Origin of the sequence: Kitasatospora sp. SolWspMP-SS2h (genome assembly GCF_003259315.1) — a bacterium.
Lineage (GTDB): Bacteria > Actinomycetota > Actinomycetes > Streptomycetales > Streptomycetaceae > Kitasatospora > Kitasatospora fiedleri.
On record NZ_QLLT01000022.1, the window covers coordinates 1 to 57441 of the forward strand.

Here is a 57441-nt window from a genome sequence, read left to right on the forward strand (position 1 = left end):
CCGCCCCCGGCCGCGGCGCCCGCCCGTCCCCGTGCAGCTTCCACCCGAACCCGACCTTCATCCCGTTCCCTGTTCCACTCGACCGGACCGCCCTGGAGCGGGCCCCGTGACCACATGCTGACGCACCATGATCCCCTGCTCGTTGACGGACAGGCCGTGGACGTGCCTGATGTCCACCCACGCCCAGGAGTGCGCGCACCGGTACCCGGCCGTCGGCGAACGCCGCGAGGGGTCCTGAGGCTGCGCGGCTGCCCGCCCGGGAGCCTGCTGGTCCAGGCAGTGGCGGACAGCGCGGAGCCGGTACGGCCGCTGGGGGCGGGACGCTCTCGACCGAGCCGGTGGATCCCTCGAACCGCGGGCCGTTCCGATTCCGGGACCCGGAGGACGCAACCGTCCTGGCCCAGTGGCCCACACCCGGCGACCTCGGGCGCGTGGACGTCGTCGCAGGCACCGGCGTCAGGGAGGACGACTTCCGGGGCGGCGAGCGACTGCCTTCGGGCCCGCGCTTCGACCGTTCACCCTGGTGTGGCACCGCGCCGACACCGCCCGCCGCGCTCTCGCCGGACGCGTCCTGGACCACCGCGGCGGCCTGTCCCGCTTCGGGGAGACCGTGAGCCTCCTGCGCGAGTACGGCGTCGCCGTTGTGCTCCGGTGAGAGAAACGACGGGCGATCCCGGACGCCGGGAAGACGGGCGCCTGACCGGGCCCCGCCGCTGCGCGCACCGGCCCCGGAACTGCTCCACCACCGCACACCCCTCCCGCCAGCCGGCGAAGGACGGTTCCGACCGGGATGGGAAGGGTGAGGAGAGCGGTCACCACCTGACCGTTCCTGAACGGACGATCGCGCTTCAAGCCAGTTATTGTTCGTCCGCGAGGACTTGCCGGTGGCCGTCCGCCCGAGGACCCGCCCCGCCCGGCGCTAGGGTGGCCCCGTGGCGGACACCCCGACGGCAACGGCCCCCTCCGTCCAAGCCCTGAACGCCATCGTCGACCGCGCCTGCGAACCGCCCACGGGCGCCTCGCGCGCGAAGCAACTGCGCTGGGTCGCCGGGGAACTGCGCACCGCCCTGGAACGCGGCGCGATCCCGCCGACGGCCGCCCGCTCCCTGACCGCGCTCCTCGCCCCGGACACCCTCGCCGCCTACCTCACGGCCGCCGAACGGGGCCTGCTGCGACGCAAACCCGCCGCACGACCCGACCACGCCTCACCCGCGTCCGTGCGCGTACGCGAGGACTGCCTGCGCATCCTCGGCGTCCAGGCCGGCATCCCCCTCACCCTCCCCGAGCGCGACCGGCCCAAGGTCACGCTCCGGTCGGTGGTCGCCGCCCGCCCCCGCGGCATCCTCCTCGCCCATCTGGAACACGCCACCCGCCCCGGCCAGGGCGACGCCCGCACCCGCATCCTCGCCATCATCGCCACCGTGCTGGACACCGGCTGCCGGGCCGGCGAACTCTGCGCCCTGCGCACCCACGACATCGACCCGCGCCACGGCACGATCCGGCTCACCCGCCTCCCCCAGCACCGCGACCCCCGCACCCCACCCGTCACCGAGACCCTCCCCCTCTCCGCCACCACCCGCGCCGCGCTGCGCCAGTGGCTCACCGCCCGCGCCCGCCTCACCGTCCGCGACGCCACCCGACCCCCCGGCCCCGGCAACGAGACCACCGACGCCCTGTGGGTCAGCATCGCCCCCAGCGGCCACCCCCGCCCCGGCCTCCCCCTCCACTTCCGCGGCCTCGCCCGCGCCTACGCCCGAGCCGTCCACGACCTCAACACCGACATGGCCGGCCAACCCGGCTGGCACCCCCTCCCCCGCCGCATGGAACCCCTGCGCCGCGCCATCGAACTCCACCCCGCCGACCCCGACGACGCGAATGCCCTCCGCCGCCCACCCGCCCCTCGTCCGGCGCCGCCAGCTGCCGGACAGGAGCCGTCCAGCCGCCAGAACTGAAGGCCCCGGAGAACATCCCCACCCGCCGGGAGTGAGGCCGGCTCAGTCCGCCGCCCCATCGAGGTGGTCCTCGTACACCGCGACCTTGTGCCGGACGATGTCCAACGAGCGGTGCAGCTCGGCGAGTCGGTCCAGGACGCGCTGTTCGTGGGCGCGCAGCAGGGCGAGGCGGTCGGGTTCGGTGCCGGTGCCGGTGCGGGCGAGTTCGGTGTAGCGGCGGATCTCCGGGATCGGCATGCCGGAGGCACGCAGGACGGTGCACAGCCGCAGCCACTCCACGTCACCCTCGGTGTAGCGGCGCCGTCCGCCGCCCTCGCGCCGGATCGGGCCGGCCAGGATGCCCTCGCGCTCGTAGAACCGGAGCGCGTGCACGCTCAGGCCGGTGCGGGCGGCGACCTGGCCGATGCTCAGGGTCGGCGCCGACCCGTCCGGTGATGACATCCGACCAGCATAGGAGTCCGCCGTCCGGGTCGGCCGGGGAGTTGCCCGGGCCGGTCCGGGGAGTTGATCTAGAGCCGACTCCAGCTCCTAGAGTGGCCGGCGGCGCGCCCGCAGCGGACGCACGGAAGGGGAACACGTCATGCGTTACCGGACTCTCGGCGGCACCGGCATCGAGGTGAGCACGCACTGCCTGGGCACCATGATGCTCGGCTCGGTCGGCAACCCGGACCACCGGGAAGGCGCCCGGATCGTGCACACCGCGCTGGACGCCGGGATCAACTTCGTCGACACCGCCGACATGTACTCGGCGGGCGAGTCCGAGGAGATCGTCGGCAAGGCGCTGGAGGGGCGGCGCGACGAGGTGGTGCTGGCCACCAAGGTGCACTTCCCGATGGGCGAGGGGCCCAACCGCGGCGGCAACTCGCGACGGTGGATCCTGCGCGCGGTGGAGGACAGCCTGCGGCGGCTGCGCACCGACTGGATCGACCTCTACCAGGTGCACCGGCCCGACCACCGCACGGACGTCGAGGAGACCCTGGCGGTGCTCGACGACCTGGTCCGGCAGGGCAAGATCCGGGCGTTCGGCTGCTCGACCTTCCCGGCCGCCGAGATCGTCGAGGCGCACTGGGCGTCCGAGCGCCGCGCGCTGCCCCGGTTCCGGACCGAGCAGCCGCCGTACTCGCTGCTGGCCCGCGGCATCGAGGCCACCGTGCTGCCGGTCGCCCGCCGCCACCGGATGGGCGTGCTCACCTGGGCGCCGCTCGCCTCGGGCTTCCTGACCGGCCGCTACCGCAAGGACGGGCCGGTCGACCTGGGCAGCGGGCGGGCCGCGCTGACCCCGCACCGCTTCGACCCGGCGCTCCCGGAGAACGCCCGCAAGCTCGATGCCGTCGAACGGTTCGTCGCGCTCGCCGACGACCTCGGCTGCACGCTGCCCGAACTCGCCGTCGCCTTCCCGCTGGCGCACCCCGACGTCACCTCGGTGATCCTCGGCCCCCGGACGGTCGAGCAGCTCACCGGCCTGCTCGGCGGAGCCGCGCTGACCTTGGACGACGCCGCCCTGGACCGGATCGACGCGATCGTCCCGCCCGGCACCGACCTCTACCGGGCGGACGGCGCCTGGCGGTCCCCCGCCCTCGACCCGGCCGCCCTGCGCCGCCCCGTCGCCGACCGCGCCGGGGCGGACGCCTGACGCCTGACGCCTGACGCCGAGAGCCCGCCCGTCGGCCGGCCGGCCGGTTCAGCCCCCGGCCGGCAGGCGGCCCTGTAGGGTGCGGGACAACTCGGCGATGCAGTCCGCGAGTTGGCGGTCGGAGAGCCGGGCCGGGTCGCCGCCGCAGCCGACCGGTGCCGTGGAGGGCTGCGGCGCGGGCGTCGCCGGAGCGGGGGCCGGAGCCGTGGGTGTCGCCGCCGGATCGGGCTGCGGCTGCGGCTGGGCGCCGGGCGGGGTGACGGCACCCTTGAGGGAGACCAGGTTGGGGGTGACGGTGGCGTCGCCCGAGAGGTCGATGTAGTCCTGGGTCTGCCCGTTGAAGTCGACGAAGCCGCGCCACATGTCCCGGCCGAACGGGATGATCTCCTGGAGCGCGCCGCCCTCGCCCGCGCTGATGGTGACCGAGGTCCGCTGGGCCATGTACGAGACCATCCGGCTGGCCAGCACGTCCAGGTTGACCGACGGGGCGTCGTCGGCCCGGACGTACACGTGCAGGTCGTTGAGGCCGTCGCCGACCCGGTCGGCCTGGAGGACCGCGAAGGCGACCACCAGTTGCGAGGAGCTGTCCCGGGGCACCAGCGGCGTCACGTAGTACAGGTGGCCGTCGGCCTTCGAGCGGAGCAGGAACTCGCCGGGGTTGGTGGCGTTCGCGGCGGCCGCGGTGTGGTCGTAGCCGAAGCCGCGGTCGTCCTTGGCGCCGCGCCCGCCGAGCCACTGCACCTCGTGGATCTGCGAGCGGACCACCGAGGCCGGGTAGACCGCGCCGGGCAGGTCGCCGGGGGCCGCGGTGGGCCGGTGGGCGAGGTCGGGGCGGCCGTCGGCGGAGCCCCTGAGCACCAGGACGCCGGCCGGGGCGAGCACCGTGCGCCGCTTCCAACCGGTCTGCCTGGCCACCGAGATGACGATCACGGGCCGGGCGGTGCGGACGTCCGGGCCGTCGCAGTAGCCCCAGACGTCCTGGTCGCTGTAGACCAGGTCGGGGAAGCGCTCGGCGAGCAGGTTGCGCAGGCTGACCGCGCCCGTCCCGCCGAAGGCCCGGTCGAAGGCGTGGTCGCCGCCGAAGGCGCAGGAGGTGACGGAGTTGGAGCCGCCGTCCCAGACCGCGACGCCCTCCATCGGCTGCTCGCCGGAGCCGTCCAGCACGGCCGTCCACACCCCGGCGCCGCCCGCCCGCGCCCCGTCCGCACCGCCCGTCGCGGCACCGGGCAGGTAGTGCAGGCTGTGGTTCAGCAGGTGGACGCCGGAGGTCAGGCCCGCGCTGTCGGTGAGCGCCTTGGTGGCGGCGGCGTAGGACGCGGTGCGGGCCTCGAAGTCGAAGTCCGGCATCGGGGCGGTCTTGACGCAGGCCGGGACGTCCGAGGTGCCGACCAGGTCGCAGCGCGCGCCGTCGCCGGGGCGGCTGTGCTCGGTGACCGGGAGCACCGAGCGCGGGGTGGCCGCGCCGCCCGCCGGGACGTCCAGGACGGTGGAGCGGGCGTAGAACCGGCCCGCGTCCTTGTCGTCGTCCCACAGGCCGGTGCCCGCGCGCACCAGCGAGCCGAGCACCGCCAGCACCACCGCGGCCGTCGCCAGCCGGACCCACCGGTCGCGCAGGCCCGCCCCGGACTCCCCGGCCGCGTACCGGAGCGCCACCCCGGTGCCGCCCAGGCCGATCGCGAGCCAGAACCAGAACAGCGGCGCGGCGTCCATCGGGCCGCCGTGCGGGAAGAACAGGCGCTCGACCAGCAGCAGGTAGCTCTGGTCCTGCTGGCCGAAGCCGCCGAACAGGACGTGCTTGACCACCCGGGTCAGCACCGCCAGCAGCGGCATCCACAGCCACCAGACGGCCACCCGGACCAGGGCGTCCCGCGCCGCGTGGCGGCCCCGTGCACTCGTCATCCCGCTCCCCCGTCCCCGACCCGCTCCGCAGCGCGGGCCCCCCTGGTCCATCGTTCCCGCCCCGCCCGCCCGGCAAGCCTGCGGGGCGGCCGGACGGCCGGACGGCCGGGCGGACGGGCGGACGGGCGGCCGGGCGGCCGGACCGGGCGCCGCCGTGGCCCCCGGTCCTCGGCCGTTGCCGGACACACTGGCATGACGGTCTGTCAGGCAGCCCCGGCGGCCTCCCGCAGGGTGCGGGAGAGCGTGCCGCGCAGGTGGGCGAACGCGGGGGTGCCGCGCAGCGCGGCGGGGTCGGTGGCGCTGTCGCGGGGCAGGTCGACGGGCAGGTCGGCGACCACCCGGCCCGGGTCGGCGGCCATCACCAGGACCCGGGAGCCGAGCAGCACCGCCTCGTCCACCGAGTGCGTGACGAACAGCACGGCGGTGCCGGCCCGGGCGGTGAGGGTGCGCAGTTCCTCCTGGAGGCGTTCGCGAGTGAGCGCGTCCAGGGCGGCGAACGGCTCGTCGAGCAGCAGCAGCCGGGGCCGGCCGGCCAGCGCCCGGGCGATGGCGACCCGCTGCTGCTGGCCGCCGGACAACTCCCAGGTGCGCCGCCCGGCGTAGCCGGACAGGCCGACCAGGTCGAGCAACTCGGCGGTACGGGCGGCCCGTTCGGCCCGGGGCAGGCCGTGCCGGGCGAGCACGAAGGCCAGGTTGCCGCCGACGGTGCGCCACGGGAACAGCCGCGGCTGCTGGAACACCAGCCCGGTGCCGCGCCCGGGCCGGGGCGGCGCGCCGTGCACCAGCGCACCGCCCTCGACGGCCGGTTCGAACCCGGCGACCACCCGCAGCAGGGTGGTCTTGCCGCAGCCGGACGGGCCGACCAGGACGACGAACTCCCCCTCCGCGACGGTCAGCGAGACGTCGTGGACGGCGGTCACCTCCCGCCCGGCCCGCCGCCGGCCCCGGGTACCGCCGTACCGGACCGTGATCCGGTCCAACGCGACTGCGGGGGACGCGCGTTCGGCCACCTCGACCGCCTCGACCGCCTCGCCCGCCTCGTCCGCCTCGCCTGCCTTACGCATCTCGGCCGCCCCGGTCAGTGGTCCGGGCGCCCCGGTCGGCGGTCCGGGCGCCTCAGCCGGTGACACGGGCCAGCTCCTCCACGGCCAGTGCCTTGGCGAACACCGAGGCGTCGGGCACCGCGTCGATCTTCTGCTGGCCCTTCAGGAACACCGCGGCGTCGTGCAGGTTGTCGGCGAGCCTGCCGGGCGCGCCGGGCTTGCCCAGGTAGTCGGGGCCGGCCTGTTCGGCGGCGGTGAGCAGGACGAGCTGCTTGAGCTGGGCGAGCGCGTCGGCGGGGCTGAGGTTGAGCTCCTTGGCGATCGAGGCGGCGGCCTGCCCGGGGTCGCTCTTGGCGAGCGCGACGGCCTGGTCCTCGGCCTTGAGCCAGGCGGTGACGATCTCGGGGTGGGCCTGGGCGAAGGCGTTCGTGACCACGCCGAGGTCGGCGGTGCGCTTGCCCTGGTCGGCGAGCTGGCGGCTGGTCACCAGCACCTTGCCGTCCTTCTCCAGCTCGGTGAGGGTGGGCGTCCAGGTGTAGGCGGCGTCGATGTCGCCGCGCTTCCAGGCGGCCAGCGCGTCCTGCGGCTGGAGGTCGATGACGTTCACCTTCGCCGGGTCGACGCCGGCCGCCTGGAGGGCGGCCAGCAGCGAGTAGTGCGAGGTGGAGCCGAACGGGGTGGCGACCTTCTTGCCGACCAGCTGCTCCACCGAGGTGATGCCGCCGCGGGCGACCAGCGCCTCGTTCTCGCCGATCAGGTCGTGCACCCAGAGCACCTTGTACGGGATGTTCAGCGGCGCGGCCAGGCCCTTGGTGACGGGGCTGGACCCGGCCAGGCCGAAGTCGACCGAGCCGGCCAGGACGGCGGTGTTGACGTCGCCGCCGGAGTCGAACTTCACCCACTTGACGTCGGCGTCGGGCAGCGCCTGCTCCAGCAGCCGCCTGTCCTTCACCACCAGGTCGGCGTTGGGTATCTCCTGGTAGGCGATCCGGACGGTGGTTCTGCCCTTGCCGTCGGCGCTGCCGGAGCCGGAGCTGGAGCAGGCGGTGGCGGCGGCGGTCAGCAGCACGGCCGCCGCGGCGGCGGTGGCGCGCAGGACGGTACGGCGGTTCTCGGGCATGGCGGACTCCCTTGGTAGGAAAGAGGATTGACGAAGGGTCAGGCGCGTCCGCGCCAGGGCACGGCGAGCCGTTCGACGGCCTTGAGCAGGCCGTCCAGGACGATGCCGGACAGGCCGATGGTGATGATTCCGGCGAGCACGACGGCGGTCTGGTTGTAGCGCTGGGCGTCGCGGATCATGCCGCCGATGCCGGGCACCCCGTTGATGGTCTCGGCGGCCACCACCGAGGTGTACGCGACGCCGACGGCGATCCGCACCCCGGTGAGGATCTCGGGCAGCGCGGCGGGCAGCACCACCCCGCCCAGCAGCGACCAGCGGCCCGCGCCGAGCGCCCGGGCGGCCTCCAGCAGGTCGCCGGGCACGCCGCGCACGGCGGCCGCGGTGGCGGCGGCGACCGGCGGCAGCGCGGCGATCAGCAGCAGCCAGACCTTGGGCGACTCGTCGATGCCGAACCAGATCACCAGCAGGCTCAGGTAGGCCAGCGGCGGCAGGGTGCGCAGGAAGGTGACGGCGGGCTCCAGCACCACCGCGACCGGGCGCAGGGTGCCGATCGCCAGGCCGAGCGCGGTGCCGAACAGGACCGCCCAGCCGGTGCCCTGGGCGATCCGGCGCAGGCTGGCGGCGAGGTGCTCGCCCAGCAGGTGGCCGCTGTAGCCGCGGACGCCGTCGTGGACGGTGGAGGCGAGCACGAACTGGTGCCACACCTCGCCCGGGGAGGGCACCAACGCCCTCGGCCACACCTGGAGTTGGACGACGAGCTGCCAGCCGGCCAGCAGCGCGGCGAGCGCCAGGGCGCGCAGCGCCGTCCAGCGCAGCGCCTCGACCACCCGGCCCCGGGAGGCCCCGGCCCGCACGCCCACCGTACCCGTCGCGCCCGTCACGCCTGCCGTACCCGCCGTACCCGTCACGCCCGCCGTACCGGCCTTCGCGCCGGTCGTCGTACCGGTACCGGTACCGGCACCCGCACCCGTGGCCGCGCTCATGCCGCGTCCCGTTCGGCCAGCAGGGCGCGCACCCGGGGGACGACCTCCTCGCCGACCCGGTACGCCTCCTCCAGGTGCGGGTAGCCGGAGAGGATGAACTCGTCGACGCCCAGGGCCCGGTACTCGGCGAGGCGGGCGGCGACCTCGTCGTGCGAGCCGACCAGGGCGGTGCCGGCGCCCTCCCGGACCAGGCCGATGCCGGCCCACAGGTTGGGGGCGACCAGCAGGTCGCGGGCGGCGGCGGTGCCGCCGCCGTGCAGGGCCGCCATCCGGGCCTGGCCGGTGGAGTCCATCGCGGCGAACCGGGCCTGGCTGGCCCGGACGGCCGCCGGGTCGATGCCGGAGAGGATCCGGTCGGCCTCGGCCCACGCCTGTTCGGCGGTGTCGCGGCTGATCACGTGCAGCCGCAGCCCGTACCGCAGGGTGCGCCCCTGCTCGGCGGCGATCGCGCGCAGCCGGGTGATCCGCTCGGCGATCGCCGCCGGCGGTTCGCCCCACAGCAGTTGGACGTCGGCGCGGCGGGCGGCGACCTGCTCGGCGGCGGGCGAGGCGCCGCCGAAGTACAGCGGGACGGGGTGCTCGACGGCGGGGTCGACGAGCTGGGCGTCGGCGAGTTGCAGGTGCGCGCCCCGACGGTCGACGCGCTTGCCGTCCAGCAGGTCGCGCAGCGCGGCCATCACCTCGTCGGTGCGGGCGTAGCGCTCGTCGTGGGCCAGGTGGTCGCCGTAGGCGCGCTGTTCGGCGGGGTCGCCGCCGGTGACCACGTTCAGCCGCAGCCGGCCGCCGGCCAGGCGGCGGAAGGAGTCGGCCTGCTGGGCGAGCAGGGTGGGGCTGGCGAAACCGGCCCGGAAGGCGACCAGGAAGCCGATCCGGCGGGTGTGCTGGGTGAGCGCGGTGGCCAGGACCCACGGGTCGACGCAGCCGAGGCCGACCGGCGCGAGCAGCGCGGTGAACCCGGCCTGCTCGGCGGCCCGGGCGACCTGCGCCAGGTAGTCGACGTCGGCGGGCCGGCGGGTCGCGGCACCGGTGCGGCCCTGCACGGCGGTGACGCCGCCGGGGTCGCGGCCGTCGCCGCCGGTGGGCAGGAACCAGTGGAACACGGGGGTTCGGTCGGGCACGGGGGGTCCTCTTCTCCGGGGGCGGCCGAGGCGGCGGGCGGGACAGCGGGCGGGACTCGCACACGGGCGTACCGGGCTCACCGGGCGTACCGGGTCGTGCGGTCGGCGGGGTGCGGGCGCGGCGACGACACCCTCCGCACCGGCTGCGGACGCGGGGGTGCGGACGCGCGGGCTACGGACGCGGGGCGTACGGACGCGCAGGTGCGGCGGGGTACGGGCGGAGCCGGGGGTGCGTGGCGCTCAGGCGCGGCGACAGGCAGCGGAACACACCCGGAGAAGGTCGATGTGACCCCGGGTGGTGAGGAATACGCGCTGCGACATGCGCCGGAAGCTACCACGTTCCGGTCGGTCGAGGGCCTAGAACGTCCACATCGCGGTCACCGCGTCCACGATCCGGACGGTCGACCGAAGCGGTCGGCGCCACGGGCCTTTTCGGCCAACCCCGGTGACGTCCAATCAGTTATTCGACGGACCGCGCCTACTGGAAACAAACCTTTCGTTCAACCACTTGACCGTGCCCGGTACGCCGCTATCGTCTCCCCCAGCAGTCGGTCTAGACCTATGACCGTCTCCGGCCTGTCGCAACGGTCGTACAGAGGAACCCCGTTCGTGTCCGCCCCACCGCGCCACGACGGGAACCGCCGTACCTGGACGGTCCAGGACGGACCTGAACCCCCCACATCAGGAAGGCACCCCCCATGCAGACCAAGAGAAAGGTGACCGCCGTCGTCGGCGCGCTGGTCGCCCCCCTGCTCGGCATGACCATGAGCGCGGGCACCGCCAGCGCCCACGGCTGGATCACCAACCCGGCGAGCCGCCAGGACCAGTGCGCCAACAACGTGGTCAGCTGCGGCCAGATCAAGTACGAGCCGCAGAGCGTCGAGGGCCCGAAGGGCCTGTTCACCTGTTCCGGCGGTCACTCCGAGTACGCCGAGCTGGACAACGACAACCTGGGCTGGAAGGTCACCAACGTGTCCTCCGTCCAGACCTTCACCTGGCACTTCACCGCCCGGCACTCCACCGCGAACTGGCAGTACTACATCGGCAACAAGCTGATCGCCACGTTCCCCGGCAACAACGCCCAGCCGCCGGCCGACCTCAGCCAGACCGTGAACTTCGGCAGCTACACCGGCCGCCAGAAGGTCCTCGCGGTGTGGAACATCTCGGACACCGCGAACGCGTTCTACTCCTGCATCGACGTCAACATCGGCGGCACGGGCGGGACGACGGGCGGCACCACGGGTGGCACGACCGGCGGGACCACCGGCGGGACGACGGGTGGCACGACCGGCGGCACGACCGGAGGCACCACGGGCGGGACCACCGGCGGCACCGGCAGCTGCACGACCGCCGCCTGGAACACGACCGCGGCCTACAGCGCCGGCCAGACCGTCTCCTACGGCGGCCACAACTGGCGCGCCAAGTGGTGGACCCAGGGCGAGCAGCCCGGCACCACCGGCCAGTGGGGCGTCTGGGACGACCTCGGCGCCTGCTGACGAGCCACCCGGCACCCCGCGACACCGCCGACCGGCCGACGGCCTCCTGTGGGGGAGGGCCGCCCGGCCCGGCACCAGGCCCCCGACCCGCACCCGGGTCGGGGGCCCACGCGCTCCCGGGCCCTCTTCCGGCCCGGCCCAGATCCCGGGTCCGGCCCCGGCCCCGCCCCTCCCGGTAGGGCCGGGGTGGAGACCGGCCGCCCCCGTCAGCCCCGCAGCCGGGCCAGCAGCGCACCCCACCAGCCGCGCCGCTGCGGAGGCACCAGCGGCACCACCGGCGGCGCGGGCGGCAGCGGCGGCGCGACGGCCGCCGGGGCGGGCGCCGTCCGCGACGGGGTGGCGGCGGGCGTCCGCGGGCCGGGCACGGACGGCCCGACCGCCGTCGCCGAACTCGACGGGTACAGCGCGGTCGGCGCGGGCGACACGGTCGGCGCGGTCGCCGAGGTCTCCGCGGTCGCCGGATACCGCGAGGTCGACGGGTACGACGGGTACGACGGGTTCGAGGGGACGACCCCGGCGGCCGGTGCCGCCGCCTGCGGCTGGAGCGCGGCGCGCGGGGTGAAGCGGGCCGGCAGCTCGGTCAGGTGCCGGGACATCCAGTTGCCCCGCCAGACCAACTGGTTCTCGTCCACCGAGAGTTGGAGGTCAGGCAGCCGGGTGAGCAGGATGTCGATGCCGGACTCGGCGATCGCCCGCCCGATCTCCTGCCCGGGGCACTCGTGCGGACCGCTGCCGAACGCCAGGTGCGAGCGGTTGCCGAACAGCGGGGTGTCCAGGTCGGGCCGGACCGCCGGGTCGGCGTTGCCCGCCGCGACGCCGAGCAGCAGCATGTCGCCGGCCTTGATGGCCTGCCCGCCGAGTTCGGTGTCGCCGGTCGCCCAGCGGCCGGGCACCAGCATGAACGGCGGTGAGTCCCAGAGCACTTGGTCGAGGGCGTCCGGCAGGGTCATCTGGCCGCCCGACAGGTGGGCGCGGAAGCGGCTGTCGGTGAGGACCATCTTCAGCGTCTCGGAGATCAGGTTGATGGTGGTCTCGTTGGCGGCCAGCAGCACCGAGCGCAGGTGCTCCAGCACCTCGTCCTCGCTCAGCCCGGACGGGTGCTCGATCAGCCAGGTGATCAGGTCCTGGCCGGGCTCGTCGCGCTTGCGCTCCACGGTGCGGCGCAGCGACTCGACCACGTACTCGTTGCTGGCGACGGACGTCTCGGTGCCCTTGACCAGGTCGCGGGCGGCCTCGACCAGCCGCGGGCCGTACTCCTCGGGCATGCCGAGGAGTTGGGTCATCACCAGCATCGGCAGGTGCTCGGCGAACCGGGAGACCAGGTCGACCCGGCCGCTGTCGCCGAACTCGGCGATCAGCTGGTCGGAGAACCGGGTGACGTAGCGCCGCATGCCGCGCCGGTCGAAGCGGTTCAGGCCGTCGGTGACGGCGACCCGCAGCCGGCGGTGCTCCTCGCCGTCGACGAAGGAGCAGGTCGGCTGCCAGGCGATCACCGGCAGCACCGGGGAGTCGGGGGCGACCCGGCCCTCCCGGAACTCGGTCCAGCGCCGGGAGTCCCGGGAGAACCGGGACGGGGTGCGCATCGCGGTCAGGTTCGCCGAGTAGCCCAGCACCAGCCAGGCCGGCAGGTCGCCGTGCAGCAGGACGGGGGCGACCTCGCCGTGCTCGGCGCGCAGCTTCTCGTAGAAACCGGCCGGGTCGGCCTCGGCCTCGGGGCCGAACAGCCGCAGCAGTCCACCGCCCGGCGGCCCCCCGGCGGCGCGGTGGGCGGGACAGCCGGGCGGCGGGACGGGCGCGCCCTGGTACGCGTGCTCTTCGTACGTCACGGGATGACTCCGGGGGGAGGGGGAGGAGTTGACGGGCCGCGGGCGGCCGGTGGAACGGCGGGCGGGACGGCGGGACGTCAGCCGACCGGCTGGGCCGAGGGCGTCGCGGCCGGGACGGACCCGCCGGACGCACCGGACGCACCGGTCCCGGCGGGCCCGCCCGGCTGGGCGGCGAGGTCGTACAGGTAGCGCATCAGGGCCGTCAGCACGTCCCGGCTGGACTCCCGGGAGCGGGCGTCGCAGTGGACGATCGGCACGTGGTGCGGCAGGTCGAGCGCGGCGCGCAGTTCCTCGACGGGGTAACGGGGTGACTCCGGGAAGCCGTTGAGCGCGACCACGAACGGCACCCCGCGGTCCTCCAGCCGGCCCAGGACGTCGAAGGAGACCTCCAGCCGACGGGTGTCGACCAGCACGACCGCGCCCAGCGCGCCCTCGAACAGGCCGTTCCAGAGGAACCAGAAGCGCTCCTGGCCCGGCGTGCCGAAGACGTACAGCACCAGTTCGTCGCTGATGGTGATCCGGCCGAAGTCCATCGCCACGGTGGTGGAGTCCTTGCGCTCCACCCCGGCCAGGTCGTCGATGCCGACGCCCGCCTCGGTCATGGTCTCCTCGGTGGTCAGCGGGCGGATCTCGCTGACCGCGCCGACCAGGGTGGTCTTGCCGACCCCGAAGCCGCCGACGATGACGACCTTGACGGCGGTGGCCACGGTCGCCGGGAGCAGCTCGGCCTCGCGCGGCCCGCGCGGCTCAGAGCCGTTGAAGTCCATGGATCACTGCCTCCAGCAGGGAAAGGTCGGGAAGGGCGGCCGGGGGGACGGGGGCGCGGACCTCGATCCGGCGCTCGGCGAGCAGGTCCGCCAGCAGGACGGTGACCAGGCTGTTCGGCAGCCGCAGGTAGGCGGAGATCTCGGCGACCGAGAGCGGGGAGCCGCAGATCCGCAGGATCGCGGCGTGCTCGGGCTGCATGGTCGGCTCGGGCCGGGCGCGGGCGACGACCAGCGTGACCAGGTCGAACCCGGCGGTGGCGGACTTGCGGTCGCGCCCCCCGCTGATCACGTAGAGCCGCTCCGGGTTGGCGTCCGCCCAGTCCTGGTTGCTCATCCCCGCACCTCGGTGTGGCCGGCGGCCGGTCGGCGCGTCGGCGGTGTTCCGGTGGTTCCGGCCGTCCCGGCGGCCGCGACCGCTGTCGCCGCCGCTGCCGCGTCGGACCCGGCGGGCCGTGCGTCCGCCCGGCCCGGCCGTGACCCGGCCCGACGGAGCGCCCGCCGTCCTGCCCGTGGCCCGACGGAGCGCCCGGCCCCCGGCCCGGCCCGTCGGCCGGTCGGGTCGGCGGCGCGACTCACGCGATCTGCTCGCTGCCGCGGACGGGTGTGGTCAGGTGCTCGCCGATCCGGGCGACCAGGTCGCGCATCCGCTGGCCGACCAGGCCCGCGTCCACGCCCTCGTCCGCGAGGACCGCCAGGTAGGCCCGGGAGCCGGCCGCCATCAGGTAGAAGAAGCCGCCGCCGACCTCGATCACCACCAGCCGCATCCGCCCGTCGCCGTGCGGGAACTCGTGGCCGACCGCGTTGGCCAGGCTCTGGAGTCCGGCGCAGGCGGCGGCCAGCCGGTCCGCGGTGTCGGGGTCGGTGCCGTGCTGGGCCAGCCGCAGGCCGTCCGCGGACAGCACGATGACGTGCCGGATGCACGGGACGGTCTCCGCGAGGTCCTTGAGCATCCAGTCCATGTTGGTCCGTTGCTGAATCACTTGTCGCCTTTCCCTGCTGATTCGTCACTGGCGTGGCTGCCGCCGCCCGGCCCGGCGACCGACCCGCCGCCCGGCCCGGCGACCGGCGCGGTGCCGTTGACGCCGTCGGTGAAGGCGGCCAGCCACAGGCCGGGTTGGACCGGCTCGGGGGCGGGTGCGGGTGCGGGTACGGGTGCCTGCGGCGCGGCCGCGGCCCGCACCGGGGGCGCCGGGGCCTGGGCCGGGGCAGGCGTCCGGGCCGGGGCCTGCTGCGCGGGGCGGGAGGCGCCGAAGCGGGACGGGGCGGCGTGCCGGCGGCGCTGGGGCAGCCCGTTCGCGGTGCGCTCGAACACCTGGGGCGCGTCGTCCTCGTACGGCTTGGCCGCCGGCCCGGGCCCCGCGGGGGACGCCGCCGCGGACGCCGGTCCGGACGCCGCCGCGGGCACGGTGCGCGGGAACGTCCCGTCGGAGGGGGCCGGGAACGTCCCCGCCGCAGAGGCCGCGGGGGCCGGGAAGGCTGCGGAGGCCGGGAAGGCTGCGGTGGCGGCGAAGCCCCCGGCGGGGGTGTGGGTGGCGGCGGCGGGGTGCGGGCGGGGCGCGGTGTCCGCGAACTCGGCGCCGGGCACCGGCGGGTAGGGCTCGCCGTCGTACTGGCCGCCCGGCCCCTGGGGGGAGGGGAAGGCCAGCGGGGTGGTGGTGGCGATCCGGCCGATGCCGTGGGCGCGGCTGGGCGCGGGCGCGGTGGTGATGTACGCCTCGGGGACGATCAGCACCGCGCGCACGCCGCCGTACGCGGAGGGGCGCAGCGAGACCTGGAAGCCGTAGGCGCGGGCGAGTCGGCCGACCACGGCGAGGCCGAGCCGGGGGGCCTCGCCGAGGCCGTTGAGGTCGATGCCGGACTCGGCCTCGGCCAGCATCCGTTCGGCCCGGGCGCGGCCCTCCTCGCCGAGGCTGAGGCCGCCGTCCTCGATCTCGATGGCGATGCCGGTCTGCACCTCGACGGCGGTGAGGTGGACGTTGGTCTGCGGCGGCGAGTAGCGGGTGGCGTTGTCGAGGAGTTCGGCGAGCGCGTGGATCAGCGGTTCGACGGCGGGGCCGACCACGGCGACCTCGGAGACCGGGTGGAGTTCGACCCGGCGGAAGTCGAGGATGCGGGAGATGCCGCCGCGCAGCACGCTGTACAGCGGGACGGGGTTGTTCCACTGGCGGCCGGGGCGGGCACCGCCGAGCACGGCGATGGAGTCGGCGAGGCGGCCGATCAGGGCGTTGCCGTGGTCGAGCAGCAGCAGGTCGTCGAAGACCGCGGGGTCGTCGCCGTGCCGGTCCTCCATCTTGCGCAGGTCGATGGCCTGGCGGTGGACGATGGCCTGGACCCGGCGGGCGATGTTGACGAAGGCGCGCTGCGCGGACTCGCGCATCGCCTCCTCGTTGTCGACGGCGTCCAGGACGGCGCGCAGCACGGCGTAGCGGAAGTCGTGGAACTCGTCGCCGGCGTTGTTGACGTGCTGCTGCTCGTAGGAGCGGAGCACGTCGGTGATGAACTCGCCGCCCTGCATCCGGGCGACGGCCTGCGGGAGTTCGTTCCTGGCGAGTTCGAGCATGCCGGCCTGCTGCCGGGCCAGGCGGTGCCGCTGCTCGGCGTCCTGCCGGGCGGCCTCCTCGCGGGCCAGTTCCAGTGCGCGGCCCCGGCGCACCGCTTCGTACCCCGCCACCGCCACGGCCGCGGCGCCCACCAGGCCGCACCAGATGATCCCCGAGGTCGCCGCGCCCGGGTTCGCCGCGGCGGCGAGGCCGACGGCCGCGCCGATCACCGCCGCGGGCAGCAGACAGACGAGCACGGCCGCGGGCAGCCGTCCTCCTGAAGACGATCCGTCTGGTGACGATCCGGCTCGAAGCATCAGCATCCTCATACGCTCGGAGGGGACAGGGAGGTGGGCGGGGCCGGGCGGTGCGGCGGGGCCCGGGCGCGAAGCAGCATAGCCGGTGCACGAAGTGCCTGACGGTCCGTCAGACGCCTTTTCCCCCAGGAGGGTTGCTCTCCCGGACGACTGTTCCCGGGGCCTGCCCGGGCGGTCCGGACCGCGCCGTGCCCGACTCATAGGCTTGTCGCACCATGCGCCCCCGGAGTAGCCCCACCCGGCGGATTCACCCGGACGAGCGGCAGTCCCGGCAAACCTTCGACCACGGCCGGTCGAAACTGCTAGAGCCGACCCTCGAACCCCCGCCCGCCCCCGCGACAGGAGTTCGATGGCCTCCCCGGCCCGGCCCGGACGCTGCCGCGCGCCCCGTTCACGACTCCTCCCCAGCCCGGTGGGCGCCGGCTCGCCCCCGGATCACCGCCGGTTCACCCCACCGGGTAAGGGCCCCGGACGACCCGTCCGCGCCCACCACCGGAGGCCCCGATGCCCACCGACCCGTCCGCCCGGCCCGGCCGCCGCGCCCTGCTGCGCACCGGCCTCGCCACCGGCGCCGCGACCGCCGTCGGCCTGGCCACCCCGGCCACCGCCTCCGCCGCCGCCCCCACCGCCGGTCCCACCGCCGCCGCTCCCGCCGACCGGACCGTCACGCTGACCGGCCGACTCCCCACCGGCGCGCCCGACTTCGTCCACCTCCCGGTGGAAGTCCCGCCCGGGGTGCGGGAGATCGCGGTGTCGTACCGCTACGACCGGCCCGCCGTCCCGGCCGGCACCCCGGGCAACTCCTGCGACATCGGCCTCTTCGACCAGCGCGGCACCGACCTGGGCGGCCGGGGCTTCCGCGGCTGGTCCGGCGGCTTCCGCGACTCGTTCAGCATCTCCGCGACCGCCGCCACCCCCGGCTACCTGCCCGGACCGATCGACCCTAACACCTGGCACGTGGTGCTCGGCCCCTACCAGGTCGCCCCGCAGGGCCTGGCCTACACGGTCGAGGTCACCTTCCGGTTCGGCCGCCCGGGCCCGGCCTCCACCCCGCACTACCCGGCCGAACGGGCCCGCGGCCGCGGCCGGGCCTGGTACCGGGGCGACTGCCACCTGCACACCGTGCACTCGGACGGGCGCCGCCTTCCCGAGGAGGTCGCGGCCGGTGCCCGGGCCGCCGGGCTGGACTTCATCGTCTCCACCGACCACAACACCAGCTCCGCGCACGGCGCCTGGGGCCCGCTGGCCGGGGACGACCTGCTGATCGTTCTCGGCGAGGAGGTCACCACCCGCAACGGCCACTGGCTGGCCCTCGGCCTGGAGCCCGGCCGCTTCGTCGACTGGCGCTACCGCTCGCGCGACGACCTGTTCCCCCGCTTCGCCCGCCAGGTCCGCCGCGACGGCGGCCTGGTCGTCCCCGCCCACCCCTACTGCCCGTACGTGGCCTGCCAGTGGAAGTTCGGCTACCGGGACGCCGACGCCGTCGAGGTCTGGAACGGCCCCTGGACGTACGACGACGAATCCGCCGTGGACACCTGGGACGCCGGCCTGGCCACCGCCCTGCGCGAGGGCCGCGGCTGGCTGCCCGCGCTGGGCAACAGCGACGCCCACAGCGAGCCGCAGCCGATCGGCAGCCCGCACAACGTCGTCCTCGCCGAGGACCTGAGCCGCGCCGCGATCCTCGACGGCCTGCGCGCCGGACGCAGCTGGATCGCCGAGTCCGCCGCCGTGCAACTGGAGTTCACCGCCACCGGCCACGGCCGCCAGGTCGGCATCGGCGAACGCCTGACCGTCCCCGCCGACGCCCCCGTCGACGTCCGCCTCACCGTCTCCGGCGTCCCCGGCGGGACCGCCCGCCTGCTCACCGACGAGGGACAGCTCCACCAGGAGCCCCTCTCCCCCAGCGGCCCCACCACCCTCACCTGGCGCACCACCGCCTCCCTCGCCGGCTACGTCCGCGCCGAAGTCCGCCACCCCCGGCCGGACGGCACCCCGGGCCAGGGCACCACCATGGGCCCCGCCCTCCCCTGGGGCCCGATGGCGGCCCTCACCAACCCGATCCTGCTCGCCGCCACCCCCTGACCCGCTCCGCTCCGCGCGCCCCCGCTCAGGTCAGTTCCAGCACCTTCCGCCCGCAGCGCAGGAACACCCGGCGGGTGGCAGTCGGGCGGGCGAGGCCGTGGGCGCCGAGGACGACGAGCAGGCGCTCGTCCGCGTCGGTGCGGGTGAGCGGGACGGTGTGCCGCGCGCCGTCGGTGTGTTCGACGACCAGCCTCAGGCCGCCCGCCGCAGCGACCCGGCGGACCTGGTTGAGGCTGGGCAGTTCGCCGCTGACCTTGACCAGCGGGTCGCCGAGGGTGGCCGCGCCGTGCGCGGCCGGGTCGACGGCGGGCAGCGGCCCCGCCTGGGAGTAGCGGCGCACCGCGCACCCGGTTTTCGCCCGTCCCGCACCCGGTTTTCGCCCGTCCCGCGCGCCGCGGTTTTCCACCCGCCCGCGCCACGTGTGCACCTTGGCAGTGGCGCGCCCGGCTGCGAAGGTGACGGAGTATCAGCCCACCATCCCCTTGTCCGATCATCCCGATGGGAGCGTGCGCATGACCGCACCGGTACTGACGGTGGACCAGGTGGTCGACCGGATGACGGACCTGGCCGCCGAACTCCCGCCCCGCGACGGGGTCGCCGTGTTCAACGCGATGTACCTGACCGTCACCCGGCTGGTCCGCGACCACCTCGCCGCCGGGTACTTCGACGACCCGGTCGCCATGGCCGAACTCGACGCCGTCTTCGCCGCCCGCTACCTCGCCGCCGTCGACGACAACCGCGCCGGACACCGTCCCGCCGCCTGCTGGCGCCCGCTGTTCGAGCTGCGCGCCGCCCCGGGCGTCCACCCGCTCCAGTTCGCCCTGGCGGGCATGAACGCCCACATCGAGAACGACCTCCCGCTCGCCGTCCTCGACACCTGCCGCCTCACCGACCGCACCCCCGACCGGCTGCACGCCGACTACCTGCGGATCAACGCCCTGCTCGCCCGGGTCGAGGCCGAGGTCCGCGCCTCCCTGCTGCCCGTCCCGGCCGGCGGCGCGCTGCTGCACGTGCTGTCCGTCTGGAGCATCGACCGCGCCCGCGACGCCGCCTGGGCCTCCGTCCTCGCCCTGTGGGAGCTGCGCCGCCTGCCGCCCGCCCGCGACCTGGTCGCCGACGCCCTCTCCGGCTCCGTCGGCATGGTCGGCCGCGCCCTGCTCACCCCGCTCACCCCGCTCACCCCGCTCAGCCCGAACCGACCGCGCTCCGGGGACTGACGGACCGGTGCCCGATGATGGGTCCACCGGCGGGCCGGGCGGGACGAACGCCGGAACGGCCTCCGGACGAGGGCGGACACGGACACGGGCACGAGCGCGAACACGGGACGGAACAGCCATGGCGAAGCGCACGAAGGACGAGCAGGGGTCGAAGCGCCGGGGCCCCGACCCGCGGCACTTCGTGCAGGTCGCCCGCCGGCCGAGCCTCGGCGTCGAGGTGTCGACGGGCCGGGCCTGGGTCGGCGTCGACCAGCAGGTCGGCCACGGCTCCGCCGACGCCCTGTTCGCGCTGACGGAGGAGCAGTACGCCGCGGCGCTCGCCGGTGAGGGGCTGGGGCCGTTCGAGGGCGAGTGCTGGCGGGGCGAGCACGACGACCTGCTGCTGTTCCACCCGGGCGGCGGGTCCTGGTACCCGGAGCGGTGGTCCCCGTGCCGGGCCCGCATGCTGCCGCCCCGGTTCGAGGGCGAGCTCTGGTGGCACGTCGACGCGTGGGACGAACCCGCGGACAGCGCCCGGGCCGAGGTCTCCCGACGCCTCGCCACCGGCCCGGACGGCACCGCCGACCGGGTGTTCCGGCTGGTCGGCGACGGCGCCCACCCCCGCCCGGCCGCGCTGATCGGCGGGCTGCCCCCGGGCAGCGACCGCGCCCGGGCCCGGGCGGTCCTGGGCGATCCGGTGGAGGCGGGCGGCGACGTGTACGCCGTGGAGGGCGACCGGGTGCGGCTCGGGTACGCCGACGGCGGCCTGGTCGAGATCGCCCTGGAGCGCCCGGCCCCGCGGCCGCTGCCGGAGGGCCCGGTCCGCGCCTTCCTCGCCGCGCTCGGGGAGCCCGAGGCGGGCCCGGCCTTCCGGGAGGTGGCGCGGCTCGCGGGCGGTACGGGCCGGCGGTGGGCGGCGTCCTCGGGCTCCCCCCGGCGGCTGCTCGCGTTCGACGGCGGCGTCGAGGTGCAGGTCGAGGAGGGCCGGGTCCTGAGCGCCCGGGTCCGGCTCCGCGCGGACGCCTCCGGCCCGGCCTACCGGCACGCGCCCGACCTGCTCCCCGGGACGGCCCGGCCGCCCACCCGCGCGGACTTCCACCGCGCGCTCGGCCTGCCGTCGGCGACCGGCGCGGGCACCGACCTGTACCGCTACGGCACCCGCGACCTCCTGGTCGAGTACGCCGAGCACGACGAGCACGACAAGCACGCCGAGTACGCCGACCACACCGAGCACGCCGCCGGTACCGCGGACGCGGTGACGGCGGTCCTGCGCGGGACCAGCGCCCCGCCCGGCGTCCACCGGTGGCGCTCCGGCGAGTTCACGCTGTTCCTCGACGTCCTGGGCCGCCCGGAGGCGCACCCGCTCGTCGCCCACGTGCGCGGCCTCCCCGGGGTGCGCCTGACGCTCCGCCGCGGCGCCGTCGCCGAGGTCGAGATCGGCGGCCGCGGCCACCGGAGCGAGCGCTTCGCGGCGTTCGTCGACGGGATGCCGGGCGAGCCCACCCGCGCGGACCTGCCGCTCGGGGCGCCCACCGAGCGCGGCGCGCACGACGACCTGTGGGACTTCGCCCGGGGCCGCATCCACGTCCACTCGTCCGACGGGACGGCGGTCAGCACCGTCACCGTCCGCCGGGAACCGCCGCACGGCCTCGCGGTACGCCCCGGGACGGCGCACCGCGACCGCTGACCGGCCCCGGAGCGGCCGGAGGAGGCGGAGAGGGCGGCGCGGGCCCGGCGGCGCTGTCGTACCGCGCCCGTACGCTCCGGCCATGAGCGTCTCCCTCTACTACTCCGCGGACCGTGCGCTGCCGCTGACCGCGGCCGAGGCGTCCGCGGTCGCCCGCGTCGCCGCCGACCACCTGGCGTCCTTCCCGTACCGGGACGAGGAGAGCCTGTACCTGTACGACCTGCCCGAGGACGGCGGCGGCGAGCCGGAGCGGATCGTGGCGGGCTCCACCAAGCTGCCGCTCGACCCGGACCGGGCGCTGCCGGTGATCACCCACGTCCTGGCGGCGGTGACGGCCCTGCGTCGCGCCCTGCCCGGGGCGCGGTGGCACGTGCACCTGGACGACCTCGACGTCCCGTGGGACGAGCACGGCGGCTACGCCTTCTGACGCCCGGGCCGGGAGGCGCGCGCAGGGGCCGGGCACTCCCCCGGAGTGCCCGGCCCCGCTTCTCCCGGCTACCGCCGGCTACCGCCTACCGATCGCCGATCGCCGACCGCTCAGGCCCAGCTGGAGTGCAGCGGCTTGCCCTCGGCGTAGCCGGCCGCGCTCTGGAGGCCGACGATCGCCTTCTCGTGGAACTCCTCCAGGCTCGCCGCGCCCGCGTAGGTGCAGGAGGAGCGGACGCCCGCGACGATCGAGTCGATCAGGTCCTCGACGCCCGGGCGGGCCGGGTCGATGAACATCCGCGAGGTGGAGATGCCCTCCTCGAAGAGGGCCTTGCGGGCCCGGTCGTACGCCGACTCCTCGGAGGTGCGGTTGCGGACGGCGCGGGCCGAGGCCATGCCGAAGCTCTCCTTGTACTGGCGGCCGTCCGCGGTGGTCTGGAGGTCGCCCGGCGACTCCAGGGTGCCCGCGAACCAGGAGCCGACCATCACGTTGGACGCGCCCGCGGCCAGCGCCATCGCCACGTCGCGCGGGTGGCGCACGCCGCCGTCCGCCCAGACGTGCTTGCCCAGCCGGCGCGCCTCGGCGGCGCACTCCAGCACGGCGGAGAACTGCGGCCGGCCGACGCCGGTCATCATCCGGGTGGTGCACATCGCGCCGGGGCCGACGCCGACCTTGAGGATGTCCGCGCCCGCCTCGACCAGGTCCCGCACGCCGTCCGCCGAGACCACGTTGCCCGCGACGACCGGCACCTGCGGGTCCAGCCCGCGCACCGCGCGCAGCGCGCTGATCATCGACTCCTGGTGGCCGTGCGCGGTGTCGACCACCAGCACGTCCGCCCCGGCCTCCAGCAGCGCCTTGGCCCGGCCGGCCACGTCGCCGTTGATGCCGACGGTGGCGGCGATCCGCAGGCGGCCCGCGCCGTCCACGGCGGGGGTGTAGAGGGTGGCGCGCAGCGCGTTCTTCCGGGTCAGGATGCCGACCAGGGTGCCGTCCTCGGCGACCACCGGGGCGAGCTTGCGGTGCGCCTCGTTCAGCCGGTCGAACGCCGTGCGCGGGTCGATGTCCCGGTCCAGCAGCAGCAGGTCGCGCGACATCACCTCGGAGAGGCTGGTGAAGCGGTCCACGCCCTGGCAGTCGCTCTCGGTCACCACGCCGACGGGCCTGCCGCCCTCGACCACCACCAGCGCGCCGTGCGCGCGCTTGGGCAGCAGCGAGAGCGCGTCCGCGACCGTGTCGCCGGGGCTCAGCGTCAGCGCGGTGTCGTGCACCAGGTGCCGCTGCTTGACCCAGCCGATCACCTCGGACACCACCTCGATCGGGATGTCCTGCGGGATCGCCACCAGCCCGCCGCGCCGGGCCACCGTCTCCGCCATCCGCCGCCCGGCGATCGCGGTCATGTTCGCCACCACCAGCGGGATGGTGGTTCCCGTCCCGTCGTTCGAGGACAGATCGACACCCTGCCGGGAGCCCACCGCGGAACGGCTGGGGACCATGAAGACGTCGTCGTACGTGAGGTCGTACGCGGGCTTGAGGTCGTTCAGGAAGCGCATGAAGGGGCTCTCTGGCTGGGGAGAAACGTTACGGCGGCACGCGGCCGAGCCGCGCACACCCAACGTTCGATTCTCTTTGATTCCCCCGCCCCGGGCCAGCCCACGCCCGAATCCTGAAGATCACCACAACCGGACGCCCCCGATCCCGGAGCCGCTTCGTACGAACCTCCGAACCCCCGCCACCGGCCCCGCCCGAGCCGCCGCTCCCCGCCCGCCCCGGGTGCGCCGCGGCCCCCTGCGGTGCGGTGCACCGAGGGGGCCGAGCGGCGGTTCCGCGCAGGTGGGCGGTTCCTAGTAGCCGCGCCAGTTGGCGCCGTAGCCGCGGGCGGCGGCCATGTTGTCCATGTTGCCGTAGCGGGCGTCGCAGTAGCGGGAGCTGGCGATCAGGTTGTCGACGGGGTTGCGGATGTCCGTGTGGCCGGGCAGCGCGTACACCTTGAAGGTCGGCATGATCACCTGGGTCAGGCCGATCGACGGGGTGCCCTTCTTGGCGTTCGAGTCCCAGTTGTTCTGGGCGTTCGGGTTGCCGGAGGACTCGGCGATCGCGGCGGCGCGCATCGCCTTCGCGGACGGGACGTGCTGGCCGTTGGCGGCCAGGACGTCGCGGGCCTCCTGGATCCAGCCGTCCAGGTTGTTCGGGTAGGTCTTCTTCGCGGCGGCGGCGGCCTGCTCGGCCGCCTGCTGGTCGGCGGCCTGCTTCGCCTGCTCCGCGGCCTGCTGCTGGGCGGCCTGCTCGGCCGCCTGCTGGTCGGCGGCCTGCTTCGCCTGGTCCGCGGCCTGCTGGTCCTGCTGGACCGGCTCGCGCGCCTCGCTGCGGGAGGCGGCCTGGCCGCCGTCGCGGTTCGCGTCCTGGGTGTCCGCGGTGGTGACCGCGGCGGCGTCGGTGCGGTGGGACGCGGGTCCGGCGAACGCCTGGGTGACGGGCAGCAGCGTGCCCACGGCGATGGCGCCGGCCAGTCCGATGCCGAGGACGGCGTCGGGCATGCGGTGGTGGCCCATCCGCACCTGGGGCAATCGGCCGAGGTTGTGCTTGATGCGTCGCATGTTTCGGGTACCTCCGAGAGTCGGTTCCAGGTCACGCCGGGCCCGGGCGGACATGCGTGGTCCCCGCTCGGTGCGGGTTCCTCGGCCCGGGACGGCCGGCCCGGCGGCTCCTGCTCACCGGGGACGCCGCGCCGCGCTGGTCTCGCGGTCCGCTGCGTCATGAAGCCCCGTGAGCACTCGGATCGGCTCGGGGCACAACCACGAGACTGCCGGAGCCCCAACCAGGGGGCAAACACCCCCAAATGGGACCTACACAACTCCTCCACAACTCGAATTCCCTTGCACGCCAAAGGAGTTCACTCCCATCGACCCCCCGTATTCCACCCCGCCTATGAAGAAGGTCACAGCACCGCCCAACCTCCCCCCGACGCTCGGAATTTGGGCCCGAACCCAGTCCCGCCAAGGGCTCCACCCCCTCCGCCCCCGCTCCGCACCCCCACCCCCCGTGTGACCCCGGCCACCGCCCTGCCCTGTGACGCCGCTCTCCCCCCGGCCACCCACCGCAGCCGCCCGACCACCGGAACCGCCCACCCCGTGACCCGGCTCACGCCCCCGCACCCCCGCCCCCCTTCGCCCGGCCCCACCCCCACCCCCTCCCCCACCGGCGCCGGGCCCGGGCGGGCCTGGTTGACTGCGGCGGGAGGTCAGGGTGGAGGCGTTGGTCTCGGCGTTCGCGCCGATCTGGGTGCTGACGGCGGCCGGGTGGCTGGCCGGGCGGACGGGACTGCTGGGGGCGGACGCGGAGGCGGTGCTCGGGCGGTTCGTGTTCCACATCTCGATGCCGGCCGCGCTCTTCACCGTGGTGGCCCGCACCGACCTGGCCTCCTTCGCCGACCGCTGGGTACTGGCGTTCGCCGCCGGGACGCTGATCGCGTCCCTGCTGGGCCTGCCCGTCGGACGGCGGCTGCGGCGGCTGCGCCGGACCCCGGCCGAACGGACGGTGGCGGTGATGGCGGCGGGCTACGTGAACTCGGGCAACCTCGGCATCCCGGTCGCCGCGCAGGTCCTCGGCGACGCCTCGTACGCGGCGCCGGTGCTGCTGTTCCAGGTGCTGCTGGTCACCCCGCTGATGCTGACCGTGCTGGACGCGACCACCGCCTCCCCTTCCCCCTCCTCCCCCGCCTCCCGCCCCGCCGCGCGGCTGCGGCGCCTGGCGCTGCTGCCGCTGCGCAACCCGGTGATCCTCGGCGCGGGCCTGGGCGCGCTGTTCTCGGCGGCGCACTGGCGGCTGCCGGGGCCGCTGGCGCACTCGGCGGACCTGCTGGGCGCGGCGGCCGTCCCGACCGCGCTGGTCACCCTCGGACTGTCGCTGCGCACCCCGCCGGGCGCGGCGGCGCAGCGCCCGGACCGGGGTGAGCTGGGTCTCGCGGTGCTGGTGAAGACGGTCGGGCAGCCGCTGGCCGCGCTGGCGGTGGGCGCGCTGCTGCTGCACCTGCGGGGGCCGCAGCTGCGGGCGGCGGTGCTGCTGTCGGCGCTGCCGACGGCGCAGAACGTGTACGTGTACGCGCGGCTGTACGGGGCGGCTCCGGTGCTGGCCCGCTCGGCGGTGCTGGCGTCGACGGTGCTGTCGATGCTGACGCTGTCGGTCATCGCCTGGTCGCTGGGCGGCGGTTGACCGGACCCGCCGGGGTGCGCGGCGGACCGGTGGCCGGGAAGTGCGGCAGGTCACACGTCCGGGGGCGGCGGGCCACCGGCCCGGGAGTGCGGCAGGTCACAGGCTTCGCTCCGGCGGGGGCCGCTCCCGTAGAGTTCGGCGGTACGGATGGGGCGACGAGGAAGCATCGGCAGTGACGAACCAGCAGAGCGGCCCGGGCAGCGCCCCGGTCGAGGACGACACCGACTACGGCAAGGGCATCGACCCCGAACGCCTGGAGCTGTGCCTGAGCGTGCTCGCCGAGCTGGACGAGATCCACGTCGACCACCCGGACGCGATCCGGGTCCGGCTGGCGGTCGGCGGCCTGTTCCGCACCCTCAAGCAGCGCCGCCGGCAGGAGACCCGGGCCCGCAAGACCGCCAACGACCGCGCGGTGACGGCGAAGACCGCGACGGGCGCGCCGGGGCGGATCGACGACGAGACGGCGGGCGCGTTCGGGCTGAGCACCGAGACCACCACCGAGCTGGCCGGCATCCTGGAGCGCCCGCGCTCCTGCTACACCTGCAAGCAGCGGTACGTGGAGGTGGACGCGTTCTACCACCAGCTGTGCCGCTCCTGCGCCGCGCTGAACCGCTCGCGCCGGCACGCCCGGACCGACCTGACCGGCAAGCGCGCGCTGCTGACCGGCGGACGCGCCAAGATCGGCATGTACATCGCGCTGTGCCTGCTGCGCGACGGCGCGCACACCACCATCACCACCCGCTTCCCGAACGACGCGATCCGCCGCTTCACCGCGATGCCGGACAGCGCCGAGTGGATCCACCGCCTGAAGATCGTCGGCATCGACCTGCGCGACCCGGCGCAGGTGATGGCGCTGGCGGACGAGGTCGCCGCGGACGGCCCGCTGGACATCCTGATCAACAACGCGGCGCAGACCGTGCGCCGCTCCCCCGGGGCGTACCGCGAGCTGGTGGCGGCCGAGTCGGCGCCGCTGCCGGCCGGGGCGTTGCCCGCGTCCACGGTGATCGGCCGGTTCGGCTCGGGCGCGGTGGACGTGCCGGCGCTGCCGGGGCAGCGCAGCGGCGAGCGGCCCTCGGTCAGCGCCGAGCAGGTCACCTCGCTGGCCCTGGTGACGGGTTCGGCCTCGCCGGAGCGGATCGCGGCCGGGACGGCGATCGACGCGGGCGGCCTGGTGCCGGACCTGGCGGACACCAACAGCTGGGTGCAGACCGTCTCCGAGGTCGGCCCGATCGAGCTGCTGGAGGTGCAACTGTGCAACTCCACCGCCCCGTTCATCCTGATCTCGCAGCTGCGCCCGGCGCTCGCCGCGTCCTCGGCGCGCCGCAAGTACGTGGTCAACGTCTCGGCGATGGAGGGCGTCTTCGAGCGCGGCTACAAGGGCTCGGGCCACCCGCACACCAACATGGCGAAGGCCGCGCTGAACATGCTGACCCGCACCAGCGCGCAGGAGATGTTCGAGACCGACGGCATCCTGATGACCGCGGTGGACACCGGCTGGATCACCGACGAGCGCCCGCACCCGGAGAAGATGCGCCTGCACGAGGAGGGCTTCCACGCCCCGCTCGACCTGGTGGACGGCGCGGCCCGGGTGTACGACCCGATCGTCCGCGGCGAACTCGGCGAGGACCTCTACGGCTGCTTCCTGAAGGACTACCAGAAGGGCAAGTGGTGACGGACCTCCGGCCGATCGGCGCCCAGCCCCTCGATGCCCGGCCCCTCGGCGCGCGGCCCCCGGCCGCCGCGCACCCGCTGCCGCCGCTGGTCGGCGCGGGCGTGATCGTGCCGACCGGGGACGGGCGGGTGCTGCTCGGGCGGCGCACCACCGCCGGGGAGTCGCCGACCTGGAGCCTGCCGGGCGGCAAGGTGGACCACCCCGGGGAGTCCTTCGAGGCCGCCGCCGCACGGGAGTTGGCCGAGGAGACCGGCATCGTGCTGCCCGCCGGGGAGATGCGGGTGCTGGCGGTGCTGCTCGACCACGAGCTGGGCCGCACCCGGGTGACGGCGGCGGTGCTGGCCCCGCCGAGCCTGGCCGAGGCCCTGGTCACCGAGCCGCACGCGTGCGCCGGCTGGGAGCGCTTCCCCGTGGACGCGCTCCCCGAGCCGATGTTCTACCCGTCCGCGCAGGTGCTGGCCGCCTGGCTGCCGGACCACCGCGCCCCGGGCGGCACCTGGCACTACCCGGCGGCGGCACCGGGCTCCTGACGGACCGTCAGGCCCCTGCGGAACCCCGCGGAGGCGCCCCGGAGACTTCCGGAGCGCCACCGCGACGCGTCCTCCGCGCCGTGCGCCACCTGCACGCCGTGCGCTGCCTGCGCCACCTGCACTATCTGCACTACCTGCGCTCGGCCGCCCGGAGCCGGACGTCCGCCGGGGGCCTGGTCCCGGCGCGGCGCACCAGCAGGACGAAGGTCCGGGCGTAGGCGTCGCCCTCGGTGACCCGGGGCCAGTCCAGCCCGGCGAGGGCCGCGGACGCGGCGGCGTGCGGTTCGCCGTGCACCCACACCTCGGCGGACTGCCCGGCGCCGCCGGCACTTCCGCCGTTACCACCGCTACCGCCGAAGTGCACCTGCACGCCGACGAGTTGGTCCCGGCCGAGGTCTCCGCCCAGGGCCGGGGCGAGGGCGGGCAGCACGGGGTTGCGGACCAGCCAGTCCTGCACGTCGTGGAAGTGCCGGCCGGTGCCCCAGCCGACCACGCCGCCGTGGATGGCGTGCCAGCCGGGCAGGCCGTCCGGGTCGGAGGGGTCGAGGTGGCCGGCGAACCGGCCGTTGTGGGCGACGAGTTCGATCAGCGCGGCGCCCGTGGTGGACGCCCACGCCTCGACGCCCCGGCGGACCGGGTCCTGGTCGCCGCCGTCGATCCGGGGCACCCGGTCCCGGACGGCGGTCTCCGGACGGTCCCGGTCGGCCAGGAACACCAGTTCCAGCCGGTCCGGGTCGTCGTCCGGCGCGGCGCCCAGCCGGACCGCCAACTCGCCCGGCCCGCGGACCTCTTCGCCCTCGACCCGCCACCGCTCGCCGTGCAGCGCGGACAGTTCGTCCGCCACCGCGCCCAACACCGCCTGCTCGGACGGTCGTTCCGTACTCTTGCCGGACGCGTCCGGGCCGGTGCCCGACCGGCCGCGCCACCATGATCCCCATGCCATGGCGCACACCGTAACGTTGTACAGATTTGCTCACAATGTGCGGGTGGGAACCGGGTCAGGTAGTCGATGTCGTCCGCTGTGTGTATCGTCGCACTGCGCGATCAGGGACTTACCGCGGGCAGCAGCTGGGGGCGGCAATGGCTGTGGAACTACCATCGGGGCTCAACCACCTCATCGGGCTGCTGGGCGTGCGTTTTCCGGCGGCCAACGAGGACGAGCTCAACCAACTGGCCGACCAGTTGGACAAGTTCGCCGGAGCGCTGGACGGCGCCCAGATGACGGCGGACAAGGCGCTCACCCTGCTGCACGAGGTCTACCAGGGCGAATCGGCGGACAAGCTCTCCGAGCTGTGGAGCACCATCACCAAGTACTCCAAGGTGATCGTCGAGACCTGCCAGACGGTGTCCAAGGTGCTGCGCGCGGCGGCCGTGGTGGTCGAGCTGGCCAAGACCCAGTCCATCACCCAACTGTTCTCCATCCAGGCCCAGTTGGCGGCGGCCTCGTCCACCGGGCCGTGGAGCGCGGCGGCGGTGCTGCGGATGGGCCGCGAGATCATGAACCAGCTGCTGGAGGCGGCGGTCGGCAAGCTCGCCCAGACCGTCACCCGGCCGATCGAGGACATGATCGAGAAGGCCGCGCAGAAGGTCGCGCCCACCCCGGCCAGCAACTCCAACGGGCAGGGCTTCTCCATCGACCTGGCCCAACTCGCCCAGTGCGCGGCCGACCTGCGCCGCGGCGCGGACGACATCGAGACGCACGGCACCAGCTTCCAGCGGATCGTGCAGAGCCTGAAGATGGGCGACTCCGGCGACAAGTTCGGCAAGCTGGTGATCGAGGCCGCCGAGAGGGTGCTGCAGACCATCGCCGAGGACGTCCTCAAGCGCATCCTCGCCTCGTTCCGCGACACCGCGGACAAGATGGACAAGATGGCGGGCAACCTCAACGAGAACGAGGACAGCAACCGCACGGTGCTGAACAGCCTCACCTCGCTCGCGGCCAACCCGCTCAGCCCCAACGCGACGGCCGTCAACGGCGCTTCCGCCGGCGCGTCCCCCGCGCTGAACGGCCCGCGCCTGGGCGGCGGCGACGCGGGGCTCGCCGCGTTCGCGGGCCTGATGCCCAAGCTCGGCCCGATCGGCTCCGGACTCTCCGGCGGCAGGAGCGGCGGCTCGGGCCTCAACACGCTCGGCCTCAAGGAGCCGCTCGCCTCCGGCGGCCACGGCGGCGGCGCGGGCGGCGGCTCCGGGTCCGGTTCCGGCAGCGGCGCGGGCGGGGGCACCGGCGGCACCGGTGGTCAGGGCGGCGGCGCCTTCGTCCCCCGGCTCTCGATGCCGGCCGGCAGCCTCGGCAACAGCGGCCGGGGCAGCAGCGGAACCCGGATCGAGACCCAGAAGTCCGGTGAGGGCAGCGGCGGTTCCGGCTCCGGCTCCGGGTCCGGTTCCGGCTCCTCTCCCTCCACCGCCACCAACTCCGTCGGCCGCGGCGTCCCGCCGGGCGGCATGATGGGCATGGCGGCCATGGGCCACGGCGGCTACGGCCCGGTCGGCGGCTCCGGCATCCGCGGCGCCTCCCAGCGCCGCACCAACCGCACCGCCGAGGGCGACCCCGAGAACACCGCCTCCCCCGACGGCATCATCGCCGACGAGCTCAGCGCCGCCATGTACCCCAACCTCCAGTTGGGCCGCGTCACCCCGCAGCGCAAACCCGAGTCCGAGCGCGACGACCGCTACGACGACGACTTCGAGCTCGACCTCGAAGAGCTCGGCGACCTCGACGACCTGTACTGACCCCGGCCGATCCACCGCCGGTCCACGGCCGGTCCACAGCCGGTCCACGGCCCAGGAGCCCCGCCAGCGCCCCCGCCAGGGCCTGCCGGGGCTCCGCCCTTCTGCCCCGGCCGCCCCGGCCGCACCCGCCGCCACCTGCGGTCCGCGGCCCGCAACGCACCCGCCCGGTCCGTGAATTGACCGTGAACCGTAAACTTTTCACCGTGGTGGTATGGACCACGAACGAAACAGCTGGTTAGGGTCGTAGCGGTTCGCACGCGCGGCCGTTCGGAACCCTGGGACAGGACGTGACCGTGGCCGAGACACTGGTGGCCTCCGAGTACGAGGCCGAACGACTGGACGCCACCGCCGCCTGGGTCGCCCGCCACCGGCCGCCGGGCAGTGGAGCGCTGGCCGAACTCGGCGCCGGCGACGGCGCGCTGACCGGACGGCTGCTGCGGGCCGGATACACCGTGCATGCCGCCGAACCGGACCCGGCCCTGCGGGCCCGCCTCTGGGACCGACTGCGAGGACGGGCCCGACTACGGCTCAGCGGAGCCGACCTGGCGGCCCCGCCACCGGTACGCCGCCGCTTCGGCGCGGTCCTGCTGATCGACACCCTGCACGCCGGCCAGGACCTGGAACTCCTGCACGCCCTCCCCACCGACCTGCTGTTCGTCGCCCTCGCCCCGCCCGCCCTGGACTGCCGGCTCCGCCCGTGGCTCTCCGCCCAACAGGGCTGGCTGCTGGTGGAGGAGATCGACCTGGCCGCCCCGCGCCCCGCCCAACGCACCCTCGCCCCTGGCAGCCGCGGCGTCCTGCTCCGCCGGGCCGGCTGACCCCGGCAGCGGCGAGACGGCGGCAGCGGCGACGCGCGGCACGGCCCGATCCCGCACCGCCCGATCCCGCACCGCCCGACCACCGCCCGACCGCCGCCCCACTCCGCCCCACTCCGCCCCAGCCGCGGCGCGGCTCAGGACAGCCGGACGATCAGCTCGTCCATCGCCGCCCGCCCGGCGTCCATCGCGGCCCGCAGCAGCACCGGGTCCCGGGTCAGCCGTCCGACCTTCGGAGCCTCCGGCCCGGGGCGGACGGAGAGCACGGCGGGGCCGTCGGCGGGCGGGGCGAGGTCGTGGCGGCCGAGCAACTCCTCGTCGGCGAGCAGCCGTTCGGCCCGCCCCAGGTAGGAGTCGCGCAGCGGCGCGGGGTAGCGGCGCAGCACCGTCCGGGCGACCATCCGGGAGCCGCGCGAGGGCCCGGCCGCCACCGCGGCCGCCGCAGCCGTCGCCACCGCCGCCGGGACCGGGCCCCGCGAGCGCAGCACCAGGACGTGCGTGGCGCCCTGGGCGAGCGCGGTGCGGAACGGGATGGACTCGGCCAGCCCGGCGTCGTAGTAGCGGCTGCCGTCGAGTTCCACCGGCGGTCCGGCGAGCAGCGGGAGGGCGGCGCTGGCCCGCAGGGCGAGGCGGAGCCGGGCCGGGTCGGTGAGCAGGGGGTGGAGGTCGGTGGCGACGCCGGTGCCGGTGTGGGTGGCGATCGGGTGCAGGGTGGTGGGGTTGGCGAGGATCGCGTCGAAGTCCATCCGGGCCACGTGCGCGTAGAGGTGCTCGACCAGGTTGTGCAGGTCGACGACGGGACGGCCGCGCAGCACGTTGCCGGGCCGGACCATCGCCCGGGCGTACTCCGCGTCGGCCCAGCCCGCGAGCTGCCCGGGGTCGCTGCTGAGCAGCCAGGCGCCGGTCAGCGCCCCGGCGGAGGCCCCGTAGACGGCGTCGAACACCCCGGTGAGACCGGCCTCGTGGAGGGCCAGGGCCATGCCGCCGGAGATGATGCCGCGCATGCCGCCGCCCTCGACGGCGAGCGCGATCCGCAGCCCGTCGGTCCGCCCGCCGGGACGGCTGCCGGGACGGCTGCCGGTGCGCCACCGCTCGGCGAGGGCGGCCAGGACCCGGCCCCGCGCGCCCGTGGCGTCCACGGCATCGGTGGCGTCCACGATCCCGAACCCGTCCTGCTGGTCCACGCCGTACTCCCCTGCTCCCGCACTCCCGTACCGATACCCGCGCCCCGCCCGCCCGGACGTCCCGCCGAGGCCCGGCGTCCGGAACGCCGAGAAGTGTCGCACACGAACCCGGGTGCACCGCCCTGCCACGCCACCACCGCCGTCCCCCGCCCGTTCCCACCGCCCCGTCACCCCGCGCCACGCTAGGGTGCCGCCATGTCAGCCCTCGGCGCCTCCGCCCGCTCCGCCACCACCGCACTGCCCGAACCCGTCGCCCGGGCCGTCGAGTTGGCGGACCGGCTGGGGTTCACCCGGTCCTGCCGCCCGGAGCACGGGCGGCTGTTGCAGGCCCTCGCCGCGGGCGCGACCGGCCGGATCGGCGAGACCGGCACCGGGTGCGGCGTCGGCCTGGGCTGGCTGCTCGCCGGGCGGCGGCCGGGCGTCCGGGTGGTGAGCGTCGAGCGGGAGGGCGAAAGGGTGCGCGTGGTAAGGGAGTTGTTCGCCGACGTGCCCGACCTGGAGGTGCTGCACGGTGACTGGACGCGGATCCACCGGCACGGCCCGTTCGACCTGCTGGTCCTGGACGGCGGCGGCAACGGCAAGCAGTCCGCGCCCGCCGACCCGGAACGCCTGCTCACCCCCGGCGGCACGCTGGTGGTCGACGACCTCACCCCGCTCACCGGCTGGCCCCCGACCTACCGGGGCGCGCCCGACACCGGCCGCACCGTCTGGTACGACCACCCGGCCCTGCTCACCACCGAGGTCCGCCTCGCCCCGGACCTGTCCACCCTGCTGGCCACCCGCCGCCCCTGACGCCCGCTCGACGGGCGGGTCCGCGCGCACCCCCGTGTCCGGACGAATCCCGCGAACGCACCCGCCCCGTCCCCGCCCACGCCCCCACACACAGACGCAGACGCACCCGCCCGTCAGCCGCCGAGGCGGCCTCAGTGCTTGCAGGCCCACCAGGCCTCGGCGCTCGCCGCCTCCGCCTGGGCGCGCAGCGCGCGGACCGCCTCCGCCGGGTCGGCCGCGCCGTAGACCGCCGAACCGGCCACGAACACGTCGGCCCCGGCCTCGGCGCAGGCCTCGATGGTGGCGGAGGCGACCCCGCCGTCGACCTGGAGCCACAGGTCGAGGCCGTGCTTGTCGATCAGCTGCCGGGTGCGGCGGATCTTGGGGAGCATGATGTCGAGGAACGCCTGGCCGCCGAAGCCGGGCTCCACCGTCATGATCAGCACCATGTCCAGCTCGGGCAGCAGGTCCTCGTACGGCTCGATCGGGGTGGCGGGGCGCAGCGCCATCGAGGCGCGGGCGCCCTTGGCCCGGATCTCCCGGGCGAGCCGGACGGGGGCGGCGGCGGCCTCGACGTGGAAGGTGACGGAGCCGGCGCCGGCCTCGACGTACTGCGGGGCCCAGCGGTCGGGCTGTTCGATCATCAGGTGGCAGTCGAGGGGGGTGTCGGTGGCGCGGGCCAGCGACTCGACGATCGGCACGCCCAGCGTGAGGTTGGGGACGAAGTGGTTGTCCATCACGTCGACGTGCAGCCAGTCCGCGCCGCGCACCGCCTCGGCCTCGTCGGCGAGGCGGGCGAAGTCCGCGGAGAGGATGCTGGGGTTGATCTGCGCCATGGCGAGGGTACCTTCACGACTCGGTGCGGGCGGCCCGGGCGACCGCCCCCGACCATCATCCCCCGTCCGCCGGACGGCCGGGCAGCGGACCGGGCAGCAGGCCGGGCAGCAGGCCGGGCAGCAGGCCGGGCAGCAGATCGGGCAGCAGATCGGGCAGCGGACCGGGCGGCGGACCCGCCCAGGAACGCCCCCGCGTCGCGGAGGCGCACCCCCCGAAGTGTTCACACGGCCGAAACACTTCCCCTTCCCGGTGTCGGCCCGCTCTGGCAGGCTCCACAGCAGGCGGACCCAACGCTGCTCGCCCCTCACGAAAGGCGTCCGATGACCCAGGTCGTCCACCCCGCACGTGCTCTCTGGTGGCTGTTCGAACCCGTCCACGCCCTCACCTACTTCTCCCCCGAGGCCCGCGCCGCGTACGAGGCGGCGGGGCTGCGCGGTTACTGGCGCGGTTACTTCGGCGGCCGCTCGGCGCCGTTGGGCGCGGTGGACGCGGCGCCGGTGGTGGCCGCGTTCTTCAACTTCGCGCCGCAGATGGTTGAACGGGCGCTGCCGGAGGTGTGGACGCTGGCGAGCCCGGAGCAGGCGCTGGAGGCCCGGGTCGAGGGGGTGACGGGTGCGCTGCGGCGCGTCCTGGCGGACGTGAAGCCGGATCTGATCGACCGTTCGGTGGAGCTGCTGGAACGCGCCGTCGAGGGCCTGGACTGTTGTGGGCGCGTGCTGGCCGCCGCGAACGCCGACCTCCCCCGCCCGGAGGGCCGCCTGGCCCGGCTGTGGCAGGCCACCACCGTGCTGCGCGAGCACCGGGGCGACGGCCACGTCGCCGCCCTGGTCACCGAGGGCCTCGACGGCTGCGAGGCGCTGGTGGTCCGCTGCGCGCTGGACACCCGCCGCGAGACGCTCCAGCCGCACCGGGGCTGGAGCGACACCGAGTGGGACGAGGCCGCCGCCCGTCTGACCGACCGCCACTGGCTGGCCCCGGACGGCTCGCTGACCCCCGAGGGCCGCCGCCGCCACCTCGCCCTGGAGGCCGCCACCGACCTGGCCGCCTCCCGGGTCTGGACCCACTTCCACCGCTCCGAGCTGGACGAACTCCTCAGCGCGCTGCGCCCGATCTCCGCCGCCTGCCGCGCCGACCTGCCCCCGACCACGCCGATCGGCCTGCCCAACGCGGCCTGACGCCGAGCGGATCGCCCGCCCCGGCCGCCCGGCCGGGGTTCAGCCGCACCGGACGCCGCCCACCGTCGCCGTCCGCTGCCCGCAGCCCGCATCAGCAGGGACCTGCCCCGGGGGCCCGGCCGGCCGGTCAGTACGGGGGCGGGCCGAGGACGACGGCGCGGCCGGAGTAGAACCGCTCCAGGTCGCCCCAGGGGACGCGGGCGGCGCGCTGCGAGCCGTCGGGGAAGCCGGACGGGTTGTGGATCCGCAGCGCCTCGTCGTCGGCGCCGACCGCGAGCACCAGGTGCCCGCCGGTGCGCGGCACTTCGGGGGCGAGGGTGCGGATGGCGGGGTGGACGGAGAGCACCGGGAGGCGGCCCGCGGCGAGTTCGGCGGCGATCCGGTCGGCGGGCAGCGGGTCGACCGCCTCGGCGTGCAGGCCCCAGCGGGTGCGGGCGTACGCGGCGAACGGGGCGTGGATCAGGCCGTCGAGCCGCCCGTCGGGGTGCCGGACGTACGCCCCGGCCCGTTGGCACTCCTCGGCGAGCGGGACGGCCGCCGGGGCGACGCCCCACCAGTGGTCGAGCGCCATCCGCAGGCAGGCCATCCCGCACAGCCGCCACGACCAGTACTCGTACTCGTCCTCGTCGGCGGCGCCGGAGCGCTCCCAGAGCGGGTCGTCGGCGGCCCGCAGCGTGCCGTCCAGGATGTCGGGCACGAGTTCGGGCGACTCCCACTGGGAGTAGTAGGGGACCTGATGGCTGATCGGCTTCACCCGGCCATCCTGGCGCACGTTCGTCCCCGTCCCCCGGAGCGCCGTCCGCGACACCGGGAACCGCCACCCCACCGGCAGCGGGCGGGACCGCGCCGCGCGGCCCGGCGGACGCGGTGGCCACCGCCCGCCCGCGTGATCGCCCGCCCGCCGTTTCGGCAGTATCGTCCGTCCTCACGCCCACCCGCCCCCAGCCGTCCCACCCCGCCCCGTCCCACCCCGCCCCCGAACGGAACCGCCGTGGCCCAGATCCGCCCCGAACCCGTCGACTCCCCCGACGCCCGCCTGCTGCTGACCGAGTACCGGGCCGAGGTGCGCCGCCGCTGGAGCGGGCTCCCGCCCGCCGGAGCGCTGCCCGCCGAGGAGGCCCCGGCGGACCTCGAACTCACCGCGCCGCGCGGCGGCGTCTTCCTGCTCGCCCGGCTGGACGGCCGCCCGGCCGGCTGCGCGGGCGTCCGGACCCTGGACACCGACCCCGCCGACCCCGGCACCCCCGCCGCCGGCACCCCCGGCAGCGCCGAGCTGAAACGGCTGTACGTCCGCCCGTCCGCCCGCGGGCACGGCCTGGGCCGCGCCCTGCTCGCCGCCGCCGAGGACGCCGCCCGCGCGCTGGGCCACACCCGGCTGCGGCTGGACACCATGGCCGAGTTCGCCGAGGCCCGCGCGCTGTACACGGCCGCCGGCTACGCGGACATCCCGCCGTACAACACCAACCCGTACGCCGCGCACTGGCTGGAGAAGGTCCTGTGACCGGGCCGGTGGTGAACCTGTGGCGGGCGGGCCTGCGTGCCGTACCGGACGGGGTGTGGACCCGCACGGACGCCGAGGTGCTGATCCTCGCGGACAACGAGCTGACCGAACTCCCGGACACCATAGGGGAGTTGACCTGCCTGCGGACCCTCGACCTGGGGCACAACGCGCTCACCGCCGTCCCCGACCGGATCGGCGCCCTCACCGGCCTGTCCGGCTTCCTCTACCTGCACGACAACCGGCTCACCGCGCTGCCGGCCACCCTCGGCCGCCTGCACCGGCTGCGCTACCTCAACGTCGGCGACAATCCGCTCACCGAACTCCCGGACAGCATCGGCGACTTGGAGCAACTCCTCGAACTGCGCGCGCAGAACTGCCGGTTGACCGCCCTCCCGGCAGCCCTCGGCGCGCTGTCCCGGCTGCGCGAACTGCGCCTGCGCGGCAACCACTTGACGGCGCTGCCCGCCGCGCTCTCCGGGCTGCGCGCGCTGCGCTGCCTGGAACTGCGCGACAACCGGCTCACCGCCCTGCCGCCCGCGCTGGCCGGACTCCCGCTGCTGCGCGAACTCGATCTGCGCGGCAACCCGTTGGCGCAGGTCCCGCCCTGGCTGGCCGAACTCCCCGCGCTGGAGAAGCTCGACCTGCGCTGGACCCCGCACCCGCCCGCCCCGCACCTGGTCGACACCCTCGAACGGCGCGGCTGCACCGTGTACTTCTGACCCGACCCGGACGGACGGGCGACGGGTGACGGGCGGGCGGACGGACGGACGGACGAGCGGACGGACGGGCGGCCCGGCGGAGGAGGAACCCTCGCCGGACCGCCCGCGACAGACGACCGTCAGCCGCCGCCAGCCGTCAGCGCCTCACCAGGCGTAGTGCTCCGGCGCGGTGCGGTAGCCGGGGAAGATCTCGTCCAGCCGCTCCAGCGCCTTGGCGTCCAGCCGGACCTCCAGCGAGCGCACCGCCGCGTCCAGCTGCTCCTCGGTGCGGGGGCCGATGATCGGGGCGGTGACGGCCGGCCGGCCGCGCAGCCAGGCCAGCGCGACGTCGCCGGGCTCGTGGCCGAGCTCCTCGCACAGGTCCTCGTACGCCTGGATCTGCTCGCGGTGCTCGTTCAGGGTGTCCTGGGCCCGGCCCTCGGCGCGGCGCACGCCCTCGCGCTCCTTGCGCAGCACGCCGCCGAGCAGGCCGCCGTGCAGGGGGGACCACGGGATCAGGCCGAGTCCGTAGTGCTGGGCGGCGGGGACGACCTCCAGCTCGACGCTGCGCTCGATCAGGTTGTACAGCGACTGCTCGCTGGTCAGGCCGAGGAAGTTGCGGGCCCTGGCGGTCTCCTGGGCCTGGGCGAGGTGCCAGCCGGCGAAGTTGGAGGAGCCGACGTAGATGATCTTGCCCTGGAGGGTGAGCACCTCCATCGCCTGCCAGACCTCGTCCCAGGGGGTGTCCCGGTCGACGTGGTGCATCTGGTAGAGGTCGATGTGGTCGGTCTGCAGGCGGCGCAGGCTGGCGTCCACGGCGCGGCGGATGTTGAGCGCGGAGAGCTTGCCCTCGTTGGGCCAGTCGCCCATGTCACCGTAGAGCTTGGTGGCGATCACGGTCTTCTCGCGCCGTCCGCCGCCCTTGGCGAACCAGTTGCCGATGATGCTCTCGGTGAGGCCCCTGTTCTCGCCCCAGCCGTAGACGTTGGCGGTGTCGAAGAAGTTGATGCCGTGCCCGTGCGCAGCGTCCATGATCCGGTGCGCGTCGGCCTCCACGGTGTGCGGGCCGAAGTTCATGGTGCCCAGGCAGAGCCGGGAGACGGACAGGCCGGTGCGGCCGAGGTGGGTGTACTCCATGGCTTCCACCCTCCGCCGCACCGGCCGACTTGTCCAGTACCACCCGCCCGTCCGGCACCGGCCACGCCCGGCCGCGCCCGCCGCGCCGCCCCCGACCCCACGCACCGCGTCCGCACCCGCACCCGCACCCGCGCACCGCGTCCGCACTCGCGCCCGACCCGCCGTCAGGAACCGTCCACCCCGCGAAAGGTGACGACAGAGGCGACTACGCGGTGTAGCGGGTGGCGAGGGCCGGGGACTGGCCGCCGAACGCGGCGAGGTCGGCGGTGAACACGTTCCGCAGCAGCCGGTCGTCCTCGACGCCGGGGGCGATGACGGTCTCGCCGAGTTCCAGGCCGCGCAGGGCGCCGGTGACGAGGTCCTCGGCGCTCATCCGGGGGACGGCGCTCAGGTCCATGCCCTGGGAGGAGTGGAACTCGGTGGCCACCACGCCGGGGCAGACCACGGCGACGGTGACGCCGGAGTCCTCGACCTCGGCGGCCAGGGCCTGGGTCGTGGCGACCAGGTAGGCCAGGGTCCCGGCGTAGACGGCGCGGCGGGGCATGACGCTCTTGTCGGCGGGCCCGGAGAAGGCGATCATGCCGGCGACGTTGAGGATGGTGCCCGTCCCGCGCCGCTGCATGGGCCCCACCGCGGCGCGCATCAGCTGGGTGGGGGCCAGGACCTTGACGTTGACGAGTTCGCGGGCCTTGTCGGCGGGCAGGTCGGCCAGCGGCATGTAGTGGGAGACGCCGGCGTTGTTGACCAGCACGTCCAGCGGCTCGGCCGCGCAGATCGCCGCGAGGGCGTCGATGCCCTCCTCGGTGGAGAGGTCGGCGGCGACGGTGCGGACCCCGACCTCGGGGTGCGCGGCGGCGAACTCCTCCAGGCGCTCCCGGCGGCGGCCGACGACGATCAGGTCGTAGCCGTCGGCGGCGAAGCGTTCGGCGAACGCCCTGCCGATGCCGGAGGTCGCGCCGGTGACGAGGGCGAGCCGGCCCTCGGCGGGTGTTTCCTTGCGTCGTGTCTCGCTCATGCCTCCAGCATGCGCGGCGATCGTCCCACCAGGGAGTGGACCCGCCTTCCTGGGACCGTCGGTACCAGGAAACACGAGGCGCCTTCTTGCCACAATGAGGGCATGCCCTCGACGGAACTCGGCGCGGCCCTGCACGCCTGGCGCGACCGCATCGCCCCCGACCGGGCCGGCCTTCCCGCCGGTGGCCGCCGACGCGCCCCCGGGCTGCGCCGCGAAGAGCTCTCCCACCTGAGCGGGATCTCCGCCGACTACATCGTCCGCCTGGAGCAGGGGCGCGCCCGCAACCCCTCGCCCCAGGTCGTCGAGGCCCTCGCCCGCGCCCTGCGCCTGGAGAGCGGCGAACGCGAACACCTCTTCCGCCTCGCCGGACTCGCCGTGCCCGGCCCCGGGACGGTCCCCCGCCACCTCACCCCCGGCGTCCACCGCATCCTCGACCGCCTCACCACCACCCCCGTCGCGGTCTACGACGCCGCCTGGACCCAGCTCCTCGCCAACCCCCTCCACACCGCCCTGATGGGAGAGTGGACCGGCCCCGACCTGAACGCCGCCTGGCGCGCCTTCGTCACCTCCACCACCCGGGTGCGCCACACCCCCGAATCCAACGGCGCCCTCCAGCGGCTCCTCGCCGCCGACCTCCGCCGCACCAGCGCCCTCTACCCCGACGACGCCGCGCTCACCGAGCTGATCACCCGGCTCCGACGGCGCAGCACCCGCTTCGCCGAGCTCTGGGACACCGGGACCACCGCCGAGCACGAGTCGAGCCGCAAGACCGTCGACCACCCCGCCGTCGGCCCGCTCACCCTGGACTGCGACGTCCTCCACGTCTCCGGGAGCCGGCTGCGCATCATGGTCTACACCGCCGAGCCCGACACCGAGGACGCCGAGCGCCTCGCCCTGCTCTCCGTCCTGGGCACCCAGACGCTCACCGGCTGACCCCGCCGGGGCGGCACCGGCCCCCTCTTGGGGTATCGCCCCGACCCGGGGTGCCGCCCCCGCCCGGGGTGCCGCCCCGTCCTCCGCCCGCCGTCAGGCGGTTCGCCGCAGCAGCGCCAGGTACATCGCGTCCGTCCCGTGCAGGTGCGGCCAGAGCTGGACGTCCGGGCCGTCGCCCAGGTCGGGGACGCCGGGCAGCAGCGGGCGGGCGTCGATCCACTCCACGTCCTCCCGGCCGCGCAGCACGTCGTCGACCACCGCCCGGGTCTCCGCCAGGTGCGGCGAGCAGGTCGCGTAGCCGACCACGCCGCCGATCCGCGCCGCGTCCAGCGCCGAACGCAGCAACTCCCGCTGCAGCGGCCCGAATCCGGCGATGTCCTCGGGGCGCCGCCGCCAGCGCGCCTCCGGGCGGCGGCGCAGCGCGCCCAGGCCCGAGCACGGCACGTCGACCAGGACGCGGTCGAACGCCCCGCGCTCCCAGGCGCCCCGCGTCCCGTCGGCGGTGATGACCGCGTACGGGCCGGGGTTGCCGTCCAGCGCGCGGGCCACCAGCCGGGCGCGGTGCGGCTGCTTCTCGGAGGCGACCAGCGCCGCGCCGCGCTCTGCGGCGACCGCACCGAGCAGCGCGGCCTTGCCGCCGGGGCCCGCGCAGCCGTCCAGCCAGAGCCGGTCGGGGCCGTCCAGCGGCGCGTCGGCGAGGGCGAGCGCGACCAGCTGGCTGCCCTCGTCCTGGACACCGGCCCGGTTCTCCCGCACCGCGTCCACCCCGGCCGGGTCGCCGCCGTCGGTGAGCCGCAGCGCGTACGGCGACCAGCGGCCGTCCTCGACCTCGGGCAGCGCGTCGCGCAGTTCGGCGACCGAGGAGCGGCCGGGCCGGGCGACCAGGGTCACCTCGGGGCGGGCGTTGTCGGCCTCCAGCAGCCGCTCCATCGCCTGCCGCCCGCTCGCGTCCGGCTGCCAGCGGCCGAGCGCGTCCCACAGCGAGGAGACCACCCAGCGCGGGTGGGAGTGGACGACGGCCAGGTGGTCCTCGGCGTCGTCCTCGTACGGCGGGGCGACCTGGGCGACCCAGCCCGCCAGGTCCTGGGCGCTGATCTTGCGCAGCACGGCGTTGACGAACTTGGCCCGGCCGTCGCCGAGCACCACCCGGGCCAGCTCGACGGTCGCGGAGACCGCCGCGTGGGTGGGGATCCGGGTGCCGAGCAGCTGGTGCGCGCCCAGCGACAGCACGTCCAGCACCGGCGGGTCGACCTCGCGCAGCGGGCGGTCCACGCAGGCCGCGATGACCGCGTCGTAGGTGCCCTGTCCGCGCAGCGTGCCGTACACCAGCTCGGTGGCGAGCGCGGCGTCGCGCCGCTCCATGCCCTTGCGCTCGGCCTCGCGCAGCAGCGACGGCAGGATCAGGTTGGCGTACGCGTCGCGCTCGTCGACGGCCCGCAGCGCCCGGAACGCGACGATCCGGGCGGGGTCCTTCTTGGGACGGCGGTGCGGACGGGGGGCGCGCTTCGCGCCGGCTGGGGTGCTCACAACGGGTGCCTCGAAACAAAGGTGCTGCGGATCAGGTCCGACCCACCGAGGGGTCTCGCCCCAAGTCTAGGCCGAACCCGCCGCCCGCCCCCCGCCGTCGCCGTCGCCGTCGTCCGGTCCCGCCCCCGCTCCCGTACGGCCGACAGCCCTCGGCCCTCGACCCTCAACCCTCGAAGCGCTCCCCGGTCTCGATCCGGGCGCCGCGCGCCCAGTCCGCGGCCGGCATCGCCTTCTTGCCCTGCGGACGGACCTCGCCGAGCTCCACCTCGTGGCTGCCGGTGCCGACCCGGACGCTGTTCTTGGCCACCGCCAGCTCGCCCGGCGCCAGCGCGCCCTCGCCCGGCAGCAGGCGCACCGGGCCGGTCAGCTTGAGCCGCTCGCCGCGGAAGGTGGTCCAGGCGCCGGGCGCGGGCGCGCAGCCGCGCACCACCCGGTCGACCCGCAGCGCGGGGTGGGTCCACTCGATCCGGGCGTCCTCGACGGTGAGCTTGGGCGCCAGCGAGACCCCGGCGAGCGGCTGCGGCTCGGGCCGGGCCTGCCCGTCCTCGATCGCGTCCATGGTGCGCACCAGCAGCTCGGCGCCCGCGCGGGAGAGCCGGCCGAGCAGGTCGCCGCTGGTGTCGGTGGGCTTGACCGTCTCGGTCAGGACGCCGAACACCGGCCCGGAGTCCAGGCCCTCCTCGATCAGGAAGGTGGACGCGCCGGTCACCTCGTCGCCCGCCAGCACCGCGTGCTGCACGGGCGCGGCGCCGCGCCAGGCGGGCAGCAGCGAGAAGTGCAGGTTCACCCAGCCGTGCACCGGGATCTCCAGCGCGCCGGGCCGGAGCAGCGCGCCGTACGCCACCACCGGGCAGCAGTCGGGGGCGAGTTCGGCCAGCCGGGCCAGGAACTCCGGCTCGCTCGGCCGGGCCGGCTTGAGCACCTCGATGCCCGCCTCCTCGGCGCGCTGCGCGACGGGGCTGGCCACCAGCCTGCGCCCGCGCCCGGCCGGCGCGTCGGGGCGGGTCACCACGGCGACCACCTCGTGCCGGGAGGCCAGCAGGGCGTCCAGGGCGGGAACGGCGACCTCGGGGGTGCCGGCGAAGACGAGACGCACGGGCGGGGGCCTTTCACTGGGATCACGGGGATCACTGGGTTCGCTGGGATCACTGGGATTCGAACGGTCGGAACATCGGATTGCCGGAGAATGCCCGCCGGGCGGGCCGCCGTTCCGGGCACCGCTTTCCCGCCCGGCGTCGGGCGGCGTCCGCGCGCGGTCGGCGGACGAACCGTCGGGCGGCCGAACCGCCGGGCGGACCGGACCGTCAGCGGATCGGGCCGAAGGTGGAATGCGGCGAGATCCGCACCGTCGGCGCGGGGCCGCCGCCCCAGTCCGTCTCCCGGATCGCCTTCATGGCGGCCTTCCGGGCCTCCCGGTCCAGCCGGTCGATGAAGATGATCCCGTCCAGGTGGTCGGTCTCGTGCTGGATGCACCGCGCCATCAGCTGGGTGCCCTCCACCGTCACCGGGTCCCCGTACATGTTGACGCCCCGGGCCACCACCCCGTACGCCCGCTTGGTGTCGAACCGCAGGCCGGGGAGCGACAGGCACCCCTCGGGGCCGTCCTGCTCCTCCTCGCTGAGCGACAGGTCCGGGTTGATCAGGTGGCCCACCACGCCGTCCACGTGGTACGTGAACACCCGCAGCGAGACGCCCAGTTGCGGCGCCGCCAGCCCGGCCCCGGGAGCCTCCAGCATGGTGTCGGTGAGGTCCTTCACCAGCTTCCGCAGCTCCTTGTCGAAGACGGTCACCTGCTTCGCGGTGGCCCGCAGCACCGGGTCCCCGAAGATCCGGATCGGCTGAACTGCCAAGACTGCGACTCCCTCTGCACCGACAGGACCGCCCGGAAAGGACGGCCTCCGGGAAGTCTATGCAATTCCCGGCGGCGCTCCGGAGCGGCCACTGGCATATCCCGAGTCGCAGTCCGCGCGTGACCCAACGACCCGCCGTGCGTTGGTCAATGCGAATTGACCGGGACGCGCGAGCGCCCCGAGCACGCGACCCGACCGAGAGGTGGCAACGAGGCCATGGCCGAGCAGATCAACCACGACGCCCGGGCCCGGGCGTCCCTGCACCTGCTGGTGCGGGACATCGAGCGGGTCCGCCGCCAGGTCGACGCCCTGCGCACGCTCACCGCCCAGCTGGGCAACGTCTACCGGCCCCGCCGCCCCAGCACGTCCGCCGGGTTCGTGGTCTACGGCCGCGCCCCGGCCCCGACGGTCCGGCTCGCCCAGGAACTGCGCGAGAGCGTCGAGACCCTGGTCGCCGCCGCCGTCGAGTTCGACCGCGCCCTCGGCTTCTCCTGGGACTCCGTGGGCTCCGCCCTCGGCGTCACCAAGCAGGCCGTCCACCGCCGCTACGGCATGCGCCGCCCCACCGGCGAACTCCTGCCCACCCCGCGCGACACCGAGACCCCCACCGCCCCGCCGCCCGTCACCACCACCGCCACCCTCGCCACCACCCCGGCCGAACACGCCGCCGCCGCGGCCCGCCCCCCGATCCCGCAGGCCCGCCAGGCCAGCCCCCTGATGCCCCAGCGCACCCGCTGACGCCCCGGACGAACCCGGAACGCGCGAAACCAGGGGCGCGCGAAACCAGGGGCGCGGGGAACTGCGCGGCCGACCGAGCACGCACAGCCAGATCGCGACGCAGGACCGGAACCCGCACCACCCCGCGACCTCGCTGACGCGCGACTCCCGCCGCGCGCGGTTCCCCGCGCCCCCGTTCTCGCACCGTCCCGCCGACGCCCGGCGCGGCGGGTCTCAGCCGATGTCCGTCGGGTCCACCCGGATCCGCACCGTCTCCGCCCCCCGCAGCGCCAGCCGCGCGATCTGCGCCGCCTTCAGCGCGGACGCCAGCGCGGCCCCCTGCCCCGGCGCGACCCGCACCAGCGCGCGCTCCACCCCCTCCTCCCGCGCTCCCCCGGAACCCCCGAGCCCCCCGGGACCCCCCGGACCCCCGGAACCCCCCGGCCCCCCGTGCGCCGGAACCGACACCAGCACCGGCCCCAGCACGTCCGCGCCCGCCGGGAGCCGCAGCAGCCCCAGCAGGTCCGCGACCGCCCGGGTCGGCCCCGTCACCGAGGCCATCCGCGAGACCGGCGGGAACCTGAGCTCCTCCCGCTCGTCGAGTTCCGTCCCGGCGTGCCCGGCCGGGTCCCACCGCACCAGCGCCTGCACGGCCCGCGCCGCCGGCTCCGCGACGACCACGACGGTGCCGCCCTCCCCGGCCGGGCGGACCAGCGCGGCGGCCGTCAGCCAGCGCCGCACCGCCTCCTCGCCGGCCCGCAGGTCGGGCCGGTTGAGCAGCGCCCAGCCGTCCAGCAGCAGCGCCGCCGCGTACCCGGGCCCGTCCGCGACCGGCTCCGCGCCGGGCGTGGCCAGCACCAGCGCGGGCGTGCCCGGCACCGTCGCCAGCACCGCGTCCCGCCCGGACGTCCGCACCGGGATGCGCGGGAACGCCTTGCCCAGCTCCTCCGCGGTGCGCCGCACGCCCACCACCGCGGCCCGCAGCCGGAACGACCCGCACTCGGCGCAGTGCCAGTCCGGCTCCGCCGTGCCGCACCAGGCGCAGACCGGCGCGGCGTCCGCCGCCGGCGACTGGAGCGGCCCGCCGCAGGCCCGGCAGCGGGCCGTCTCCCGGCAGTTCCCGCAGACCAGCCGGGGCGCGTAGCCCCGCCGCGGCACCTGGACCAGCACCGGCCCCCGGGCCAGCGCCTCCCGGGCGGTCTCCCAGGCCACTGACGGCAGCCGGGCCGCCTGGGCCGCCGCGTCCCGGGCCTGGTCGTGCTCGGTGACCGTGCGCACCCGGGGCGCGGTCCGGCGGACCGTCTCCCGGGCGGCGGCCAGCGGCCGGGCCCAGCCGGAGCGCAGCAGCTGCGCGGCCTCGACCGTCATCGACACGCCGCCCAGCAGCACCGCCGCGCCCTCCTCGGCGGCCCGCAGCAGCGCCACCTCCCGCACGTGCGGGTACGGCGCGTTGGGGTCGCTGTGGCTGCTGTCGCCGTCCGACCAGACCACCACCAGCCCGAGGTCGCGCACCGGTGCGAACACCGCCGCCCGGGTGCCGATCGCGGCCCGCACCGAGCCCCGGCTGACCGACAGCCAGCGCCGGTAGCGCTCCTGCGGGCCGGTCCCGGCGGCCAGCACCGCGTGCCGCCCCTCGCCGAGCAGCGCCCGCAGCGCCGCGTCCACCCGGGCCACCGCGCGCCCGTCGGGCAGCACCACCAGCGCGCCGCGCCCGGCGGCCAGGGTCGCGGCGACCGCCCGGGCGATCTCGGCCGGCCACTCGGGGCCGGGCAGCGCCGTCCAGACCGCGCGCGGGGCGTGCCCGCCCGCCAGCGAGCCGAGGAACTCGGGCCCGTGGACGTACCGCTCCCAGCTCCCGGCGGGGGGCGCGTCCGGCGGCGGCAGCGGGCGCGGTGACGGCTCGCCCTCCGCCCCGGCGTGCCGGGGCGGGATCGCCAGTTGCAGCACGTCCGCCAGCGTCCCGGCGTAGCGGTCGGCGACGGCCCGGCACAGCCGCAGCAGCTGCGGCGTCAGCACCTGCTCGGGTGACAGGACGCGGGCCAGCGGCGCCAGCGGGCCCGCGTAGTCGGAGTCGTCCCGCCGCTCGACCACGAACCCGTCGTGCAGCGCCCCGCCCTCGCGCCGCCCGTGCGCGCCGACCCGGCCGCCGAACCGCACCCGGACCCGGACGCCGGGCCGGGCGTCCGCGGACATCGCCTCGGGCACCGCGTAGTCGAAGTACTGGTCCAGGCTCAGCACGCCCTTGTCGACCAGCACCCGCGCCACCGGCTGCCGTTCGGCGGGCACCACGCCGCGCGCGGCCCGCGGCTTCGCCCGGCGCACCGTCTCCCGGATGAACGCCAGCTGCTCCCCGGGGCCGTCCGCGCTGCTCACGCCCCCAACCTAGCGGAACCCGCCGACAACGCCGGCGGCACGACGCAGCCGTCCGTCCGGGGGTCGGAACCCCCGGACGGACGGCTGCGGACGGAGCGGGCTCAGCTGGTGGCGGCGGCCTTCAGCGCGTCGACGCGGTCGGTGCGCTCCCAGGTGAAGTCCGGCAGCTCACGGCCGAAGTGGCCGTACGCGGCGGTCTGCTGGTAGATCGGGCGCAGCAGGTCCAGGTCGCGGATGATCGCGGCCGGGCGCAGGTCGAAGACCTTGGTGACGGCTTCCTGGATCTTGGTGACCGGGACGCTCTCGGTGCCGAAGGTCTCCACGAACAGGCCCACCGGCTCGGCCTTGCCGATCGCGTACGCGACCTGGACCTCGGCCCGGCGGGCCAGGCCCGCCGCGACGATGTTCTTCGCCACCCAGCGCATCGCGTACGCCGCCGAACGGTCCACCTTGGACGGGTCCTTGCCGGAGAAGGCGCCGCCGCCGTGGCGGGCCATGCCGCCGTACGTGTCGATGATGATCTTGCGGCCGGTCAGGCCCGCGTCGCCCATCGGCCCGCCGATCTCGAACCGCCCGGTCGGGTTGACCAGCAGCCGGTAGCCGTCGGTGGCGAGCTCGATGCCCTGCTCGGCCAGCGCCTTCAGCTCCGGCTCCACCACGAACTCCCGGATGTCCGGGGTGAGCAGCGAGTCCAGGTCGATGTCGCTGGCGTGCTGCGAGGACACCACCACGGTGTCCAGCCGCACCGCCCGGTCGCCGTCGTACTCGATGGTGACCTGGGTCTTGCCGTCGGGCCGCAGGTACGGGATCGTCCCGTTCTTGCGGACCTCGCTCAACCGCCGCGACAGCCGGTGCGCCAGCGTGATCGGCAGCGGCATCAGCTCCGGCGTGTCGTCGCACGCGTAACCGAACATCAGGCCCTGGTCGCCCGCGCCCTGCCGGTCCAGCTCGTCCTCGACGTCGCCTTCGACCCGGTGCTCGTGCGCGGTGTCCACGCCCTGCGCGATGTCCGGCGACTGCGCGCCGATCGACACCGACACGCCGCACGAGGCCCCGTCGAAGCCCTTCTTCGACGAGTCGTAGCCGATCTCCAGGATCTTCTCCCGGACCAGCTGCGCGATCGGCGCGTACGCCTTCGTGGTCACCTCGCCGGCGATGTGCACCAGACCCGTGGTGATCAGGGTCTCCACGGCCACGCGCGAGGTCGGGTCGTCCTTCAGGAGGGCGTCCAGGATGGTGTCGCTGATCTGGTCAGCGATCTTGTCGGGGTGTCCCTCGGTCACGGACTCCGAGGTGAACAGGCGGCGAGACACAGCGCTCCCTGGGGTTGCAGCGGCTGCTGACTGAATGCGCTCGGAAGTCCCGAGGCATCCGGAAAGACTTGATTCCTGGAGTGGAGTGTAACGGTCGGCTACCGATCGCGGGGCACTCCTGACGAAGGTCCGTCGTGTCCGGGACACGGATCACACCGGTGGATCTTCGCCGGTCAGGGCGGGTCGCGGCCGAACCGGCGGCTCCGCAAGATCCAACTACCGGGACAACTCGGGGCGTTGCGTCGGTTAACGCTCCGCCTCGGCGCCGTCGCGGGGCAGCCGGGCGGCGACCCGGTCCCAGATCGCGTCCGCCAGGATCTCCTTCGGCCCGTCCGCGATGTGGACTTCCGAGCCGTCCGCGCCGAGCAGCACGGCGCTGTTGGTGTCCCGGCCGAACGCCTTGCCGTCGCCGACCTCGTTGACCACCAGCAGGTCGCAGCCCTTGCGGGCGAGCTTGGCCCGGCCGTTGGCCAGCACGTCGTCGGTCTCGGCGGCGAAGCCGACCACCAGCTGCCCCGGGCGGGGGCGGTCGGCGGCGACCTCGGCCAGCACGTCGGGGTTGCGGACCAGCACGATCGGCGCGGGCTCGACCCCGTCCACCTTCTTGATCTTGCCGCCGGCGTACTCGGCGGGCCGGAAGTCGGCCACCGCGGCGGCCATCACCACCGCGTCGGCGTCCCCGGCGGCCTTCAGCACCGCCTCGCGCAGCTGCAGCGCGGTGCCGACCCGGACCACGTCCACCCCGGCCGGGTCGGGCAGCGCGGTGTTCGCGGCCACCAGGGTGACCCGGGCCCCGCGGGCCACCGCGGTGGCGGCCAGCGCGTAGCCCTGCTTGCCGGAGGAGCGGTTGCCGAGGAAGCGCACCGGGTCGAGCGGCTCGCGGGTGCCGCCCGCCGAGACCACCACGTGACGGCCGGTCAGGTCGCGCTCCAGCGGGCCGCGCTCCAGCAGCCGGCGGCAGACGGCGAAGACCTCGGCCGGGTCGGGCAGCCGGCCCTTGCCGGTGTCGACGCCGGTGAGGCGGCCCACGGCCGGCTCGATGACGACCGCGCCGCGCCGCCGCAGCGTGGCGACGTTCTCCCGGGTGGCGGGGTGCTCCCACATCTCGGTGTGCATGGCGGGCGCGAACACCACCGGGCAGCGGGCGGTCAGCAGGGTGTTGGTCAGCAGGTCGTCGGCCAGGCCGTGGGCGGCCTTCGCCAGCAGGTCCGCGGTGGCCGGGGCGACCACCACCAGGTCCGCCCGCTGCCCGATCCGCACGTGCGGGACCTCGTGCACCCGCTCCCAGGTCTCGGTCGCCGCCGGCCGCCCGGACAGCGCCGCCCAGGTCGCCTCCCCGACGAAGTGCAGCGCCGCCGCGGTCGGCACCACCGTCACCTCGTGCCCGGACTCGCTGAACCTCCGCAGCAGCTCACAGGCCTTGTAGGCGGCGATCCCGCCGCTCACGCCGAGGACCACACGGGACGCGTTCATGACGGTCGGCTCTCCTTGCTGCGACGCTGCGACGGGCTCGCGCCCACCTTACGGCCCCTCAGCGCGCGGCTGCGACGTGTCACCGCGCACACCCCGCGGGCCCCCGCAGCCCGACGTCCCGGCGGCCCCACGGCCCCGGGAACGACGGAGGGCCCGTCCGACGCGCTGCGGCGTCGGACGGGCCCTCCGGGGAGCGCGGGGCTCAGGCGCCCTCGACCGCCTCGGCGGTGAGCAGGCCGGCGTTGATCTCGCGGAGCGCGATCGACAGCGGCTTCTCGTGCACGTGGGTGTCGACCAGCGGGCCGACGTACTCCAGCAGGCCCTCGCCCAGCTGGGAGTAGTACGCGTTGATCTGGCGGGCCCGCTTGGCCGCGTAGATCACCAGGCTGTACTTGGAGTCGGTGGCCTCGAGCAGCTCGTCGATCGGCGGGTTGATGATGCCCTCGGGCGCGGTCATCGAAGAGGACACGCTGAACCTTCCGAAGTGGTTTTGTCAGACCGGCTGGGTGCAGCCGATCCGGTCAGGCTACACCGAGCAAGGCTAGCAGTTCGGCCGCTACCTGCTCGACGGAGGTGTTGACAAGGGTCGTGTCGAACTCCGCCTCGGCCGCCAGCTCGACCTTCGCCACCGCGAGCCGCTCGTCGATCACGTCCTGCGGCTCGGTGCCCCGGCCGGTGAGCCGGCGGACCAGCTCCTCCCAGCTCGGCGGGGCCAGGAAGACCAGCTGCGCCTCGGGCATCGACGCCTTGACCTGCCGGGCGCCCTGGAGGTCGATCTCCAGCAGCACCGGCTCGCCCTTGTCGAGCTTGTCGAGCACCGCCTGCCGCGGCGTCCCGTACCGGTTCCCGGCGAAGACCGCCCACTCCAGCAGCTCGCCGTTGGCCACCAGCTTGTCGAACTGCTCGTGGTCGACGAAGTGGTACTGCACGCCGTCGCGCTCACCGGGGCGCGGGTGCCGGGTCGTCGCCGACACCGACAGCCAGACCTCGGGGAACTGCTTCCTCATATGAGCGACGACCGTGCTCTTGCCGACCCCGGAGGGGCCGGAGAGCACGGTCAGCCGCGGACGCTCACTCATGCACCGATTATCCCGGATCGCGGAGGTTCCGCCGACACCGGCCTCCGGTCAGGAGGCGGCGCCGCCGAACTCGCGCTCCAGGGAGGCGATCTGGTTCGTACCGAGGCCGCGCACGCGACGGCTCTCGGAGATGCCCAGGCGCTCCATGATCTGCTTGGCGCGCACCTTGCCGACGCCCGGCAGGGACTCCAGCAGGGCGGAGACCTTCATCTTGCCGATGACCTCGTCGTCGGACTTGCCGGCCTTGATGACGTCGTGCAGCGAGGCGCCCGAGTGCTTCAGCCGGTTCTTGACGTCGGCCCGCTTCCGGCGAGCCTCGGCGGCCTTGGCGAGCGCGGCGGTGCGCTGTTCGGGAGTAAGGGGCGGAAGAGCCACGCCGTTCACCTCAGGTGTGGATGGAAGGGATGAGCCATGACTTGGTGGTGCCCGGACGCCACAGGCTCTGACCTGCGGAGGTGGCCGTGACCACCGCCAACTGGCGTCCTACCGCCGGACACTACCCAACTTGGGCCGCCGCGTCAGGAAAAGAACACGAAAAGTCCAGGTCAGCAGGGGCCGACCTGGGAGTTTTCCGGTCAAATCAACCGAGTTGGCGGCCGATTGCTCAGGCGTTTGTGACGCCCCTCACATCGTCGATGAACACCTGCGCGGCCTGCCGGAGCGCCGCCACCGACGGTCCGTGCCTGAGCACGTCCCGGCTGACCGAGGGCACCACGTTGCGCACCTGGTCGCCGAAGACCCGCGGCAGGTCGGCCGCGGTGGCGCCCTGCGCGCCCACCCCGGGGGCCAGCAGCGGGCCGTTGATCGCCAGGTCCACCCCGGCGTCCGCGAGGGTCGCGCCGACCACCGCGCCGAACGACCCGAGCGGCTCGGCGCCCGCGTTCTCCGCCGCCAGCCGGTCCAGCACCGCCTGCGCCACGCTCCGCCCGTCCGCGCCGACCGCCCGCTGCACCTCGTGCCCCTCCGGGTTGGAGGTCAGCGCCAGCGCGAACAGGCCGCAGCCGTTGGCGCGCGCCAGGTCCACGGCCGGCTGGAGCGAGCCGAAGCCCAGGTAGGGGCTGACGGTGAGCGCGTCGGAGAACAGCGGGCTGTCCGGCACCAGGAAGGTCTCGGCGTACGCGGCCATGGTCGAGCCGATGTCGCCGCGCTTGGCGTCCATCAGCACCAGCGCCCCGGCCACCCGGGCCTCGGCCACCGCGCGCTCCAGCACGGCGGTGCCGCGGCTGCCGAAGCGCTCGAAGAACGCGGACTGCGGCTTGAGCACCGCGACCCGGTCGGCCAGCGCCTCGACCACCGTGCGGGAGAAGGCCTCCAGCCCGGCCAGGTCGTCGTTCAGGCCCCAGGCGGTGAGCAGCGAGGCGTGCGGGTCGATGCCGACGCAGAGCGGGCCCCGGGTGTCGAGGGCGGCGCGCAGGCGGGTGCCGAAGGGCGTGGTGTCAGTCATCGCGGTCTCTCGTCGTCGTGGTCGTGGTGGTGCGGCGGGCGGGGCGGGTCTCAGCGGTTGCCCCGGCCGACCGCCTCGCCGATGGTGGTGTACCCGGCGGCGCGCAGCCGGGCCGACAGGCCCTTGTGCACCTTGCGCATCCAGAACGGGCCCTGGTAGATGAACGCGGAGTAGCCCTGGACCAGGTCGGCGCCGGCCAGGATGCGCTGCCAGGCGTCCTCGGCGGTCTCGATGCCGCCGACCGAGACGAGGGCGAGCCGGCCGTCGGTGCGCTTGCGCAGCCGCTCCAGCACCTCCAGCGAGCGCTCCTTGAGCGGGGCGCCGGAGAGGCCGCCCATGCCGATCTCGGTGACCCGTTCGGCGGGGGTGCGCAGGCCCTCGCGGCCGATGGTGGTGTTGGTGGCGATGATGCCGTCCAGGCCGAGGTGCAGGGCCATGTCGGCGATCTCGTCGATGTCCTCGTCGGCGAGGTCGGGGGCGATCTTCACCAGCAGCGGCACGTGGTGGCGGGTGACCTCGTCGGCGGCCTTGCGGACGTCCCACAGCAGCGGCCCGAGCACCTGGACGGCCTGGAGGTTGCGCAGCCCGGGGGTGTTCGGCGAGGAGACGTTGACGACCAGGTAGTCGGCGTGGGGGGCGAGCGCCCGGGCGCTCTTCAGGTAGTCGGCCGTCGCCTCGTCCTCCGGCACGGCCTTGGTCTTGCCGATGTTGACGCCGATGACGGGGGTGCTGGTGGTGTGCGGGCGGGCGGCGAGGCGGGCGGCGACCCGGGCCGAGCCCTGGTTGTTGAAGCCCATCCGGTTGATCAGCGCCCGGTCCTCGACCAGGCGGAACAGCCGGGGCGCCGGGTTGCCGGGCTGCGGCTCGCCGGTGACGGTGCCGATCTCGACGAAGTCGAAGCCGAGCATGGACAGGCCGTCGATGCCGATGCCGTCCTTGTCGAAGCCCGCGCCGAGGCCGAACGGGCCGGGCAGGTCGAGGCCGAGCGCGGTGGTGCGCAGCCGGGGGTCGCGCGGGGCGAGCAGGGCCCGCACCAGCGTGCGCAGGCCGGGCACCGAGCGGGCCAGCCGGATCCAGAAGAAGGCCAGGTGGTGGGCCTTCTCCGGGTCCATCTTCTTGAACACCAGGTGGAACAGGAGCTTGTACATCGCGGGGGTGACCTCCGTCAGCCGAGCCGGACCGGGACATGGACGTGGGGGGCACCCGGTGACCGGACCGGCGTGCCCCCCACGGGTTCGGCCTTAGCTGCGGCCGGAGTTGATCAGGGCGGCGTGCTCCTGGAGCGACATCACGCCGATCTCGCCGCGCCGCAGCTCGGCGATGCCCTGGACGGCCGCGCCCATCGCCTGCACGGTGGTCAGGCAGGGCACGCCCCGGGAGACCGCGGCGGTGCGGATCTCGTAGCCGTCGAGGCGGCCGCCGGTGCCGTACGGGGTGTTGATGATCAGGTCGACCCCGCCCTCGTGGATCAGCTGGACGATGGTCTTCTCGCCGTCCGGGCCCACGCCGTCGGAGTGCTTGCGCACCACGGTGGCGGGGATGCCGCCGCGCTGGAGCACCTCGGCGGTGCCGGTGGTGGCGAGCAGTTCGAAGCCGAGCTCGACCAGCGCGCGGGCCGGGAAGACCAGGTTGCGCTTGTCGCGGTTGGCGACCGAGACGAACACCTTGCCCTTGGTGGGCAGGGCGCCGTACGCGCCGGCCTGGGACTTGGCGTACGCGGTGCCGAAGACCCGGTCGATGCCCATGACCTCGCCGGTGGAGCGCATCTCGGGGCCGAGCACGGTGTCCACGCCGCGGCCGTGCACGTCGCGGAAGCGCGACCACGGCATCACGGCCTCCTTGACCGAGATCGGCGCGTCGGCGGGCAGCGTGCCGCCGTCGCCCTCCCGGGGCAGCAGGCCCTCGGCGCGCAGCTCGGCGACGGTGGCGCCGAGCGAGATCCGGGCGGCGGCCTTGGCCAGCGGGACGGCGGTGGCCTTGGAGGTGAACGGCACGGTGCGGGAGGCGCGCGGGTTGGCCTCCAGCACGTACAGGATGTCGCCGGAGAGCGCGAACTGGATGTTGATCAGGCCGCGCACGCCGACGCCCTTGGCGATGCCCTCGGTGGCCGAGCGCAGCCGCTTGATGTCGTACCCGCCGAGGGTGATCGGGGGCAGCGCGCAGGCGGAGTCGCCGGAGTGGATGCCGGCCTCCTCGATGTGCTCCATGACGCCGCCGAGGTACAGCTCCTCGCCGTCGTAGAGGGCGTCGACGTCGATCTCGACCGCGTCGTCGAGGAAGCGGTCGATCAGCACGGGGTGCTCGGAGATCAGGCCGGCGTGCCGCTCCAGGTAGGAGGCGAGCGAGGGCTCGTCGTAGACAATCTCCATGCCGCGGCCGCCGAGCACGTAGGACGGGCGGGCCAGCACGGGGTAGCCGATCTCGTCGGCGATCGCCTTGGCCTCCTCGAAGGAGAACGCGGTGCCGTGCTTGGGCGCGGGCAGGCCGGCGTCGCGCAGCACCCGGCCGAACGCGCCGCGCTCCTCGGCGAGGTGGATCGCCTCCGGCGGGGTGCCGACGATCGGCACGCCGTTGTCCTTGAGCGCCTGCGCCAGGCCCAGCGGGGTCTGGCCGCCGAGCTGCACGATCACGCCGGCCAGCGGTCCGGCCTGCTGCTCGGCGTGGACGATCTCCAGCACGTCCTCCAGGGTGAGCGGCTCGAAGTAGAGCCGGTCGGAGGTGTCGTAGTCGGTGGAGACGGTCTCCGGGTTGCAGTTGACCATCACGGTCTCGTACCCGGCGTCGGCGAGCGCGAAGGAGGCGTGCACGCAGGAGTAGTCGAACTCGATGCCCTGGCCGATCCGGTTCGGGCCGGAGCCCAGGATGATCACGGCGGGCTTGGTGCGCGGGGCGACCTCGTTCTCCTCGTCGTAGGACGAGTAGAAGTACGGGGTCCGGGCGGCGAACTCGGCGGCGCAGGTGTCGACGGTCTTGAAGACCGGGCGGATGCCGAGCGCGTGCCGCACCTCGCGGACCACGTCGGCCCGCAGGCCGCGGATCTCGGCGATCTGCTGGTCGGAGAAGCCGTGCCGCTTGGCGTGCCGCAGCAGCTCCGGGTCGAGCTTGTCGCCGTCGGCGAGCTCGGTGGCGATCTCGTGGATCAGGAAGAGCTGGTCGACGAACCACGGGTCGATCTTCGTGGACTCGAAGACCTCCTCGGGGGTGGCGCCGGCCCGGATCGCCTGCATGACGGTGTTGATCCGGCCGTCGGTCGGGACCTGGGCCTTGACCAGCAGCTCGGCCTTGTCGCCCGGCTCGCCGACCCAGCTGAACTGGGAGCCCTTCTTCTCCAGCGAGCGCAGCGCCTTGTTCAGCGCCTCGGGGAAGTTGCGGCCCATCGCCATGGCCTCGCCGACCGACTTCATGGTGGTGGTCAGCGTGGCGTCGGCGGACGGGAACTTCTCGAACGCGAAGCGCGGCACCTTGACGACGACGTAGTCGAGGGACGGCTCGAAGGAGGCCGGGGTCTGCTCGGTGATGTCGTTGGGGATCTCGTCCAGCGTGTAGCCGACGGCGAGCTTCGCGGCGATCTTGGCGATCGGGAAGCCGGTCGCCTTGGAGGCCAGCGCGGAGGAGCGCGAGACGCGCGGGTTCATCTCGATGACGATGACCCGGCCGTCGGCGGGGTTGACCGCGAACTGGATGTTGCAGCCGCCGGTGTCGACGCCGACCTCGCGGATCACCGCGATGCCGATGTCGCGCAGGATCTGGTACTCGCGGTCGGTGAGCGTCATCGCCGGGGCGACGGTGATCGAGTCGCCGGTGTGCACGCCCATCGGGTCGAAGTTCTCGATGGAGCAGACCACCACGACGTTGTCGTGCTTGTCGCGCATCAGCTCCAGCTCGTACTCCTTCCAGCCGAGGATGGACTCCTCCAGGAGCACCTCGGTGGTCGGCGAGAGGGTCAGTCCCTGGCCGGCGATCCGGCGCAGGTCCTCCTCGTCGTGCGCGAAGCCGGAGCCGGCGCCGCCCATGGTGAAGGAGGGGCGGACCACGACCGGGTAGCCGCCGAGGGTGTCGACGCCGGCGAGGACGTCCTCCATCGAGTGGCAGATCACCGAGCGGGCGGACTCGCCGTGGCCGATCTTGGCGCGGACGGCCTCGACCACGCCCTTGAACAGCTCGCGGTCCTCGCCCTTGTTGATCGCCTCGACGTCGGCGCCGATCAGCTCGACGTCGTACTTCTCCAGCGTGCCCGCCTTGTGCAGCGAGATCGCGGTGTTCAGCGCGGTCTGGCCGCCCAGGGTCGGCAGCAGCGCGTCGGGGCGCTCCTTGGCGATGATCTTCTCGACGAACTCCGGGGTGATCGGCTCGACGTAGGTGGCGTCGGCGA

The 57441-nt window shown here is 75.0% G+C and carries 51 protein-coding genes (1 of these 51 only partly in view); 19 read left to right on the forward strand and 32 right to left on the reverse strand.

Going from position 1 to position 57441, the window contains the following annotated elements; translation table 11 throughout:
- Window positions 1-523: 523 nt before the first annotated feature.
- Both K353_RS36635 and K353_RS36960 read left to right on the forward strand, forming a co-directional pair.
- A complete protein-coding gene (locus K353_RS36635) occupies window positions 524-655 on the forward strand; it encodes a hypothetical protein (RefSeq protein WP_255410765.1) in 132 nt (43 codons plus the stop codon).
- Between the two features lie 277 nt (window positions 656-932).
- Window positions 933-1952 (forward strand): site-specific integrase, encoded by a 1020-nt coding sequence (locus K353_RS36960; protein WP_146616564.1) that lies wholly within the window; start codon window positions 933-935, stop codon window positions 1950-1952.
- Between the two features lie 42 nt (window positions 1953-1994).
- On the opposite strand, the gene K353_RS25075 is transcribed toward K353_RS36960, so the two are convergent.
- A complete protein-coding gene (locus K353_RS25075; RefSeq protein ID WP_111555814.1) occupies window positions 1995-2393 on the reverse strand; it encodes a MerR family transcriptional regulator in 399 nt (132 codons plus the stop codon).
- 139 nt (window positions 2394-2532) lie between these two features.
- Between K353_RS25075 and K353_RS25080 the strand changes: the two genes are divergently transcribed.
- Window positions 2533-3585 carry an aldo/keto reductase gene (locus K353_RS25080; RefSeq protein WP_111555815.1) on the forward strand — a complete coding sequence of 351 codons (1053 nt, stop codon included), beginning with the start codon at window positions 2533-2535 and terminating at the stop codon, window positions 3583-3585.
- A gap of 48 nt (window positions 3586-3633) precedes the next feature.
- Here K353_RS25080 and K353_RS25085 read toward each other — a convergent pair whose 3' ends face one another.
- The 5 genes from K353_RS25085 to K353_RS25105 all read right to left on the reverse strand — a co-directional run bounded on the left by K353_RS25085 (window position 3634) and on the right by K353_RS25105 (window position 9748).
- Window positions 3634-5484, reverse strand: a complete 1851-nt coding sequence (locus K353_RS25085) for a hypothetical protein (RefSeq protein ID WP_111555816.1) — start codon at window positions 5482-5484, stop codon at window positions 3634-3636.
- 203 nt (window positions 5485-5687) lie between these two features.
- Window positions 5688-6548: an ABC transporter ATP-binding protein gene (locus K353_RS25090; protein ID WP_111555817.1), complete on the reverse strand. Its 861-nt coding sequence runs from the start codon at window positions 6546-6548 to the stop codon at window positions 5688-5690.
- 52 nt (window positions 6549-6600) lie between these two features.
- On the reverse strand, window positions 6601-7647 hold the full coding sequence (locus tag K353_RS25095; protein WP_111555818.1) for an ABC transporter substrate-binding protein: 1047 nt from the start codon (window positions 7645-7647) through the stop codon (window positions 6601-6603).
- 38 nt (window positions 7648-7685) lie between these two features.
- Window positions 7686-8507, reverse strand: coding sequence for an ABC transporter permease (locus K353_RS25100; protein ID WP_370447656.1), 822 nt, complete (start codon window positions 8505-8507; stop codon window positions 7686-7688).
- A 119-nt stretch (window positions 8508-8626) separates the two neighbouring features.
- Window positions 8627-9748, reverse strand: a complete 1122-nt coding sequence (locus tag K353_RS25105; protein WP_111555819.1) for an LLM class flavin-dependent oxidoreductase — start codon at window positions 9746-9748, stop codon at window positions 8627-8629.
- Window positions 9749-10446: 698 nt separating this feature from the next.
- Between K353_RS25105 and K353_RS25110 the strand changes: the two genes are divergently transcribed.
- Window positions 10447-11244, forward strand: coding sequence for a lytic polysaccharide monooxygenase (locus K353_RS25110; RefSeq protein WP_111555820.1), 798 nt, complete (start codon window positions 10447-10449; stop codon window positions 11242-11244).
- A 206-nt stretch (window positions 11245-11450) separates the two neighbouring features.
- Here K353_RS25110 and K353_RS25115 read toward each other — a convergent pair whose 3' ends face one another.
- From K353_RS25115 to K353_RS25135, 5 genes are all read right to left on the reverse strand, one after another.
- Window positions 11451-13070, reverse strand: coding sequence for a cytochrome P450 (locus K353_RS25115; protein ID WP_111555821.1), 1620 nt, complete (start codon window positions 13068-13070; stop codon window positions 11451-11453).
- Between the two features lie 77 nt (window positions 13071-13147).
- Window positions 13148-13837, reverse strand: coding sequence for an ATP/GTP-binding protein (locus K353_RS25120; protein ID WP_111555822.1), 690 nt, complete (start codon window positions 13835-13837; stop codon window positions 13148-13150).
- Window positions 13818-14171 (reverse strand): DUF742 domain-containing protein, encoded by a 354-nt coding sequence (locus tag K353_RS25125; protein ID WP_100835214.1) that lies wholly within the window; start codon window positions 14169-14171, stop codon window positions 13818-13820. The genes K353_RS25120 and K353_RS25125 overlap by 20 nt, the downstream gene beginning before the upstream one ends.
- Window positions 14172-14409: 238 nt before the next feature.
- Window positions 14410-14817: a roadblock/LC7 domain-containing protein gene (locus K353_RS25130; protein WP_030462807.1), complete on the reverse strand. Its 408-nt coding sequence runs from the start codon at window positions 14815-14817 to the stop codon at window positions 14410-14412.
- Complete coding sequence (locus K353_RS25135) at window positions 14814-16634, reverse strand: sensor histidine kinase (RefSeq protein ID WP_370447653.1); 1821 nt, start codon at window positions 16632-16634, stop codon at window positions 14814-14816. Before K353_RS25135 ends, K353_RS25130 begins: the two co-directional genes overlap by 4 nt.
- 564 nt (window positions 16635-17198) lie before the next feature.
- Here K353_RS25135 and K353_RS25140 point away from each other — a divergent pair.
- Window positions 17199-18776 (forward strand): CehA/McbA family metallohydrolase, encoded by a 1578-nt coding sequence (locus K353_RS25140; protein WP_111555823.1) that lies wholly within the window; start codon window positions 17199-17201, stop codon window positions 18774-18776.
- Between the two features lie 25 nt (window positions 18777-18801).
- Here the strand turns inward: K353_RS25140 and K353_RS25145 are convergent, their stop codons facing one another.
- Window positions 18802-19116, reverse strand: a complete 315-nt coding sequence (locus K353_RS25145) for a hypothetical protein (protein WP_199528238.1) — start codon at window positions 19114-19116, stop codon at window positions 18802-18804.
- A 172-nt stretch (window positions 19117-19288) separates the two neighbouring features.
- Between K353_RS25145 and K353_RS25150 the strand changes: the two genes are divergently transcribed.
- The 3 genes from K353_RS25150 to K353_RS25160 all read left to right on the forward strand — a co-directional run bounded on the left by K353_RS25150 (window position 19289) and on the right by K353_RS25160 (window position 22086).
- Window positions 19289-19993: a DUF5995 family protein gene (locus K353_RS25150; protein WP_111555824.1), complete on the forward strand. Its 705-nt coding sequence runs from the start codon at window positions 19289-19291 to the stop codon at window positions 19991-19993.
- A gap of 118 nt (window positions 19994-20111) precedes the next feature.
- On the forward strand, window positions 20112-21659 hold the full coding sequence (locus K353_RS25155) for a hypothetical protein (RefSeq protein ID WP_111555825.1): 1548 nt from the start codon (window positions 20112-20114) through the stop codon (window positions 21657-21659).
- Window positions 21660-21741: 82 nt separating this feature from the next.
- Window positions 21742-22086 carry a hypothetical protein gene (locus K353_RS25160; RefSeq protein ID WP_111555826.1) on the forward strand — a complete coding sequence of 115 codons (345 nt, stop codon included), beginning with the start codon at window positions 21742-21744 and terminating at the stop codon, window positions 22084-22086.
- Window positions 22087-22196: 110 nt separating this feature from the next.
- Here K353_RS25160 and K353_RS25165 read toward each other — a convergent pair whose 3' ends face one another.
- The gene (locus K353_RS25165) at window positions 22197-23636 is read right to left on the reverse strand and encodes a GuaB1 family IMP dehydrogenase-related protein (RefSeq protein WP_111555827.1); all 1440 of its coding nucleotides are present in this window, start codon (window positions 23634-23636) and stop codon (window positions 22197-22199) included.
- Window positions 23637-23927: 291 nt separating this feature from the next.
- A complete protein-coding gene (locus K353_RS25170; RefSeq protein WP_146616567.1) occupies window positions 23928-24680 on the reverse strand; it encodes a transglycosylase SLT domain-containing protein in 753 nt (250 codons plus the stop codon).
- Window positions 24681-25329: 649 nt separating this feature from the next.
- On the opposite strand from K353_RS25170, the gene K353_RS25180 reads away from it, so the two are divergent.
- The 3 genes from K353_RS25180 to K353_RS25190 all read left to right on the forward strand — a co-directional run bounded on the left by K353_RS25180 (window position 25330) and on the right by K353_RS25190 (window position 28497).
- A complete protein-coding gene (locus K353_RS25180) occupies window positions 25330-26295 on the forward strand; it encodes an AEC family transporter (protein WP_111555829.1) in 966 nt (321 codons plus the stop codon).
- A 172-nt stretch (window positions 26296-26467) separates the two neighbouring features.
- Window positions 26468-27967, forward strand: coding sequence for an SDR family NAD(P)-dependent oxidoreductase (locus tag K353_RS25185; protein ID WP_111555830.1), 1500 nt, complete (start codon window positions 26468-26470; stop codon window positions 27965-27967).
- A complete protein-coding gene (locus K353_RS25190; protein ID WP_305000336.1) occupies window positions 27964-28497 on the forward strand; it encodes an NUDIX hydrolase in 534 nt (177 codons plus the stop codon). Before K353_RS25185 ends, K353_RS25190 begins: the two co-directional genes overlap by 4 nt.
- Window positions 28498-28627: 130 nt before the next feature.
- Here the strand turns inward: K353_RS25190 and K353_RS25195 are convergent, their stop codons facing one another.
- A complete protein-coding gene (locus K353_RS25195) occupies window positions 28628-29440 on the reverse strand; it encodes a DUF6348 family protein (protein WP_146616568.1) in 813 nt (270 codons plus the stop codon).
- Window positions 29441-29583: 143 nt separating this feature from the next.
- Here K353_RS25195 and K353_RS25200 point away from each other — a divergent pair, with 143 nt between their 5' ends.
- Window positions 29584-31227 (forward strand): hypothetical protein, encoded by a 1644-nt coding sequence (locus tag K353_RS25200; protein ID WP_111555832.1) that lies wholly within the window; start codon window positions 29584-29586, stop codon window positions 31225-31227.
- Window positions 31228-31520: 293 nt separating this feature from the next.
- Window positions 31521-32045, forward strand: coding sequence for a hypothetical protein (locus K353_RS25205; protein ID WP_146616569.1), 525 nt, complete (start codon window positions 31521-31523; stop codon window positions 32043-32045).
- Between the two features lie 134 nt (window positions 32046-32179).
- On the opposite strand, the gene K353_RS25210 is transcribed toward K353_RS25205, so the two are convergent.
- The gene (locus K353_RS25210) at window positions 32180-33226 is read right to left on the reverse strand and encodes a patatin family protein (RefSeq protein WP_233533822.1); all 1047 of its coding nucleotides are present in this window, start codon (window positions 33224-33226) and stop codon (window positions 32180-32182) included.
- 195 nt (window positions 33227-33421) lie between these two features.
- Between K353_RS25210 and K353_RS25215 the strand changes: the two genes are divergently transcribed.
- Window positions 33422-34018: an O-methyltransferase gene (locus K353_RS25215; RefSeq protein ID WP_111555834.1), complete on the forward strand. Its 597-nt coding sequence runs from the start codon at window positions 33422-33424 to the stop codon at window positions 34016-34018.
- A 131-nt stretch (window positions 34019-34149) separates the two neighbouring features.
- Here K353_RS25215 and rpe read toward each other — a convergent pair whose 3' ends face one another.
- Window positions 34150-34833 (reverse strand): ribulose-phosphate 3-epimerase, encoded by a 684-nt coding sequence (gene rpe, locus K353_RS25220; RefSeq protein WP_111555835.1) that lies wholly within the window; start codon window positions 34831-34833, stop codon window positions 34150-34152.
- 321 nt (window positions 34834-35154) lie between these two features.
- Between rpe and K353_RS25225 the strand changes: the two genes are divergently transcribed.
- Complete coding sequence (locus K353_RS25225) at window positions 35155-36009, forward strand: hypothetical protein (protein WP_111555836.1); 855 nt, start codon at window positions 35155-35157, stop codon at window positions 36007-36009.
- A 127-nt stretch (window positions 36010-36136) separates the two neighbouring features.
- Here K353_RS25225 and K353_RS25230 read toward each other — a convergent pair whose 3' ends face one another.
- Window positions 36137-36763, reverse strand: a complete 627-nt coding sequence (locus tag K353_RS25230) for a C39 family peptidase (protein ID WP_233533823.1) — start codon at window positions 36761-36763, stop codon at window positions 36137-36139.
- 237 nt (window positions 36764-37000) lie between these two features.
- On the opposite strand from K353_RS25230, the gene K353_RS25235 reads away from it, so the two are divergent.
- Window positions 37001-37510, forward strand: a complete 510-nt coding sequence (locus K353_RS25235; RefSeq protein ID WP_233533824.1) for a GNAT family N-acetyltransferase — start codon at window positions 37001-37003, stop codon at window positions 37508-37510.
- Window positions 37507-38229: a leucine-rich repeat domain-containing protein gene (locus K353_RS25240; protein ID WP_370447654.1), complete on the forward strand. Its 723-nt coding sequence runs from the start codon at window positions 37507-37509 to the stop codon at window positions 38227-38229. Before K353_RS25235 ends, K353_RS25240 begins: the two co-directional genes overlap by 4 nt.
- A gap of 144 nt (window positions 38230-38373) precedes the next feature.
- Here the strand turns inward: K353_RS25240 and K353_RS25245 are convergent, their stop codons facing one another.
- A complete protein-coding gene (locus K353_RS25245) occupies window positions 38374-39345 on the reverse strand; it encodes an aldo/keto reductase (protein ID WP_100835233.1) in 972 nt (323 codons plus the stop codon).
- A 205-nt stretch (window positions 39346-39550) separates the two neighbouring features.
- On the reverse strand, window positions 39551-40360 hold the full coding sequence (locus K353_RS25250) for an SDR family oxidoreductase (RefSeq protein ID WP_111555838.1): 810 nt from the start codon (window positions 40358-40360) through the stop codon (window positions 39551-39553).
- Window positions 40361-40462: 102 nt separating this feature from the next.
- On the opposite strand from K353_RS25250, the gene K353_RS25255 reads away from it, so the two are divergent.
- Entirely contained in the window at window positions 40463-41293 is an 831-nt protein-coding gene (locus K353_RS25255) for a helix-turn-helix transcriptional regulator (protein ID WP_111555839.1), read from the forward strand.
- 93 nt (window positions 41294-41386) lie between these two features.
- Here the strand turns inward: K353_RS25255 and K353_RS25260 are convergent, their stop codons facing one another.
- The 3 genes from K353_RS25260 to def all read right to left on the reverse strand — a co-directional run bounded on the left by K353_RS25260 (window position 41387) and on the right by def (window position 44670).
- Complete coding sequence (locus K353_RS25260) at window positions 41387-42820, reverse strand: RsmB/NOP family class I SAM-dependent RNA methyltransferase (protein WP_111555840.1); 1434 nt, start codon at window positions 42818-42820, stop codon at window positions 41387-41389.
- A gap of 163 nt (window positions 42821-42983) precedes the next feature.
- A complete protein-coding gene (gene fmt / locus K353_RS25265; protein ID WP_111555841.1) occupies window positions 42984-43916 on the reverse strand; it encodes a methionyl-tRNA formyltransferase in 933 nt (310 codons plus the stop codon).
- A 208-nt stretch (window positions 43917-44124) separates the two neighbouring features.
- Window positions 44125-44670: a peptide deformylase gene (gene def / locus K353_RS25270; RefSeq protein WP_100835238.1), complete on the reverse strand. Its 546-nt coding sequence runs from the start codon at window positions 44668-44670 to the stop codon at window positions 44125-44127.
- 216 nt (window positions 44671-44886) lie between these two features.
- Here def and K353_RS25275 point away from each other — a divergent pair, with 216 nt between their 5' ends.
- On the forward strand, window positions 44887-45408 hold the full coding sequence (locus K353_RS25275; RefSeq protein ID WP_111555842.1) for a hypothetical protein: 522 nt from the start codon (window positions 44887-44889) through the stop codon (window positions 45406-45408).
- A gap of 213 nt (window positions 45409-45621) precedes the next feature.
- Here K353_RS25275 and K353_RS25280 read toward each other — a convergent pair whose 3' ends face one another.
- The 9 genes from K353_RS25280 to carB all read right to left on the reverse strand — a co-directional run.
- A complete protein-coding gene (locus K353_RS25280) occupies window positions 45622-47760 on the reverse strand; it encodes a primosomal protein N' (RefSeq protein WP_111555843.1) in 2139 nt (712 codons plus the stop codon).
- Between the two features lie 101 nt (window positions 47761-47861).
- Entirely contained in the window at window positions 47862-49073 is a 1212-nt protein-coding gene (metK, locus tag K353_RS25285) for a methionine adenosyltransferase (RefSeq protein ID WP_111555844.1), read from the reverse strand.
- 246 nt (window positions 49074-49319) lie between these two features.
- On the reverse strand, window positions 49320-50546 hold the full coding sequence (coaBC, locus tag K353_RS25290; RefSeq protein WP_111555845.1) for a bifunctional phosphopantothenoylcysteine decarboxylase/phosphopantothenate--cysteine ligase CoaBC: 1227 nt from the start codon (window positions 50544-50546) through the stop codon (window positions 49320-49322).
- Window positions 50547-50748: 202 nt separating this feature from the next.
- Window positions 50749-51015 carry a DNA-directed RNA polymerase subunit omega gene (rpoZ, locus tag K353_RS25295; RefSeq protein WP_030459184.1) on the reverse strand — a complete coding sequence of 89 codons (267 nt, stop codon included), beginning with the start codon at window positions 51013-51015 and terminating at the stop codon, window positions 50749-50751.
- 52 nt (window positions 51016-51067) lie between these two features.
- A complete protein-coding gene (gene gmk, locus K353_RS25300) occupies window positions 51068-51625 on the reverse strand; it encodes a guanylate kinase (RefSeq protein WP_111555846.1) in 558 nt (185 codons plus the stop codon).
- Window positions 51626-51673: 48 nt separating this feature from the next.
- Window positions 51674-52000, reverse strand: a complete 327-nt coding sequence (mihF, locus tag K353_RS25305) for an integration host factor, actinobacterial type (protein ID WP_030459182.1) — start codon at window positions 51998-52000, stop codon at window positions 51674-51676.
- A gap of 229 nt (window positions 52001-52229) precedes the next feature.
- Window positions 52230-53069, reverse strand: coding sequence for an orotidine-5'-phosphate decarboxylase (gene pyrF, locus K353_RS25310; protein ID WP_111555847.1), 840 nt, complete (start codon window positions 53067-53069; stop codon window positions 52230-52232).
- A gap of 50 nt (window positions 53070-53119) precedes the next feature.
- Complete coding sequence (locus K353_RS25315) at window positions 53120-54217, reverse strand: quinone-dependent dihydroorotate dehydrogenase (RefSeq protein WP_111555848.1); 1098 nt, start codon at window positions 54215-54217, stop codon at window positions 53120-53122.
- Between the two features lie 93 nt (window positions 54218-54310).
- On the reverse strand, window positions 54311-57441 hold the 3' portion of the coding sequence (gene carB / locus K353_RS25320; RefSeq protein WP_111555849.1) for a carbamoyl-phosphate synthase large subunit. 178 nt of this gene lie beyond the right edge of the window; only the last 3131 of its 3309 coding nucleotides appear in the window; the start codon falls outside the window, past its right edge; its stop codon occupies window positions 54311-54313.

Excerpts from the sequence above, each read along its gene's own strand:
- K353_RS25075 (WP_111555814.1), bottom strand. The coding sequence starts at position 2,393 with ATGTCATCACCGGACGGGTCGGCGCCGACCCTGAGCATCGGCCAGGTC.
- K353_RS25080 (WP_111555815.1), top strand. The coding sequence starts at position 2,533 with ATGCGTTACCGGACTCTCGGCGGCACCGGCATCGAGGTGAGCACGCAC.
- K353_RS25085 (WP_111555816.1), bottom strand. The coding sequence starts at position 5,484 with ATGACGAGTGCACGGGGCCGCCACGCGGCGCGGGACGCCCTGGTCCGG.
- K353_RS25090 (WP_111555817.1), bottom strand. The coding sequence starts at position 6,548 with ATGCGTAAGGCAGGCGAGGCGGACGAGGCGGGCGAGGCGGTCGAGGCG.
- K353_RS25095 (WP_111555818.1), bottom strand. The coding sequence starts at position 7,647 with ATGCCCGAGAACCGCCGTACCGTCCTGCGCGCCACCGCCGCCGCGGCG.
- K353_RS25110 (WP_111555820.1), top strand. The coding sequence starts at position 10,447 with ATGCAGACCAAGAGAAAGGTGACCGCCGTCGTCGGCGCGCTGGTCGCC.
- K353_RS25120 (WP_111555822.1), bottom strand. The coding sequence starts at position 13,837 with ATGGACTTCAACGGCTCTGAGCCGCGCGGGCCGCGCGAGGCCGAGCTG.
- K353_RS25125 (WP_100835214.1), bottom strand. The coding sequence starts at position 14,171 with ATGAGCAACCAGGACTGGGCGGACGCCAACCCGGAGCGGCTCTACGTG.
- K353_RS25140 (WP_111555823.1), top strand. The coding sequence starts at position 17,199 with ATGCCCACCGACCCGTCCGCCCGGCCCGGCCGCCGCGCCCTGCTGCGC.
- K353_RS25150 (WP_111555824.1), top strand. The coding sequence starts at position 19,289 with ATGACCGCACCGGTACTGACGGTGGACCAGGTGGTCGACCGGATGACG.
- K353_RS25155 (WP_111555825.1), top strand. The coding sequence starts at position 20,112 with ATGGCGAAGCGCACGAAGGACGAGCAGGGGTCGAAGCGCCGGGGCCCC.
- K353_RS25160 (WP_111555826.1), top strand. The coding sequence starts at position 21,742 with ATGAGCGTCTCCCTCTACTACTCCGCGGACCGTGCGCTGCCGCTGACC.
- K353_RS25165 (WP_111555827.1), bottom strand. The coding sequence starts at position 23,636 with ATGCGCTTCCTGAACGACCTCAAGCCCGCGTACGACCTCACGTACGAC.
- K353_RS25170 (WP_146616567.1), bottom strand. The coding sequence starts at position 24,680 with ATGCGACGCATCAAGCACAACCTCGGCCGATTGCCCCAGGTGCGGATG.
- K353_RS25195 (WP_146616568.1), bottom strand. The coding sequence starts at position 29,440 with ATGGCATGGGGATCATGGTGGCGCGGCCGGTCGGGCACCGGCCCGGAC.
- K353_RS25215 (WP_111555834.1), top strand. The coding sequence starts at position 33,422 with ATGTCAGCCCTCGGCGCCTCCGCCCGCTCCGCCACCACCGCACTGCCC.
- rpe (WP_111555835.1), bottom strand. The coding sequence starts at position 34,833 with ATGGCGCAGATCAACCCCAGCATCCTCTCCGCGGACTTCGCCCGCCTC.
- K353_RS25225 (WP_111555836.1), top strand. The coding sequence starts at position 35,155 with ATGACCCAGGTCGTCCACCCCGCACGTGCTCTCTGGTGGCTGTTCGAA.
- K353_RS25245 (WP_100835233.1), bottom strand. The coding sequence starts at position 39,345 with ATGGAGTACACCCACCTCGGCCGCACCGGCCTGTCCGTCTCCCGGCTC.
- K353_RS25250 (WP_111555838.1), bottom strand. The coding sequence starts at position 40,360 with ATGAGCGAGACACGACGCAAGGAAACACCCGCCGAGGGCCGGCTCGCC.
- K353_RS25255 (WP_111555839.1), top strand. The coding sequence starts at position 40,463 with ATGCCCTCGACGGAACTCGGCGCGGCCCTGCACGCCTGGCGCGACCGC.
- K353_RS25275 (WP_111555842.1), top strand. The coding sequence starts at position 44,887 with ATGGCCGAGCAGATCAACCACGACGCCCGGGCCCGGGCGTCCCTGCAC.
- coaBC (WP_111555845.1), bottom strand. The coding sequence starts at position 50,546 with ATGAACGCGTCCCGTGTGGTCCTCGGCGTGAGCGGCGGGATCGCCGCC.
- gmk (WP_111555846.1), bottom strand. The coding sequence starts at position 51,625 with ATGAGTGAGCGTCCGCGGCTGACCGTGCTCTCCGGCCCCTCCGGGGTC.
- pyrF (WP_111555847.1), bottom strand. The coding sequence starts at position 53,069 with ATGACTGACACCACGCCCTTCGGCACCCGCCTGCGCGCCGCCCTCGAC.
- K353_RS25315 (WP_111555848.1), bottom strand. The coding sequence starts at position 54,217 with ATGTACAAGCTCCTGTTCCACCTGGTGTTCAAGAAGATGGACCCGGAG.